Annotated in this window: 57 protein-coding genes and 2 pseudogenes (1 of these 59 running past the window's edge); 25 read left to right on the top strand and 34 right to left on the bottom strand. The window is 62.2% G+C overall.

What is annotated here, in order from left to right; translation table 11 throughout:
• On the bottom strand, positions 1-711 hold the 5' portion of the coding sequence (locus BSF40_RS30810; protein ID WP_095968204.1) for an AraC family transcriptional regulator. 267 nt of this gene lie to the left of the window's left edge; only the first 711 of its 978 coding nucleotides appear in the window; its start codon is at positions 709-711; its stop codon lies beyond the left edge, outside the window.
• Positions 712-888: 177 nt separating this feature from the next.
• Here BSF40_RS30810 and BSF40_RS30805 point away from each other — a divergent pair, with 177 nt between their 5' ends.
• Positions 889-1158: a DUF4242 domain-containing protein gene (locus BSF40_RS30805; protein ID WP_095968203.1), complete on the top strand. Its 270-nt coding sequence runs from the start codon at positions 889-891 to the stop codon at positions 1156-1158.
• A gap of 44 nt (positions 1159-1202) precedes the next feature.
• A complete protein-coding gene (locus BSF40_RS30800) occupies positions 1203-2015 on the top strand; it encodes a class I SAM-dependent methyltransferase (protein WP_095968202.1) in 813 nt (270 codons plus the stop codon).
• A 222-nt stretch (positions 2016-2237) separates the two neighbouring features.
• Here BSF40_RS30800 and BSF40_RS30795 read toward each other — a convergent pair whose 3' ends face one another.
• Complete coding sequence (locus BSF40_RS30795; protein ID WP_095968201.1) at positions 2238-2600, bottom strand: DUF6124 family protein; 363 nt, start codon at positions 2598-2600, stop codon at positions 2238-2240.
• A 587-nt stretch (positions 2601-3187) separates the two neighbouring features.
• On the opposite strand from BSF40_RS30795, the gene BSF40_RS30790 reads away from it, so the two are divergent.
• Genes BSF40_RS30790 through BSF40_RS30770 form a run of 5 tightly spaced genes read left to right on the top strand, consistent with a single transcriptional unit; the run spans position 3188 to position 6347 of the window.
• Positions 3188-3685, top strand: a complete 498-nt coding sequence (locus BSF40_RS30790) for a hypothetical protein (RefSeq protein WP_095968200.1) — start codon at positions 3188-3190, stop codon at positions 3683-3685.
• Positions 3682-5091 carry a PAAR domain-containing protein gene (locus BSF40_RS30785; RefSeq protein ID WP_095968199.1) on the top strand — a complete coding sequence of 470 codons (1410 nt, stop codon included), beginning with the start codon at positions 3682-3684 and terminating at the stop codon, positions 5089-5091. Before BSF40_RS30790 ends, BSF40_RS30785 begins: the two co-directional genes overlap by 4 nt.
• Positions 5088-5477, top strand: coding sequence for a hypothetical protein (locus BSF40_RS30780; protein ID WP_095968198.1), 390 nt, complete (start codon positions 5088-5090; stop codon positions 5475-5477). Before BSF40_RS30785 ends, BSF40_RS30780 begins: the two co-directional genes overlap by 4 nt.
• A gap of 4 nt (positions 5478-5481) precedes the next feature.
• On the top strand, positions 5482-5961 hold the full coding sequence (locus BSF40_RS30775; RefSeq protein ID WP_256585788.1) for a hypothetical protein: 480 nt from the start codon (positions 5482-5484) through the stop codon (positions 5959-5961).
• Positions 5958-6347 carry a hypothetical protein gene (locus BSF40_RS30770; RefSeq protein WP_015094574.1) on the top strand — a complete coding sequence of 130 codons (390 nt, stop codon included), beginning with the start codon at positions 5958-5960 and terminating at the stop codon, positions 6345-6347. Before BSF40_RS30775 ends, BSF40_RS30770 begins: the two co-directional genes overlap by 4 nt.
• 179 nt (positions 6348-6526) lie before the next feature.
• Here BSF40_RS30770 and BSF40_RS30765 read toward each other — a convergent pair whose 3' ends face one another.
• Both BSF40_RS30765 and pcsA read right to left on the bottom strand, forming a co-directional pair.
• On the bottom strand, positions 6527-6913 hold the full coding sequence (locus BSF40_RS30765; protein ID WP_095968197.1) for a DUF488 domain-containing protein: 387 nt from the start codon (positions 6911-6913) through the stop codon (positions 6527-6529).
• Positions 6914-6915: 2 nt separating this feature from the next.
• Complete coding sequence (gene pcsA / locus BSF40_RS30760; protein WP_095968196.1) at positions 6916-7638, bottom strand: phosphatidylcholine synthase; 723 nt, start codon at positions 7636-7638, stop codon at positions 6916-6918.
• Positions 7639-7895: 257 nt separating this feature from the next.
• Here pcsA and BSF40_RS30755 point away from each other — a divergent pair, with 257 nt between their 5' ends.
• On the top strand, positions 7896-8618 hold the full coding sequence (locus BSF40_RS30755) for a tellurite resistance TerB family protein (protein ID WP_095968195.1): 723 nt from the start codon (positions 7896-7898) through the stop codon (positions 8616-8618).
• Between the two features lie 393 nt (positions 8619-9011).
• Positions 9012-11024, top strand: a complete 2013-nt coding sequence (gene ligD / locus BSF40_RS30750; RefSeq protein WP_095968194.1) for a DNA ligase D — start codon at positions 9012-9014, stop codon at positions 11022-11024.
• Positions 11025-11130: 106 nt separating this feature from the next.
• Here ligD and BSF40_RS30745 read toward each other — a convergent pair whose 3' ends face one another.
• From BSF40_RS30745 to potE, 8 genes are all read right to left on the bottom strand, one after another.
• Positions 11131-11805, bottom strand: coding sequence for a DUF3313 domain-containing protein (locus BSF40_RS30745; protein ID WP_007978067.1), 675 nt, complete (start codon positions 11803-11805; stop codon positions 11131-11133).
• Positions 11806-11855: 50 nt separating this feature from the next.
• Complete coding sequence (locus BSF40_RS30740) at positions 11856-13124, bottom strand: OmpP1/FadL family transporter (protein WP_095968193.1); 1269 nt, start codon at positions 13122-13124, stop codon at positions 11856-11858.
• Positions 13125-13193: 69 nt separating this feature from the next.
• Positions 13194-14807 (bottom strand): arylsulfatase, encoded by a 1614-nt coding sequence (locus BSF40_RS30735; RefSeq protein ID WP_095968192.1) that lies wholly within the window; start codon positions 14805-14807, stop codon positions 13194-13196.
• Between the two features lie 215 nt (positions 14808-15022).
• On the bottom strand, positions 15023-15304 hold the full coding sequence (locus BSF40_RS30730; RefSeq protein WP_015094582.1) for a DUF3303 domain-containing protein: 282 nt from the start codon (positions 15302-15304) through the stop codon (positions 15023-15025).
• A 201-nt stretch (positions 15305-15505) separates the two neighbouring features.
• Positions 15506-16045 carry an HD domain-containing protein gene (locus BSF40_RS30725; RefSeq protein ID WP_095968191.1) on the bottom strand — a complete coding sequence of 180 codons (540 nt, stop codon included), beginning with the start codon at positions 16043-16045 and terminating at the stop codon, positions 15506-15508.
• Positions 16045-16446, bottom strand: a complete 402-nt coding sequence (locus tag BSF40_RS30720; RefSeq protein ID WP_015094584.1) for a hypothetical protein — start codon at positions 16444-16446, stop codon at positions 16045-16047. The genes BSF40_RS30725 and BSF40_RS30720 overlap by 1 nt, the downstream gene beginning before the upstream one ends.
• Before the next feature lie 186 nt (positions 16447-16632).
• Complete coding sequence (locus BSF40_RS30715; RefSeq protein WP_095968190.1) at positions 16633-18918, bottom strand: Orn/Lys/Arg decarboxylase N-terminal domain-containing protein; 2286 nt, start codon at positions 18916-18918, stop codon at positions 16633-16635.
• Positions 18915-20324, bottom strand: a complete 1410-nt coding sequence (gene potE / locus BSF40_RS30710) for a putrescine-ornithine antiporter (protein WP_095968189.1) — start codon at positions 20322-20324, stop codon at positions 18915-18917. The genes BSF40_RS30715 and potE overlap by 4 nt, the downstream gene beginning before the upstream one ends.
• 183 nt (positions 20325-20507) lie before the next feature.
• On the opposite strand from potE, the gene BSF40_RS30705 reads away from it, so the two are divergent.
• Both BSF40_RS30705 and BSF40_RS30700 read left to right on the top strand, forming a co-directional pair.
• Positions 20508-20837: a hypothetical protein gene (locus BSF40_RS30705; RefSeq protein ID WP_015094587.1), complete on the top strand. Its 330-nt coding sequence runs from the start codon at positions 20508-20510 to the stop codon at positions 20835-20837.
• Positions 20838-20961: 124 nt separating this feature from the next.
• Positions 20962-21378 carry an organic hydroperoxide resistance protein gene (locus BSF40_RS30700; protein WP_095968188.1) on the top strand — a complete coding sequence of 139 codons (417 nt, stop codon included), beginning with the start codon at positions 20962-20964 and terminating at the stop codon, positions 21376-21378.
• A gap of 262 nt (positions 21379-21640) precedes the next feature.
• Here BSF40_RS30700 and BSF40_RS30695 read toward each other — a convergent pair whose 3' ends face one another.
• From BSF40_RS30695 to BSF40_RS30660, 8 genes are all read right to left on the bottom strand, one after another.
• The gene (locus BSF40_RS30695) at positions 21641-22150 is read right to left on the bottom strand and encodes a copper chaperone PCu(A)C (protein WP_095968187.1); all 510 of its coding nucleotides are present in this window, start codon (positions 22148-22150) and stop codon (positions 21641-21643) included.
• Between the two features lies 1 nt (position 22151).
• On the bottom strand, positions 22152-22757 hold the full coding sequence (locus BSF40_RS30690; protein ID WP_095968186.1) for an SCO family protein: 606 nt from the start codon (positions 22755-22757) through the stop codon (positions 22152-22154).
• A gap of 296 nt (positions 22758-23053) precedes the next feature.
• Positions 23054-23938 (bottom strand): ChaN family lipoprotein, encoded by an 885-nt coding sequence (locus tag BSF40_RS30685; RefSeq protein WP_095968185.1) that lies wholly within the window; start codon positions 23936-23938, stop codon positions 23054-23056.
• 55 nt (positions 23939-23993) lie between these two features.
• A complete protein-coding gene (locus tag BSF40_RS30680) occupies positions 23994-24761 on the bottom strand; it encodes a heme ABC transporter ATP-binding protein (protein ID WP_095968184.1) in 768 nt (255 codons plus the stop codon).
• Positions 24761-25744 carry an iron ABC transporter permease gene (locus tag BSF40_RS30675; RefSeq protein ID WP_172435782.1) on the bottom strand — a complete coding sequence of 328 codons (984 nt, stop codon included), beginning with the start codon at positions 25742-25744 and terminating at the stop codon, positions 24761-24763. The genes BSF40_RS30680 and BSF40_RS30675 overlap by 1 nt, the downstream gene beginning before the upstream one ends.
• A 50-nt stretch (positions 25745-25794) precedes the next feature.
• Positions 25795-26679, bottom strand: a complete 885-nt coding sequence (locus BSF40_RS30670) for a hemin ABC transporter substrate-binding protein (RefSeq protein WP_095968182.1) — start codon at positions 26677-26679, stop codon at positions 25795-25797.
• A 12-nt stretch (positions 26680-26691) separates the two neighbouring features.
• On the bottom strand, positions 26692-27762 hold the full coding sequence (locus BSF40_RS30665) for a hemin-degrading factor (protein ID WP_095968181.1): 1071 nt from the start codon (positions 27760-27762) through the stop codon (positions 26692-26694).
• 17 nt (positions 27763-27779) lie between these two features.
• Positions 27780-28568 carry an energy transducer TonB gene (locus tag BSF40_RS30660; RefSeq protein WP_172435781.1) on the bottom strand — a complete coding sequence of 263 codons (789 nt, stop codon included), beginning with the start codon at positions 28566-28568 and terminating at the stop codon, positions 27780-27782.
• Between the two features lie 243 nt (positions 28569-28811).
• Between BSF40_RS30660 and BSF40_RS30655 the strand changes: the two genes are divergently transcribed.
• From BSF40_RS30655 to metE, 3 genes are all read left to right on the top strand, one after another.
• Positions 28812-31040: a TonB-dependent hemoglobin/transferrin/lactoferrin family receptor gene (locus BSF40_RS30655; RefSeq protein WP_095968179.1), complete on the top strand. Its 2229-nt coding sequence runs from the start codon at positions 28812-28814 to the stop codon at positions 31038-31040.
• A gap of 256 nt (positions 31041-31296) precedes the next feature.
• A complete protein-coding gene (locus tag BSF40_RS30645; RefSeq protein ID WP_095968177.1) occupies positions 31297-31668 on the top strand; it encodes a nuclear transport factor 2 family protein in 372 nt (123 codons plus the stop codon).
• A gap of 145 nt (positions 31669-31813) precedes the next feature.
• A complete protein-coding gene (gene metE, locus BSF40_RS30640; protein WP_095968176.1) occupies positions 31814-34102 on the top strand; it encodes a 5-methyltetrahydropteroyltriglutamate--homocysteine S-methyltransferase in 2289 nt (762 codons plus the stop codon).
• A gap of 137 nt (positions 34103-34239) precedes the next feature.
• Here the strand turns inward: metE and BSF40_RS30630 are convergent, their stop codons facing one another.
• The 9 genes and pseudogenes from BSF40_RS30630 to BSF40_RS33345 all read right to left on the bottom strand — a co-directional run.
• Positions 34240-34911 carry a bifunctional 2-polyprenyl-6-hydroxyphenol methylase/3-demethylubiquinol 3-O-methyltransferase UbiG gene (locus BSF40_RS30630; RefSeq protein ID WP_095968174.1) on the bottom strand — a complete coding sequence of 224 codons (672 nt, stop codon included), beginning with the start codon at positions 34909-34911 and terminating at the stop codon, positions 34240-34242.
• A gap of 14 nt (positions 34912-34925) precedes the next feature.
• Positions 34926-35138, bottom strand: a complete 213-nt coding sequence (locus tag BSF40_RS30625; RefSeq protein WP_007978105.1) for a DUF4287 domain-containing protein — start codon at positions 35136-35138, stop codon at positions 34926-34928.
• 51 nt (positions 35139-35189) lie between these two features.
• A complete protein-coding gene (locus tag BSF40_RS30620) occupies positions 35190-35741 on the bottom strand; it encodes a cytochrome C (RefSeq protein ID WP_095968173.1) in 552 nt (183 codons plus the stop codon).
• 232 nt (positions 35742-35973) lie between these two features.
• Positions 35974-36495, bottom strand: coding sequence for a methylamine dehydrogenase light chain (locus BSF40_RS30615; protein WP_007978110.1), 522 nt, complete (start codon positions 36493-36495; stop codon positions 35974-35976).
• A gap of 18 nt (positions 36496-36513) precedes the next feature.
• On the bottom strand, positions 36514-37134 hold the full coding sequence (gene mauD, locus BSF40_RS30610; RefSeq protein ID WP_095968172.1) for a methylamine dehydrogenase accessory protein MauD: 621 nt from the start codon (positions 37132-37134) through the stop codon (positions 36514-36516).
• Positions 37135-37139: 5 nt separating this feature from the next.
• Positions 37140-37679: a MauE/DoxX family redox-associated membrane protein gene (locus BSF40_RS30605; RefSeq protein WP_095968171.1), complete on the bottom strand. Its 540-nt coding sequence runs from the start codon at positions 37677-37679 to the stop codon at positions 37140-37142.
• Between the two features lie 11 nt (positions 37680-37690).
• Entirely contained in the window at positions 37691-38839 is a 1149-nt protein-coding gene (locus BSF40_RS30600; protein ID WP_095968170.1) for an amine dehydrogenase large subunit, read from the bottom strand.
• Between the two features lie 361 nt (positions 38840-39200).
• Entirely contained in the window at positions 39201-40673 is a 1473-nt protein-coding gene (locus BSF40_RS30595; RefSeq protein ID WP_095968169.1) for a sensor histidine kinase, read from the bottom strand.
• Between the two features lie 187 nt (positions 40674-40860).
• A pseudogene (locus tag BSF40_RS33345) lies at positions 40861-40938 on the bottom strand (outer membrane lipoprotein carrier protein LolA); the annotation flags it as partial.
• Positions 40939-41007: 69 nt separating this feature from the next.
• On the opposite strand from BSF40_RS33345, the gene BSF40_RS30590 reads away from it, so the two are divergent.
• The 9 genes from BSF40_RS30590 (at position 41008) to feaR (ending at position 48931) form a co-directional block, all read left to right on the top strand.
• Positions 41008-42177, top strand: coding sequence for an acyl-CoA dehydrogenase family protein (locus tag BSF40_RS30590; protein ID WP_095968168.1), 1170 nt, complete (start codon positions 41008-41010; stop codon positions 42175-42177).
• A gap of 31 nt (positions 42178-42208) precedes the next feature.
• Positions 42209-42580, top strand: a complete 372-nt coding sequence (locus BSF40_RS30585) for a hypothetical protein (RefSeq protein WP_007978123.1) — start codon at positions 42209-42211, stop codon at positions 42578-42580.
• A gap of 3 nt (positions 42581-42583) precedes the next feature.
• Entirely contained in the window at positions 42584-43069 is a 486-nt protein-coding gene (locus tag BSF40_RS30580) for a nuclear transport factor 2 family protein (RefSeq protein WP_095968167.1), read from the top strand.
• Positions 43066-44190 carry an amidase gene (locus BSF40_RS30575; protein WP_095968166.1) on the top strand — a complete coding sequence of 375 codons (1125 nt, stop codon included), beginning with the start codon at positions 43066-43068 and terminating at the stop codon, positions 44188-44190. Before BSF40_RS30580 ends, BSF40_RS30575 begins: the two co-directional genes overlap by 4 nt.
• A 23-nt stretch (positions 44191-44213) precedes the next feature.
• Positions 44214-45497: a Rieske 2Fe-2S domain-containing protein gene (locus BSF40_RS30570; RefSeq protein WP_095968165.1), complete on the top strand. Its 1284-nt coding sequence runs from the start codon at positions 44214-44216 to the stop codon at positions 45495-45497.
• The gene (locus BSF40_RS30565) at positions 45494-45994 is read left to right on the top strand and encodes an aromatic-ring-hydroxylating dioxygenase subunit beta (protein WP_095968164.1); all 501 of its coding nucleotides are present in this window, start codon (positions 45494-45496) and stop codon (positions 45992-45994) included. The genes BSF40_RS30570 and BSF40_RS30565 overlap by 4 nt, the downstream gene beginning before the upstream one ends.
• 10 nt (positions 45995-46004) lie before the next feature.
• Positions 46005-46745, top strand: coding sequence for an SDR family NAD(P)-dependent oxidoreductase (locus tag BSF40_RS30560; protein ID WP_095968163.1), 741 nt, complete (start codon positions 46005-46007; stop codon positions 46743-46745).
• Positions 46746-46905: 160 nt separating this feature from the next.
• Entirely contained in the window at positions 46906-47856 is a 951-nt protein-coding gene (locus tag BSF40_RS30555; protein WP_095968162.1) for a PDR/VanB family oxidoreductase, read from the top strand.
• A 154-nt stretch (positions 47857-48010) separates the two neighbouring features.
• Positions 48011-48931, top strand: coding sequence for a transcriptional regulator FeaR (feaR, locus tag BSF40_RS30550; protein ID WP_095968161.1), 921 nt, complete (start codon positions 48011-48013; stop codon positions 48929-48931).
• A gap of 195 nt (positions 48932-49126) precedes the next feature.
• Here feaR and BSF40_RS30545 read toward each other — a convergent pair whose 3' ends face one another.
• Complete coding sequence (locus BSF40_RS30545; RefSeq protein WP_007978139.1) at positions 49127-49756, bottom strand: response regulator transcription factor; 630 nt, start codon at positions 49754-49756, stop codon at positions 49127-49129.
• 260 nt (positions 49757-50016) lie between these two features.
• On the opposite strand from BSF40_RS30545, the gene hpaC reads away from it, so the two are divergent.
• The gene (hpaC, locus tag BSF40_RS30540; RefSeq protein WP_095968160.1) at positions 50017-50529 is read left to right on the top strand and encodes a 4-hydroxyphenylacetate 3-monooxygenase, reductase component; all 513 of its coding nucleotides are present in this window, start codon (positions 50017-50019) and stop codon (positions 50527-50529) included.
• A gap of 477 nt (positions 50530-51006) precedes the next feature.
• Entirely contained in the window at positions 51007-51309 is a 303-nt protein-coding gene (locus BSF40_RS30535) for a DUF6124 family protein (RefSeq protein WP_095968159.1), read from the top strand.
• A 194-nt stretch (positions 51310-51503) separates the two neighbouring features.
• Here the strand turns inward: BSF40_RS30535 and BSF40_RS30525 are convergent, their stop codons facing one another.
• From BSF40_RS30525 to BSF40_RS33340, 4 genes and pseudogenes are all read right to left on the bottom strand, one after another.
• A complete protein-coding gene (locus tag BSF40_RS30525; protein ID WP_095968158.1) occupies positions 51504-52520 on the bottom strand; it encodes a phosphotransferase enzyme family protein in 1017 nt (338 codons plus the stop codon).
• A gap of 9 nt (positions 52521-52529) precedes the next feature.
• Positions 52530-53810, bottom strand: a complete 1281-nt coding sequence (locus tag BSF40_RS30520; RefSeq protein ID WP_007978154.1) for an aspartate aminotransferase family protein — start codon at positions 53808-53810, stop codon at positions 52530-52532.
• On the bottom strand, positions 53803-55116 hold the full coding sequence (locus tag BSF40_RS30515; protein WP_095968157.1) for an amino acid permease: 1314 nt from the start codon (positions 55114-55116) through the stop codon (positions 53803-53805). The genes BSF40_RS30520 and BSF40_RS30515 overlap by 8 nt, the downstream gene beginning before the upstream one ends.
• 482 nt (positions 55117-55598) lie before the next feature.
• A pseudogene (locus BSF40_RS33340) lies at positions 55599-55694 on the bottom strand (IS110 family transposase); the annotation flags it as partial.

The following is a 55694-nucleotide window of genomic DNA, read 5'->3' as shown; positions in this document are numbered from 1 at the left end:
CGCCAGTTCGTCCAGCGTCCAGGCGTGGCAGGGCTTTTTGTGCAAGGCGTTGAGGGCCGCGCCGACGATGCGGTCGCGTACTCCGGCCAGCCAGCCGGTGCGACCTTCGTCCTGTTCGTTCATGTACAGGCGCAGCACTTCGATGAACAGCACTTCGGCGAGTTTGGCCAGGACCCCTTCGCCGCCGGGGCGGGGCGAGCGGGCTTCGGCGAGGGCGTAGCGCACGGAGGATTCCAGCCAGATACCGGCACTCGAACCGCGCACGTTGACCCGCACCACGGGTGGCAAGCCCTTGAGCAACATGCCCGCCAGGCGCGTGTCGCACGCCAGGTAGCCACACACCAGGCGGGTGACCGCGCCACCACCGCCATAGCTCAGTTGGCGGGGCCGGCGCGCCAGCACCGCATCCAGTCGCGCACCCGTGGCCGGGGGCAATCCCGGTCGGGAGCACATGCGATGGGCGTCGCCCTGAGGGAAAATCACCACGTCGCCGGCGCTCAGCAGCAGCGGCGGGTCATCGCCCAGTTCGACGTAGCACTCGCCATCGGTGATCAGGTGAAAGATCACCACCCGTTCCGCATCGGGCTCCAGGAACGGCGCGGCCGTGTCGGCGCTGGGCGACTGGTAGCACCAGGGCGCGGTGAACCGTGCGTTGATGAAAATCGCGCCGACCAGGTGCACCACCCGCAGGGTCTGTGACAGAGCGTCCATAGGGATTTCCCCGTGACAGGATTCCTGATTGTGAACGCGTCGGTGCGCCGTGTGGAATCTCCGGACGATCGGGCAGGCTTGGGCGACGATCGGGCAGGACGCCAGCGCCCGTCAGGACGATAGTTGGATCACAGGGTGAATGCGCCCTGCCATCCAGAACAATAAAGAGAGGTTGCCATGCCTAAGTTCGTCATTGAACGTGAGATCCAGGGCGCCGGAGCTCTGTCGGAAAGGGATTTGAAAGCCGCTTCGCTAAAGTCCTGCCAGGCTTTGCGTGAGTTGCCGGAGGTGCAGTGGCTGCAGAGCTATGTCACCGGTGACAAGCTCTACTGCGTGTACATCTCGCCGAACGAGGCGCAGATCCAGGAGCATGCCAGGATCAGTGGTTTTCCCGCCAACCGCATTTCCCAGGTCATGAACATCATCGACCCGACGACAGCGGAGTAACCGCGATCAGGCCCGATTCGTGTTTCAACCCAGAGACTGCCTCCATGAGTACACCCATTGATCTGACTGCCTTGAAAAACCGTCAAATGGCCTCCTGGGCCAGCGGCGACTACGCCGTGATCGGCACCACCCTGCAAATCGTCGGCGAGCAACTGGCCGAAGCCTGCGACCTGTTGTGCGATGAGCGCGTGCTCGACGTCGCCGCCGGCAACGGCAACGCGACCCTCGCGGCCGCGCGCCGAGGCTGCAAGGTGACGTCCACCGACTATGTCGCCGCCTTGCTCGAACGCGGCGAAGAGCGGGCCCGGGCAGAACGCCTGAACGTCTCTTTCCAGGTCGCCGATGCCGAAGCCTTGCCCTTTGCCGACGCCAGCTTCGACGCTGTGCTTTCCACTTTCGGTGTGATGTTCACGCCGGACCAGCCCAAGGCCGCCGCGGAGCTGGCGCGAGTTTGCCGCCCGGGCGGGCGGATCGGCCTGGCCAACTGGACACCGGAAGGTTTCGTCGGCCAGATGTTCAAGACCCTGGGCCAGCACCTGCCACCGCCGCCGGGAGCGAATCCACCCTCGCGCTGGGGTACCGAAGCCTGGCTGCACGAGCACTTCGACGAGCGGGACTTCCTGCTGCAGGTGACGCGCCGCACGTTCAATTTCCGCTATCGCTCGGCGGCGCATTTCATCGACACCTTCCGCCAGTGGTACGGACCGGTGCACAAAGCCTTCGCCGCACTACCGGCGGATGGCGCCAAGGCCCTGGAAGCGGACCTGACCGAGCTGATCAACCGGATGAACCGGGCGGGCGACAAGTCGCTGGTGGTGCCGAGTGAGTACCTGGAGGTGGTGATCACGCGGCGGTGAAGGGTCACGCATAACCCCCCCTGTAGGAGCGAGCTTGCTCGCGATGGTCGATAACGATTACGCGTGATTTCTGGATGCGCGCGGTGTTTTCGAGTCCATCGCGAGCAAGCTCGCTCCTACACGCAAAAAACGGCGCCCTAAGGTGCCGTTTTTGTTCGTGCCTGTTCCTGTAAACGGAGATCGGAAAATCAGATCAAGCGAGTCGGCCAAAGGCAGCGGCGGTTACTCAGGTGGGTCAAGTTGGTCCAGCGCGCGGTTCACCGCCAGCTCGCCCAGCATGATGACTTGCGCAATGCCGAGTAGGGCGTTGCGCCGGGGACCTTCCATATGATCCGCCAAATCCATGGTCATGACATTGGCCGACGCCAGCGATTTGCATGCATGGGCCAGCAGGGTTTCTGTATTGAGCTCTGGGTTGACGAAGAACATCGTGCCGACTGAGCGCGGAGTCTCCATGATGGGGACGTCTGGCTTCAGGTGATAGTCGATGGTTTGTTCGGCGTCTTCGTGAGGTTTTTTTGAATCGGCGTTTTCGTACGGGGATGGAGGATCGGTCTCCGGCGGATTGGGTGTGACCTTGAACATGGATGGAACTCCGACGCTATTTAAAAGGAGCCATCACCGCCTCGCTACCAAACGAAGGGTGGCGACCATACGAAGGTTGGTAGACCGGGCATCGGAACCGGCGCCCCCGAAGGAGCCCTGCGCATGGTCACCATAAAAACACCGCCCAGACACTGGGCAGTAAAGGTGACGCTATGCGTCGATGCTACGGGCCTACCAAGCCCGATCACTGATTTTTCAATGACCGGCAAACGATAGAACCCAAGCCCACGACGCACAAGCCGGCGGATTCTGTCGCACCGGTAGGCAACGGCGCAAGGTGGTGTAGCTTTCAAGAAGTAATTTTCCAAGCGATTAAACGTGTGCGTTTAAATTTCTTTGAGTGGGCTTCCACTTCGCAAAAAAATTAACTTTTGGAACTATCGCTGTAGGAAATGGGTTGTTGGTTATTGCGAAAATTCCTATTCGTTCAGTTGGCTACGCCATTGGATTGCTTACAGCATGTGTTCCACCGTCTTATTTGTCGTCGCCCAATATTCTCTCTGCTCAGCGTTTCTGCGGAAACGAGAGGGAACGCAACTCAAATCGATGACAATAAGGACGTTTAAATGAATGCATCCCTGAACCCCTCATATTCCAACGAAGTCACCGCTGAGTTTCTCTGCAGTCTTGATGCCCCCCACTTCACTGAAGAACGACTTGCGCAGTTTTGCGAAGAGTCTCTGGCGGTTGTTCGCCAGGGGCAGGCGTACGTGGACGCTCATCCCGCTCACTCCATTTACCGAATCGCAACGGAGGGCAGTCTGACCCGCGATGGCGGGGTGATCCAGCAGGGAACTGCTCCCTTGGTATTCACATTGGAGAGCGGCCAGGAAGTCCGCGCGGCACAGAAGGGCGATTACGTCGTGTACGCAGATGGATCTACGGCGCAGATCGTGACGGGCGCGGGACAAGAAAATAGCCATGTGGCGCTGGTCGGCAGCCGTCTTTGCAATGGCGACGAGATCATCAACACCTTGCAAGGCGGTTTTTTGATAGTGGGGCGTGAAGGGGTGCCGATGGTCGAGGACTTTCTGCCTTCCATCAAGGAGGAAGAACATCAATGAACGAAGGACATTTCATCGGCCTGCATGACAAGACCACCTGTGGCGGCAAGGTCCTGGATGGTCATACCGGAGTCATGATGTACGGCATCGCCCATGCCCGCGAAGGCGATCGGGTCACCTGTGGCAAGGACGGCAAAACTTACAAGATCGTGGGTGGCATTTCGTACATGATCAGTCATGGCAAAGCCGTGGCGGGCACGCTGGACAGCCATAGCGGTTGTCCCTGCAAAGCCCGATTGATCCCCTCGGTGTTTACGGCCACCTATCGCAGCGCTAACTCCGCACCGCGAACGGGCAGGAGTGTTGTGCAACCCGCTGCCAGTGCTGCAACCAGTCAACCGGCAGCCCCGCGTCAGTCCGGTATCGCCCCTTCTAACCCTCCAGCGTCTGCCATATTCGCCCGCGCAGAACCTCAAGAACCGGGTTTCTATGTGGTGCCCAAAAGCATGACCCGCGAAGCCTTGGAGGCCACGCTTTTCGCCACGCCCGATGCCGCCGTGATGCGCAAGTTTCGAGCGCTCAATCCTGAGCGAGGCGATATCAAGGCCGGTTCGCTGATCGTACTGAGCGACCCGAACAACACCTCCTGCACCTATCAGGAAGCGCAGCTGATGCAGGCCGCGCAACAGGTCAAGTCTGCACTCGACCCCCTGACGCCAGATGAGGCCGATTTCATGTACCGCCACGCGGCGGAAATCGCCAGTTTTACCGGCCAGACCTCGACCTGGCTGGGCGTGAGCGCGGTGGTGATGGAAAAACACCTGAGCCGACTGCGCGACACCCTTCAAGCCATGGAACGCCTGCATCAGGACAGCTATCGTCAGCACGGCCATCTCAAATCGCCGCAGTTTTTCACCGAACGCCAGCGCCTGCTCGCGCAACTGGATGCCCACCTGCTGAACTCCACTCGCCTGCGTGGCCAGACGACCTTGGGTGATCACCCCAAACTGAAGACGGCCCTCGGCATTTCCAGTCGAAGTCTGGTGCATCACTGGAACAAAGCCGGTGCGCCGGGGCAGATACCGGGTTATGCGACCCATGTGGATGCGACCAGTCGGGCCGCGAAGTACATGCAGGCGGGCGGGTACATCGGGATTGGGATTGGTGGGGTTTCTTCGTTGCTGGCTGTTCAGGAGGTTTGTGTTGGTGACGCTGGAGCGGCTTGCGAGAGGGTCCGATTTACAGAAGCAGGAAAGTTTGTCGGATCCACCGTTGGTGGCGCTCTGGGTGCAAGGATAGCCCAATCTGCCAGCGGTCCAATCTGCCTGGCGCTTGGGGTTACAGGAGTTGGTGCGGTTGCCTGCGTTGCGACCGTGATAGGGATTGGCGCATGGATGGGTACGACTGGCTTAGGTGAAGGCGGTGAGAAAGTTGGTGAGATCTTGTACGAAAAAACACAGCCATGATGGGTGAGGATTTTTGGTCGTCTTGGTTTGCTTTCTGGCTTCTGGCCGGCCCAATCTTGCTGGGCTGTGTAAGTATTGCATTTACTCTGTATCTGAGCCGTCATCATCTGGATTCCATGTTGGAGGCCTTGCAGAACAGTCGCTACATCTACATTTGGGGGCCGGGCCTGCGGAATCAGGGTTGGTTTGGGGGCTTCATATTGATTAGCAAGATTGCCGGCATGATGATGTGGCCGAGGGCGTATATCCGCATTGGAGATGTGGACCCTATCGATGTCGCAAACTTCCCTCCTCATCTCAAACGACTTCTGCAAATCGACGCGGTGATGCTTTTTGGTAGCGCAACTTGGGCATTAGCAGGATATGTGCTGATGAAATTTGAGTAGGTTTATGGGCGATCCCCCCAAGCTAAAAACGATACTCGGCATCTTCAGCCGCAGTATGGTGCACCACTGGGACAAAGCCGGTGCGCCAGGGCAGATACCGGGTTATGCGACCCATGTGGATGCGACCAGTCGGGCCGCGAAGTACATGCAGGCGGGGGGGTACATAGGGATTGGTATTGGTGGAGTTTCGTCGTTGCTGGCTATTCAAGAAGTTTATGTTGGTGACTCTGGAACCGCTTGTGAGAAGGTCAAATTTACTGAAGGAGGGAAATTTGTTGGGTCGACCATTGGTGGGATAGCGGGTGGAGCAGGAGCTCCTTTGATTAGTGGCACTATTTGCCTTGCACTTGGAGTTACGACGGTAATAGGTGGTGTTATCTGCGGTGGGGCCTTGGTAGGGATTAGCGCATGGGTGGGGACAGAAGCAGGTAGCATGGGGGGCGAGTTCATAGGTGAGAAAATATTTGAAGTAACACAGCCATGACCAGCATCGGTACTTGGAATCCGTGGATTGCAATTATTGTTGCTGGCGGTCCAATTATGCTGGGCGCTGTGAACATCGCTTACTGCTTATACCTGAGCCGCCGCCATCTGGACGCCATGATGGAGGCCTTGAAAAACAGTCGCTACATTTTCATTTGGGGCCCTGGATGGCGCGGGCAGGGCTGGTTTGGGGGATTTGTACTGATTACTAAAATTGCCGGGATGGTAGTGCGACCGAGGGCATATATACGCCTCGGTGATGTGGACCCAGGCGATATCGAAAACTTCCCACCTCGGCTGAAGCGTCTTCTGATGATCAACGTGGTGATGACGATCGCTACCCTGATTTGGATGGCCATTACCTACGTGCTACTCGAACTCAGATAACGCGATGGGCGAATCTCCAGGTTGTCATTGAAGCAAAAGACGCAAAAACGGCACCGAAAGGTGCTGTTTTTGTTTGGGGCTGATCGCGATGGCGGTGTATCAGTCAGAGCATCTGCGACTGGAAGACCGCCATCGCGAGCAAGCTCGCTCCCACAGGGATTGTGTGGTGGTCTTGGCATTTAAATCACTTCTGCCCCCCGCGCCTGCAGCAACTCGCGCAACACCGACCGATGACAATGCGCTTCATCCTCGCAATAACAGCCCACGGCCAGGGACGTGCTGTGAGACAGCGCGGCCAGCAGGTCCAGCATCTGGCTGGCGGCGGGCTGGTTCATCTCGGCCTTGAACTTGCGCCGGAACACCTCCCAGGCCTTGGCATCCTGTGCAGCCTTGGCCTCGGCCACCAGCTCCGCGCTGGGTGACAGCAAGGGCTGCCAGACATCATAGAAATCCCGGCTGGCGAATTCGGCTTTCGGTACGCCACGGGGAGGGCGGCGTACCGTGCCCAGGCGCAAGCCTTCGTCGGGGCGACGCGGCGAACCCAGTTGAACGATATGGACCGCCATGGCTACTTGAGCCGCGATTCGTCGAACCACTCCAGCGCCGTGCGCCAGAAGCAGATCCCGAGGAAATACGCTGACATCAGCAGCCACAGCCCCATCACCATCGGGTTGATCACTGGATGGTTGAGCACCAGCGACAAGCTGCACAGCAACCAGATGGCCGTCACCGCAATGTTGATCGGCATGAACCGGCGCACGCGGAACGGGTGCAGGAATTTCATCCGGGTCACGGTCAGCAGGGCCAGGCCAATGATGGTCACGAAGGTGATCCACGGCGACGGGGCAATGATGTACAGGCACAGGGCAACCACGTTCCAGGCGGCGGGGAAGCCCTGGAAATAGTTGTCCTTGCTCTTCATGTTGACGTTGCAGAAGCAGAACAGCGACGACACCAGAATCAGCGACACGCTCAGCAGCAGGGTGTAGTCCGGCAACGGGATGTAGCGATAGATGAACAGCGCCGGGATAAACACATACGTCAGGTAATCGATTACCAGGTCGAGGATCGAGCCATCGAAGCTCGGCAACACCGACTGCACGTTGACCTTGCGCGCCAGTGCGCCGTCCAGTCCGTCGACGATCAGGGCGACACCCAGCCACAGCAGGCAATGGGTCGGCTGGTTATCCAGCAGGGACAGCGTGGCGAGGAAAGCGGTAACCACGCCGGTGGCCGTAAAACCATGGGCGCCCCATGCTTTGAGTCTGGCGATGTACAGGGTTGAAATCACAGGGGCGTTCTCCAGTGAATGAAGCAAGCCAGTTGACGCCCCGCGCAAGGGGGGCGGTGGCAACCGGGTCGGGTTGCAGGTATCGACCGGGTATCCGCGGATAAGGTTCACCATCTATGAATCTTAGCCGTGCTAAAAAAAATACCCCGGACAATCCGCATTGATGCGGGCGCGTCGGCCCAACGGCGCTGGCACATTCGTCTGCGAGGTCTATCGTTGCCTGACTGGACAGAACCCTTCCCAAGAGGACAAGCGTCATGAACACCAGTGATCTGCTCGAACAGTTATTGCGCGCCGGCCAGGGCTCGATGGCGCAACAGAGGGGCAGTGGCGCGTCGCCCCAGGGCGGGCTCGGCGACCTGGGTGGATTGCTCGGAGGGTTGCTGGGCGGTGGCGCTGGTGCGGGTGGCGGTGGCGCAGGGTTGGGCGGTTTGCTCGGTGGTTTGCTGGGCGGCGGTTCGCCGGTGGGCGGTGCACCCCAAAGCCGCTCCGGTGGCGGCACTAATTATGCGGCGCTGGCGTCCCTCGGCATGATGGCGTTCCAGGCGTACCAGGCCTGGCAACGCAGCCAGGCGTCGGCACCGCAGGAGGCGCCGCGCACCGTGGACTTGCTGGCCGGCCCGGAAGCCGAGGAACACAGCCATGCGATCCTGCGGGCATTGATTGCCGCGGCCAAGGCCGATGGCCGGATCGATGAATCCGAAAAGCAGATGATCAGCACTGAAATCGGTCGTCACACCGACGATCCGCAATTGCAGCAATGGCTGGACGATGAAGTCGCCAAGCCGCTGAACCCCAATGAAGTGGCGCAGTCGGCCACCGACCCCGGCATGGCCTCGGAGATGTACCTGGCCAGCGTGATGCTGGTGGACGACCAGCAGGACGCCGAGCGCAACTATCTGGATGAACTGGCCGCGGCATTGCAGATCGAGCCAGAGTTGCAATTGCGTCTGGAGCAGCAGGCCAAGGGGACTGCCTAAAGCTTCGCGAGCAAGCTCGCTCCCACAGGTTGATCCGCGCCGAACGCAGAGGTTGTGTGCGCAGAAAGTCATTGTGGGAGCGAGCTTGCTCGCGAAGCGGTCGTCACAGTCAACATCCTTGGCGCCTGACCCACCGCCATCGCGAGCAAGCTCGCTCCCACAGGTTGATCCGCGCCGAACGCAGATTCTGCGTGCGCTGAAAATCCCTGTGGGAGCGGGCTTGCTCGCGAAGAACGATAACGCGGTCAACCTGCTGAAACACCGGCCGCACCCCGCGCCACAAGCCCGTCCGTCCGGGGCTTTTCAACGCCGATTGAATTATTGCGCCGCTCGCCGGCTCTGCTTTGTTAAGAGACGTTTGCATCCGACGTCCTGGCGCGAAGCAGGTGAGCCATGCCCCGCAACCTCGATGACAGGCGCGATCTTTCGACGACTGGCGAGCCAGCCGCCAAGCGCTCAGACAAGGAAAAACCATCGCCACTGACCGGTGCCCGCAAAGCCAGGTTGCCGGACCTGCTCAAGCCGGAATTGGCGACGCTGGTGGACAGGGTCCCGGACGGCTCCTGGAGCTACGAAATCAAGTTCGACGGCTACCGGATCATGGCTCGCATCGACCATGGCGACGTCAGGCTGATCACCCGCAATGGCCACGACTGGACCCACAAACTGCCAGAACAGGTCCAGGCCCTGGTCGCGCTTGGCCTGGAATCGGCGTGGCTCGATGGTGAAATGGTGGTGGCCGACGACCAGGGTGTGCCGGACTTTCAGGCGCTGCAAAACGCCTTCGAGGCGCAGCGCAGCGACGGCATTTTCTACTACCTGTTCGACCTGCCGTACCTCAATGGCGTGGACTTGCGCGAAGTGCCGGTCGAAGAGCGTCGGGCTGCGCTGGCAACTGTGCTCAAGACCAATGACCAGCCGCTGCTGCGCTTCTCCGAGTCGTTTGGCGAGGAGCCGCACGCCTTGCTCGACAGCGCCTGCCGGATGCGCATGGAGGGCTTGATCGGCAAGCGTCTTGGGTCGCCCTATGTCTCCCGGCGCAGCAGCGACTGGATCAAGCTCAAATGCCAGCATCGGCAGGAGTTCGTAGTCGTCGGATTCACCGAGCCGAAAGGCTCGCGCCATGCCTTCGGCGCGCTGCTGCTGGGGCTGCATGACCGCGACAGTGGCGAGTTGCGCTATGCCGGCAAAGTCGGCACCGGGTTCAACGAGGCGACGCTGCGCAGCCTCCATGAGCAGCTCAAGCCGTTGCAGGTGAAAAAACCGCCGGTGGTCAATCCACCCGACGGTGCCGAGGCCAGGGATGTGCACTGGCTCAAACCCAAGTTGCTGGCGCAAGTGGCCTTCGCTGAAATGACCCGGGACGGCTCAGTGCGCCATGCTGTTTTCCATGGCCTGCGCAATGACAAACCGGCACACGACATCACCGAGGAGCGCGCGAACACCGTGAAAACCTCCACTGCGAAAAAAACCGCGACCACACAAAAGAAGCCCGCCCCCGCACCCTCGCAAATCGGCCTGGAAGCGGGGCAGGTGCGCATCACTCACCCGGACCGGGTGATCGACCCCGGCAGCGGCACCACCAAACTGCAACTGGCGCAGTACTACGCGAGTGTCGCCGAGTGGATCCTGCCCGAACTCAAGGATCGCCCGGTGGCGCTGGTGCGCGCACCGGACGGTATCGCCGGCGAGCTGTTTTTCCAGAAGAATGCCGAGCACCTGGCGATCCCCGGCATCGTCACGCTGGACAAGCAGCTCACCGGCCAGCCGATGATGCTGATCAACAATGCCGAGGCGCTGATTGGCGCGGTGCAGATGAGTACCGTGGAGTTGCACACCTGGAACGCCACGTCGGTCAACTTCGACAAGCCGGACCGTTTTATCCTCGACCTTGACCCGGACCCGGCGCTGCCATGGAAACGCATGATCGAGGCCACTGAGTTGACGCTGTCGGTGCTGGATGAGCTGGGGCTCAATGCCTTTCTGAAAACCAGCGGCGGCAAGGGCATCCATGTGGTGGTGCCGCTGACCCGCAAGCTCGGCTGGGATGAGGTCAAGGACTTCAGCCATGCCATTGTCAGTCACATGGCCAGGCTGCTGCCCGAGCGTTTTTCGGCAGTATCGGGACCGAAGAACCGGGTCGGGCGGATCTTCATCGATTACCTGCGCAATGGCCTGGGCGCGACCACCATCTGTGCCTACGCCGTCCGTACCCGTGAGGGCCTGCCGGTGTCGATGCCGATCTTTCGCCAAGAGGTTGCCGAACTCAAGGGCGGCAATCAGTGGAACCTGCACAACGCGCTTGAACGCCTGGCTGAAGTTGGTGATGAGCCCTGGGCGGACATGCGCAAGACCCGGCAGGCGATCACTGCCGACATGCGGCGGCGGGTGGGGATGAAGAAGTGACCTGTGCCGAAAGGCGCTGCTGAAGGCTGCGATCTTCTTAGGGTTTCAATAACCTGAAGATCAACGGATCGCAGCCTGCGGCAGCTCCTACGCGAGCAACCTGTTCTTACTTGAGGAACGCCTGGAAGTCGGTACCCAGTTTGTCGATCGCCGCCTTGAAGTCCTTGGCGGTAATCTTCTGGCTTTCATTTTCCAGGGTAGTGCCAAACACCTTGCGCACCACTTTGGCCACGGTCTGATTGCTCTTGGCGTCGATGAACTCGGCTTCGATGAACAAGGTGGTGTCCTGGTCACGGTGACCGGTGGCTGCCTGGGTTGCCCCGACGACGGCCGCGATGGGGACCACTTCATACCACTTCATGCCTTCGTTCTCGGCGTTCACCCCGGTAATCGCCGCGCGCATGATCAGGGGACGGGAACCCGCCGGAGCCGCTGAGGAGTTCGACACTACACGGTACCGCTGACCCAGCGTGGCCTTGGCCTTGTTGGTCATGTAGTTCTGAATGTCGGTCAGCGTCTGCTGGTTGACCCGCTCATCGGGTTTGGGCGCCGGGTACAGCTCCAGCTTGTTGAACACCACAGTGTCATACGCATTCGGGTTCCACGAAGGGCTGACCCAGCGCATCGCGGTGCCGCCGCTCGGCGTTTCGACTTCCTGCAGGTTGTTGTAGTTGGACAGGAAGCCTGAGTACTGTTCCTTCTCAGTCACTTTCGAGGTGCAACCGCCTAGCAACAGACTTGCCAGCGCAGCGCCGACCAGCAGTTTTCGGGACAGATTCATAGTGGTGTCTACTCCTTGGATAAAATCGTCGTTCTTTTGTTTACAAGACATCAAAATCGCCAGGTCATGTTCCCGCTCAGGGCTTGAATCCAGGCATTGTCGAATTCACCGGAAATCTGATTGCCGGATACGGACTTGGTCTGCTCAACCGGCATGTCGCCGAGCCAGACCATGGCCCAACTGACGTTGATATCGGTGTCCTTGTTCAGAGCATAGGTGGCTCCTGTGGCAATGCGCCAGGATTCGTTCATCGGCACGATCACGCTGCGGTTGCTGTCCGACACGGCACTGCTGTCGTACGCCACGCCGACGTTCCACAGCCATTGCTCGGTGGCCTGGTATTGCGCACCCAGGGACAGGTGCCAGGTGTCCTTGAAACCGGCGTCGACCGTTGTCGATTGCGCACCGAACGCGGTGGTGTCGACCTGTACGCCGATGTCACCGAATTCCGACCAGTCCTGCCAGTTGACCGAGGCCAGCAAGGCCCATTGCCGGTCCAGTTGCTGGAACAGGCTCAGGGTGACGGTTTGCGGCACCTTCATGTCGAGTTCGGTCTTGGTGTTGTTGACGCGTTCGAGCAGTCGGCCATCGCCATTCACGTCCAGCCGGTCCTCGAAGTCCAGATCGACCTGGCTGGTGTAGGTCAGGCCAATCCGTGTGCCGGCTTGCGGGGCGTAGATCACGCCCACGTTGGCGCCATAGCCCCAGGTGCCGTCCTTGTATTTGTACTGGCCGTCGGTGCGGTCGGTGAAACCGAAGGGGGAGCGGTCGATGGCTGTTTGCGCCTGCAACATGCCGTACATGGCCTTGACGCCGAGGCCGACCGACCATTGCTCGTTGAAGCGATAAGCCACGCTCGGTACCAGCGACAGGCCGAGCAGGCTGGAGTTCTGCGCGAAGTAACGACCGGACCAGTCGTTGTCGTAGTTGACCGCCAACCCGAAGTCGCCGTACTGGCCGAAACCGACGCTCCAGTGCTCGTCCAGTTCATGGCTGATGAAGAAGCTGCCGCCGGGAATGGGGTCGAGGGCGTTGCCACTGCCGCTGCCCGGGGTGTTGGTGGCGGCGTCGCGGTCGAAGCTCAAATCGCCGTACAGCACCTGCAAGCCGGCGGTGATTTGTGTGCCTGGCAGGTAGCTCATGCCCGCCGGGTTGCTGGCGATGGTCGAGGGGCCCTGGGCGCGGGCGGCGGCACCGGCGTTGGCCAGGCCAGCGTTATCGGTGCCGATTTCGTAAAGTATGATGCCGCCGGCCCAGGCTGGCTGGCAGCACAGGGCGAGTAGCGTACAGGCGGGTAGGGCCAGTGTGCTTGTGCGCATGTAACTACCTCATCAAATGTCCATTTCGAATGTGGGTGGCCTGTGCCGGCCACCTATGGTTTCGGCTGTTTACTTGGCCATGGCTGCCCGGGCCGCTTCGATTTTGGCCTTGACCGCTTCAAGATTGAAGCTCGCGCCTTTCTGCATTGGCGGAAACTCCACGGCTGTTTCGGCCAGTTTGACCACTTGTTGCTGCACAAACACATAACGCCAGAACTGGAATTTGAACCACTCGAAATACTCCAGCGAACCATTGGCTGCCATATTCTCCGGCCATCCGGCACGTTCGAACGGATCGAGGCGCAGGTTAGTCAGGATCGGCATGTCCAGCGTGACCTTGGCCCCCAGCCAGCCCCCGGGCTGATCGATGAAGCGGTACTTGAAGTCATCGATGCGGATCGCACCCAGGGTGCTCTCTCCAAAGTAGAAGATTTCATGCCGGTTCGACGGCCCCTTTCCGGTGATCATTGGTGTTTGATCATAGCCGTCCAGGTGAACTTTGTAGGTGGTATCACCCAATTGTTTGCCCTTGAGCAGTTCCGCCGTGATGTTCGGGTTGCCCGCCGCTGCGACCAGGGTCGGGAACCAGTCCATGCCGGACATGATGCCGTTGGCGACCTGGTTGGCCGGTACCTTGCCCGGCCAGCGAATGATCGCCGGCACCCGGAAGCCACCTTCCATCACCGTACCTTTGCCCATGGCGAACGGGGTGGTGCCGCCGTCCGGCCAGGTGAAGTTTTCCGCGCCATTGTCGGTGGTGAAAATGACGATGGTGTTGTCGTCCATGCCGTCTTTTTTCAGCTTCGCCATGACTTCGCCGACGATGTCATCGAGCTGCGCCATGCCGGCCTCCTGTTCCGACCAGCCATTTTGCGCATTGCGCATGGCTTCGTACTTGTCGGACAGGTGCGTGACGATGTGCATGCGGGTCGGGTTGAGCCAGACGAAGAACGGTTTGTTGTCCTGCTTGGCCTTGTCGATGAACGAGAAGGCCTTGTCGCGAATTTCGTCGTCGACGGTTTTCATCCGCTCCGGATAGAGCGTGCCGGCATCTTCGATCTTCTGCTTGCCGACCTTGCCCCAGCGCGGCATCACAGTGGTGTCATCGGTGGTGGTGGCCCAGCTGTGGACCATGTTGCGCGGGCCCACGGTGGCGAGCAGTTCTTGCGGATAGTTGGGGTGCGCCGGGTCTTCCATGGCGTCGAGGTGATAGAGGTAGCCGAAGAATTCGTCGAAGCCGTGCACGGTGGGCAGGAACTCGTTCAAGTCGCCCAAGTGATTCTTGCCGAACTGGCCGGTGGCGTAGCCCATGGCCTTGAGCGCGGTCGCGATGGTGACGGCTTCGGCGGGAATACCCACGGGCGAGCCGGCCTGGCCGACGGTGGTCATGCCGGTGCGAATCGGCAGTTCGCCGGTGATGAAGTTGGCGCGCCCGGCCGTGCAACTGGCCTCGGCGTAATAGTCGGTGAAGCGCATGCCTTCAGCGGCGAGCTGGTCGAGGTTGGGTGTTCTGCCAGCCATCATGCCCTGGTTGTAGACGCCGATATTCGACCAGCCGATATCGTCGCCCATGATCACCAGGATGTTGGGGGCTTTGTCGGCAGCCAGGGTCAGGCCGGGAATCACCATTGCAGACAGCAACAGCGGTACTGCAAACATCGAGGATAAGGTTGTCCGGTTCATGTCGAGCTCCTGCGTACTTGCGTGAGTACAGAGAGACGCGCCCCCAGACGCCATTCAAATTCGTAACCCCCCCGCGAAGAGCGTAGGTTTGAATGGCGGAATATCCAGTTTTGGATAGTCAGAAAGTGAGTGTTTCAGGCGCTTTGCACTTCAATGGCGTACCGGTAAATGTGCGGGTCGAATCGGGCGGCGAGCGATACTCGCCGCCGCCATCGTCATGACCGGGCGGCAGTGGCGACCAGCAACGGTGCCATTTGCTCATCGGTCAATGCGGCGTGCACGTCCATGCTCATCAGGTCGTTCCACTCCAGCACCCACTTTTGAATCGGCACCAAATCACTTGCCTCGGCAATGCCGAAACCGGCCGAGCTCCCTACGGCGTGCCAGCGTCCGTGCATGGTGACGCCTGCGGGCGGCGCGCCACCGGTCTTGAGGAAACGTGCGATTGCGGCATCACGGTTGTCCGGGCTGATTGTCCAACTGACGATGAATAACATCGGCTACCTCCTGTTGCGCATCGGCACCTGTTGTTGCGCGTACCTGGCTGGTGCCGGGCCGTGGCCACGCTTGGGTGTGCAGTTCCGTCCTGGCTGGCTTGCAGCGAAATCTCCCAAGGAAGGCATAGCAGTGCCCCGCGACTCGCGTACGACCGCTGATCCTGTTCCGGTTCATTTTCGAGGGGGTAACAGACGCCTGTTTCACCAGCGAAACATGGGCAGCGGCCGCAGCGGCGAGCGGAGCAATTGGCGGGCTGAAAGCTTCATCAGCATCGAGTGAAAACCGTGATCTGGAAAAGTCGACTGCACGGTTTTGATGAAGCTTCGGGACAGGCCGAAGCGGACCAGGCCCAGGGACACATCCACCAGATCGGCCCGGCGGAAGGGTTCGACGCTGTCGGCACAAGCGCCGCGATACCGACGTAGCTTGTGGTGCTCGAGTATCAACGCACTGACTTCATCTTTGAGTTGCGGGCGTTGTCGGCTGTCGAGATATTCAGTGGCCAGTGCAATGGAGGGCGGCAGGTAGTCAAGGGTGTCATCGGTCCAGATACCCAGGTCATGAAACGCCGCTGCGATCTGTACGGCATCCGGGGGCAAGCCTTCGGTACCGCTGAGGGCCGCATGAAAATTCAGCACCCGGTAAATGTGGTTGCGGTAGCCCTGCAGGTCGGCACCGATGGCCAGGGCGAACGAGGTGAGAATCTCGTCGGTGAGGGGGAATTCGAGAATGGGCTTCATCAGGCGTCACGCAACAAGTCGTTGGCATTGAGCAGCTCGTAGGCAATCTCCGGGCGCTTTTCCATGGCTCGGCGAATGGCGGCCGGGATGTTGGCGCGGGTCTTGCGGCATAGCCCTGGCAGTTCGCCGATCTGGATGCCGATGCCGCGCATGGTGCGCACCTCATTGAAGCCGGGGGCGATGTCCACGCGGATGCCCAACTGTTCGAGCATACGCCGTTGCAGGTGCTCCAGATCGCTCAGGCTCTGCAGATTTTCCAGGCGTTCGATCAGGCGTTTTTCTTCGTTGCGGGTCAAAAACAGAATGCGCAGGTCCGCCCCCGGTGTTTCCAGCAGCGGGTCACGCCCGCAGTCGCAGGCGCCGGGCGGGCAGGGTGAGCGAATTGGAGCGGTGGTGGTCATGGGGATCAATCATAGAGCGCGGTGATTGAGTTTGCCCATAGGGATTTTGGCGTGAAGACGATCTAAAAAAATGTGGGAGCGGGCTTGCTCGCGAAAGCGTCCTGTCATTCGACAATTGCGTCGACTGACACTACGCCTTCGCGAGCAAGCCCGCTCCCACAGGGGGTTGCGGTGAGCCTGCTTGACTTACTTCAGTACCAGCATCCGGTAAACGCCATCCTCAACCTCGATCCCGTGGGTGTCATGGGTGAAGCCTGGGAAGGATTTGTCGAAGGCTTCCAGTGCCTTGAGATACGCCAGCAGCGGACCGTCCGCAGGGCCTGCGTTCTCACCTGGCATGAGCAGCGGGATACCTGGCGGGTACGGCACGATACCGGTGGCGGCGAGGCGTCCGGCGGCTTGCTCGAGGGTCACCAGTTCGATGTCGTTGCGCACCAGTTTCTCGTAGGCCTCCACCGGGCTGAACTCGGCTTTTGGCAAGGTGCCGAAGGCCTGGGACATGTTGGCGGTGGTCTTGTGTTTCTTCATGGCGGCAAAGATTTCGTCGGCCAGATCCTTGAGGCCCATGCCGGCATAGCGTCGCTGGTTGGCGTTGTACAGGTCGGGCAGGCACAGCTCCAGTTCGGCGTTGTCGTCGTAGTCGCGCTTGAAGTCGAGCAAGGCGTTGAGCAGCGTGCCCCACTTGCCTTTGGTGATACCGATGGAGAACAGGAACAGGATGGTGAAATCGGTGGTTTTCTCGACCACGATACCCTGGCGGCCCAGGTACGCCGTGATCACACAGGCCGGGATACCGGAGGCGAGCAAGTTGCCGTCGTCGCCCATGCCCGGGGCCAGTACCGACACCTTGATCGGGTCGAGCATGCAGTAGCCGTCTTCGATGTCACCAAAACCGTGCCATACCGCGTTCGGGTGCAGGACCCAGCAGTTCGGGTCGGTTTTGAGCGTAACCGGGTCGACCTCATGGAAGGGCACGGTCGCGGCGCCCACCTGTACGGTCGGCGGCTGCCAGCAGGTGAAGAACCAGTCGTCCTTGCTCAGCATCTCGTTGTGCATGCGCGAGAGAACCTGGCGGAAGCTGATGGCTTCTTCGATCGACTCGCTGGTGAGGATCTGCCCGCTCGGCGCTTCCATCATGGCCGAGCTGACGTCGCAGGACGCCATGATCGCGTAGTTCGGCGAGGTCGAGGCGTGCATCATGTACGACTCGTTGAAGCGCGCATGTTCAATCGGGTTACGGCCGTCGCGCACGTGGATCATCGAGGCCTGGGACAGGGCGGCCAGCAGCTTGTGGGTCGACTGGGTGGCGAACACGGTCGGCTTGGACTTGTCGTGGTCGGCCGGATTGCCGTGCATGGCATGGCGTCCGCTGTACAGCGGGTTGAAGCGCGCATAACCGTACCAGGCTTCGTCGAAGTGCAGGCGGTCGACGCTTTCGCCCAGCAACTCTTCGACGCGGGTGACGTTGTAGGTCAGGCCGTCGTAGGTCGAGTTGGTGACGATCGCGTGCACCGGCGTCGGGTCGATGCCTTTCTTGACCAGCGGGTTGTTGGCGATGGCGGCTTTCACGCCTTCGGCGCTCAGGGTCTGCGGCAGGATCGGGCCGATGATGCCGTAGCGGTTGCGGGTCGGCACCAGGTAGGTCGGAATCGCCCCGGACAGGGTCATCGCATGCTCGGCGGACTTGTGGCAATTGCGGTCGCACAGGGCGATCTGGTTGCGCGTGACGCTGGCCATGAGAATGACGCGGTTGGACATCGACGAACCGTTGGTCACGTAGTACGTGCGGTGCGCACCGAAGACCTTGGCGGCATAACGTTCGCCCTGGCCGATGGGGCCGCTGTGATCGAGCAGGGAGCCCAGTTCGCCGACCGAGATCGACAGGTCGGAACGCAGCAGGTTTTCACCGAAGAACTCGTAGAAGGCGCGCCCGGCAGTGCTCTTGAGAAACGCGGTGCCGCCGGCATGGCCCGGGGTGTGCCAGGAATATTCATAGGTGCGGGCAAACTTCACCAGCGCGCCGAACATCGGCGGCAGGGCCGCCTGACGATAGCGTTCGATGGCGGCCAGGATGCGCCCGCTGAGGAAACCGGTGGTGTCTTCAGGCAGCCAGATGAAGTCGTCGGCGTGTTGCATGACCAGCAACGGAATGCTCGACGCGGTGGTACGGTCACTGATCAGGAACACCGGCACCCGGGTGTTGCGCTCGCGCAGTTTGACCAGCAGCTTGATGCAGTCGGCGTGGCCTTCGCTGCTGTCCATTTCCCAGCGGATGAGCACGCACTGAACGGCAGGGTCCGACCGCAGGATCGATGCGGCGTCCGAGAGGCTTTCCGAAGCCAGGACACTGACGCCACGTCCCTCTACATCGTGGACCAGATGATCCAGGGCGCGGCCAAACACCGTTCGTTTGTCCGGTGGGCTGCTGACCAGTAGCGCCAGCATGCCCAGCGAGTGTTTATAGTCCGTCATGCTTGAATCTCCAGAGTGGCTTTATTCAGATTGTTCACCGGCACGGGTTCGGCAGTGAGGTGCTGCGCGCTGACGGTTTGCGTCGGTACGCTGTTGTTGAGTGCTTCGAGGCGAATCAGGCGGTTGTTGACGAAGCCGAACAGGGTGTAGCCGAAGATCGTGGCGACGCCACCGAGCATCAGGGCCTGCTCACCGGAACTGTACAGCGCCAGGTAGCTGTAGGCCGCCGCGATCAGCGCAATGACGTTGGTGGCCAGCGCCTTGCCTTCCGGCACGTTGGAGACTTTCTGCATGGTCATCAGTGCGGCCATGGACAGGATGTACGGCACCAGGTTGGTCACTACCGCGAGGTTGACGAGGGTGTCGAACTGCTTGCTCAGGTCGGGACTGATGGTGAGCAGGGCCAGTGCGGTCTGTGCGGCGAGCAGCACCAGCATGCCGACAATCGGGGTACCTGCCTTGTTGGCCTTGGCGAAGATCGACAGGAAGTAACCGGTGTCGGCCGAGCTTTTGTACACCTGAGCGATGGTGAACTGCCAACCCAGCAAAGAGCCGATGCAGGCAAGCACCATGGCCGCCATCACGATGTCACCGATCATCGGGGTGAACATCTTGGCGAACACCAGGCCGAACGGCGCGGTGGACGCGACCAGTTCTTCGTTGCCGACGATACCGAAGATGACGTTGGTGGAGACGATGTAGATCACCGCCGCACCCAGGGTGCCGCCCAGCACGGCAATCGGTACGTTGCGCTCAGGGTTTTCCACCGCGTCGGTGTTGGCGCAAGCCGATTCCAGGCCCAGGAAGGCCCACAGGGTGATCGCCACCGAGGCGCCCGCCGCTTCGAACCAGCCCTTGTCATGAGGGTTCCAGCCAGCGGCGTAGACGCTGCTGTCGAAATAGAACCAGCCCACCGTGGACACCAGCACCACTGGTGCAATCACCCCCCAGACGGTGATCGAGCCGATCCGGCCGGTAATGCGCGCGCCGCCAAAGTTGGCGAAGGTCGTGATCCACAGCAAGGCAATGGTCGCGAGACCGACTTGCAGTGAATCCAGTTTTATTCCGAATAGCGTCTGTATATAGCCAACCGCGGTAATACTGATCGCCACGTTGGCAATCAACAGTGAGAGGCCGTAGGTGTAGTTGGTGATGTAGTTACCGGCTTTACCGAACGTGTATTCGGCATAGCCGCCCATGCCGCCGGTCTTGCGGCTGAGCATCCCGCATCGCGCAAAGGCGTAGGCCAGAGCCAGGGAGCCGGTGGCCGTCACCAGCCAGGAAAGAATCGAAATTGCACCGACTTCCGCTAGTTTCGTCGGTAATAACACAATGCCTGAGCCCAACATGTTGACGGCGGTCAACATTGTCAGTTGCCCCACACTCATTTTTTTTGCGACTGACATTCCGTTGCCTCACTTAGTTGGCGATTGAGAGTCTTAGCTATAGCAAAGGATTGAAAACTCGCAAGAAATGGCCTTGGCCATCTCGTTTTTTGCACTCATTTGCAAAAAAGGCACGATGCTGGCCCCCAAGTTTAGAAATCCCCCGCAAAATTAGTTCATTTTCAACTAGTTAGATAGGTCAAGATGCGCAAGATATGGATCGCGTTAATTCCGCTAGTTGTTGCGGGTATCAGCAATTCGACGCAAGCCAAAGAACTGGCCACCCAGGATCAATACATGTGCAGTTGGGGCGCGGGCACTGCTGCAAGGGCACAGGAACTCAAGCTTTCAGGTGTTTCTCTGTACGCCGCGCGGCAGAAAATCCAGGCCTACAAGTTCTCCAAAACATGGATGCGCATGATGGCACTCGGTATTACAGAGCAAACTTATGACAGTTCGTCGCGATTGAAACCGACGGCCGTACGGCAAAGCTTTTATGAGGACTGCGTCAGGTACAAGTTGGCGCGTAAATAAGGAAGAAGCGGGCGCCGGTCGGATCGACTGCAGCGCGGGCCGGTGACGTCTATATTGATTGACCATCCCGGCGACCGGATGGGGCGTTAAAACCGGTTTTCTACAACTCAATCAGGAGGTCAGCATGAACCAGATCGATAAAGTGTTGTACACCGCCCAGACCCACACCACCGGTGGGCGTGACGGCGCCTCCCGCAGTTCCGACGGGATCCTCGATGTGAAGCTTTCGTCGCCAGGTGCGGGCGGTGGCGGTACCAACCCCGAGCAATTGTTCGCTGCCGGGTGGTCAGCCTGCTTTATCGGCGCCATGCAAGTGGCAGCCAGGGAAATGAAAGTGGCGTTGCCCAAGGATGTGGCTGTCGATGCGGAAGTCGACCTGGGCACGAATGAAGGCGGCTACCTGCTTCAGGCTCGGCTCAATGTCAGCCTGCCGGGGCTGGACCGTGAGACCGCACAAAAAATCGTCGACACCGGGCACCAGTACTGCCCGTACTCGAAAGCCACGCGCAACAACATCAACGTCGTGCTCAAGCTCGTTTGAGTTGACGTGAAAAGCTCGCCGCCAACAATGACCTGACCCAGGGTGAGCCGAGGGCATCGAAATTGTCGGTGACGGTGGATTTCCACGGGATGTTTTTTGGGCAACTCCTGTGGGAGCGAGCTTGCTCGCGATGGCGGCGTACCATTCAACATCAATGTTGACTGACCCGCCGTAAATCGCGAGCAAGCTCGCTCCCACAGGTACTGTGTTTTACCTGACCCGCAATGTGCGATCTTTTTGACGTTGCGGCGCTACGGGAAAATCAATTCATCTTGCTGTGATCATGCGCCATGTTGCCGTGATCCATGGTGCCAATCGCCTTGGCAACGGCTTCAACCTGGATCGACTCTTTCTCGCCCTTGGCGTCTTCGACGGTGAGGGTCAGCGGCACCTTGTCGCCTTCCTTGATCTGGCCCGTCAGGTTCATGAGCATGATGTGGTAGCCATTGGGATCCAGGCTCACCGCTTTACCGGCCGGCAGTGCCACGGCGTCCACCTGCTGCATTTTCATCACGTCGTCTTTCATGCTCATTGCATGAATCTGGACCAGACCTGCCACCGGCGTTTGCACGCTCAACAGTTTGCTGTCGCTGCTCGCGGTAACGGTCATGAAGGCGCCGCTCGATGGCTGGCCGGCTACGGTGGCGCGGACCCAGGCGTCGTCGACCCGGGTTTGTGCCGACGCCTGAAAGGCCAGGCCGACCAGGGACAAGCCCAGTGCCAGTTGCTTGCAACGTTGCGCGAAACGGTTCTTAGCCTGCGGGGCATTCATATCAGCAAACCTCCATCACGGTGAGCAGGTCCTCTGCGCACTCTTTGGCCGTCAGGGACGCGGACAGCCCCAGGCGCAGATTGCCCCGGGAGTCGAAGACATAACTGGTCGCGGTATGGGAGAGGGTATAGGTATCGCCGCTCGGGACTTTTTCAAAGAACACGCCGAATTCCTTGGCGGTGGCGGCGGTTTGTTCCAGGGTGCCGTACAGCGCTTCGAAACTCGGGTCGAAGGCCTTGACGTATTTGTCGAGCAGCTCTGGCGTGTCGCGCTCCGGGTCCAGGGTGATGAAGATCACCTGCAGCCTTTCGCCATCGCGGCCCATCAGCTTTTTGGCCTGGGCGGCACGGGCCAGCGTGGTGGGGCACACGGCCGGGCACTGGGTGAAACCGAAGAACACCATCGGCATCAGGCCGCGATAGCTGCCCAGCATCCTGGTTTCGCCCTCGGCGTTCGTGAGCTTGAAGTTACGCCCCATGATCTTGTCGCTGAGGTCTTTGCCGTACTTGAACGACAGCTTGCTGCTGTCGTCGCAACCGGCGAGCAGGCCCAGGCTCAACAGGCCCATGCCTTGCAGGACAGTTCGGCGGGTATACACAGTACTCATGGAAAAAAGCATCCTGTTGAACAGGCTGAAACTGACAGCGTAGTGACTGTACAGACGAAAAAATCGGGGGGATCTTAACAAACTGTGCCGGTGGCGGCGGGGTGGATACGACCATTGGACCGGCGCAGAGGCGTGACATAGTGTCGCGCCGCAACATGTTCGGCTGAGGGCAATAGTGCTCTTGTGGCGAGGGAGCTTGCTCCCGCTGGGTTGCGTAGCGACCCCAAAAAAGAGGGCCTGCTGCGCAACCCAGCGGGAGCAAGCTCCCTCGCCACAGGCAAGCTCCCTCACCACAATTAACGACGCAGCTTCGCGCAATGATCCTGTTCCGGCTGTGCGGCCGTGTACCACACGTAATCCGCGCTCTCGGCGGTCACGGTCTTGCCCGCTTCTGCGAGGATCAGCACGGCGTTGCCTTCACCGGCACCGAGGTCTTTCAAGTGCAGCGGCACCCCCAGATCCTTGCGCACGTGAAAGGCCCCGGCCAGCAGCAACGCCGGCGTCGGCGCGGCCATCAGGCGCTCGGCCATGCGCCGGTCGCGTTGTTGCTGCACGGCGAGCATGGCCGGCATTTGTGATTCGGGCAGCAGACCGCAATGGGATTGGCGGATGTCGTCGAGCAAGGTCGCCTGCACCTGTCGGGTGGTGGACGCTTCGCCATTCAACTCAGGGCGCTGTCGGTAGATCTGCATGATCTGCGCGCGGTCCAGATTCGCCGCCAGCAGCGGATAGGGTTGGCGCAGCGCGTAGGTGACGAGGGCACCGTAGACACTCCAGTCCCAATTGGCCTGCCAGGCCAGCGCCTTGAACGCATCGGCCGGTGGCTGGCCGGCGCGGGTCGCGGCTTGCGCGGCATCGACTTTGGCCTGTTGATCGGGGTTGAGCATCTCCATCAGCAGACTGCCCTGGGCACGCTGTGCCGCCAGCTCGCGCAGCAACCACAATTGCAGGGCGTGGTGGTCCGGGTTGTCGTGCTGTTCGCCGACCAGAACCCGCGGCGCAACGGCCAGGCGTTCGACCAGTTCCTGCGGGGTCAGCGTGCGACCGCTGGCCAGTTCGCGGATGACGCCGAGATCGGCATGATCGCGCCCTTGCGGGGCAATCGGCGCCGGGGGCGGCGTTACAGAGTGGGTTTGGCAGGCAGCCAACAGGCTGAATGCACACAGCAACAGAAAGCGCATCGGTTTTCCTTGAATAGACAGAAGCCCCCTCGATCAATGAAGGAGGGGGGCGGTATCAGCGCGCGATGATCAACGGGTGGCCGCGTTCCGGGTGTTGGTGAATCAGCACCTCCAGGCCATACACCGCCGCCAGCGCCTCGGCGGTCAGCACCTGTGCCGGTGGACCGTAGGCGTGGGGCAGGCCCTGTTGCAACAACAGCAGTTGATCGCAGTAGCGTGCAGCCAGATTGAGGTCGTGCAGAATCACCAGCACCGCTGCACCGCGCTCGGCGAAGTCGCGCACGGCTTGCAAGATGGTGTGCTGGTGCAGCGGATCGAGCATCGACGTCGGTTCATCGAGCAGCAGGGTTTGCCCTTCGGCCCCCGGCCAGAGTTGAGCGAGCACCCGCGCCAGATGCACGCGCTGGCGCTCACCGCCGGACAGCGCCAGATAACTGCGCCCGGCAAGATGAAGCGCATCGGCCGCTGAAAGCGCCTGGGCGACGATTTCGGCATCGCGCACGCGGCCGCTGGCGTGAGGCAAGCGGCCCATGCCCACGACTTCATTGACCGAAAACGCAAAGTTCAGGCTCGAACTCTGCGGCAGTACGGCCAGGCGCCTGGCCCGTTCCTGGCCCGGCCAGTCGGCGAGTGGACGCTCGTCGAGGCTGACCCTGCCTTCGCGGGTTGGCAGTTCGCCGCACAAGGCGGCGAGCAGGGTGCTTTTGCCGGCGCCGTTCGGTCCCAGCACGCCGAGCACTTCGCCGGGGCGCAATTGGATATCGATGTTCGCCAGTACCGTGCGGTTGCCACGACGTACCAGCAAGTTGTTTGCCCGCAGCATCAGGAACGCCCTCGTACCAGCAGATAGAGAAAGAACGGCGCGCCGATCAGTGCGGTCACGATGCCGATCGGCAATTCGGCCGGCGCCAACAGCAGGCGCGCGGCCAGGTCGGCCAGCAACAGCAGGCTCGCACCGGCCAGTAACGACGCGGGCAGCAACACCCGGTGATCCGGGCCGACCAGCAGGCGCATCAGGTGCGGCACCACCAGGCCGATGAAACCGATCAGGCCGGCCGCCGCGACGGCCGCGCCGACGCCGAGCGCCGTGCACAACACCAGCTCAAGCTTGATGCGCTCGATGTCGAAGCCCAGGTGACGGGCCTCCGACTCGCCCAGCAGCATGGCATTGAGTGCCGCCGCGCGACGTGGCAACCACAGCGCCACGCCCAGGGTGACGATCAGCAACGGCCACAGGCGCGGATAGCTGGCGCCGTTGAGGCTGCCCAGGTTCCAGAACGTCAGGGTGCGCAGGGTCGCGTCATCGGCCAGGTAGGTGAACAGACCCACGCCGGCACCGGCCATGGCCGTCATCGCCACACCCGCCAACAGCATGGTGGCAACGTCGGTTTGCCCGTTGCGGCGGCCGAAGCGATACACCACCGCCGTGACGATCAAGCCACCGGCGAAGGCGCTGACCGACAGCAGGTAAGGCTCTACCGCTGGCGGCACGCCACCCAGCAGGCTGCCGCCGACGATGGCGAGGGCGGCACCCAGCGCGGCACCGCCGGAGACGCCGACCAGGCCCGGGTCCGCCAAGGGGTTGCGGAACAACCCCTGCATCGCCACGCCGGACAACGCCAGTACCGAGCCCACGGCGATGCCGAGCAGGCTGCGCGGCAGACGGATCTGACCAAGGATCAGCTCCGCCTGCTGCGTGTCACCCCCGTCAAGCGACAACCCCAGCAGGCGCATCCCGGCCAGCAAGGTATCGCCCAGCGGCAGGCTCACCGGCCCGAGGGCCAGGGACAGCCAGAACACCAGCACCAGTAACAGCAGCAAACAGATCAAGGTCGGACGCGGCCGGAAAATGGCCGTCATGGGTGGGGCCCGGCAGTCTGCGCCTTGACATCCGGATAGAACGCCGTGGACAGACGCGTCAAGGCGTCCGGCACTCGCGGGCCAAGGCCACCGACCAGCAGCGTCGGGTCGATCACCAGCACCCGGCCGTCACGTCCGGCCTGGGTTTGCGCCAGGATCGGGTTCTGTTCCAGCAGGGCTTTACGGGCCGCATCGCCTTGCAGTTTTCCACCGGCGAAGATGATTACCTGCGGGTCCAGGCTCAGCATGGCTTCGCTGGAGACCGGTTTGTAGCCGTTGTGCTCACCCAGGCTTTTGCCGCCGGCCTGCTGGATCATCCAGGCCGCCAGGGTGTCCTTGCCCGCCACTTGCAGGTTGCCGCCGGAGTGGCTGAGCAGCATCAGCACCCGGGGCGCCGGTTGCTGTTGCTGCGCCAGCCTGACCCGATCGGCCTGGGTGTGCAGACGCTCGAGGTAGCCCGCCATCAGCGCCTGGGCCTCGGTTTCCTTGCCCAGCAGCTGGCCGAGTTCGGTGAGGTTGTGTTGCAGGGCCGGCACGTCGGCCTTGACCGACAGCAATTCAATGCGCACGCCGGCGGCCTTGAGTTGCTCCAGCACCGGTGGCGGGCCCATTTCGTTGCTGCCCACCAGAATGTCCGGCTTCAGGGCCAGGATGCCTTCGGCCGCCAGCGCACGCTGGTAGCCGACGCCCGGCAGGCGATGCAGCGATTGTGGGTACTGGCTGGTGCTGTCGACACCCACCAGCTTGCTTTCGCCACCCAGGGCGACCACCCATTCGCTGAATGCGCCGCCGGCGCTGACCCAGCGCTGGGGCAGGGCGTCGGCGACGGCCATTTGGCTGACGAGCACGCCGGCACAGGCCAGCAGTGTTTTGATACGCATCGGGACTCTTCCTTAGCCGATCAGAGGGGTGGCGGTTTCAGCCAGGGCACGCCAGTCGTCACGCTCAGGAATGCCCGGCTTGCGCACACCGAACAACTGGATCACCAGTTCGCCTTCGGCATCGAAACCTTCGTAGCTGGTGATGATGCCATCGACGCTCGGCTTGCGCACACGCCACAACTCGGTCACGCCGGTCGTCTTCAGGTGCAGGTTGAACATCGGGTCGAGCACGTTGAACCAGGTGTCCATCCAGCGCAGGTTGCTGACCGGCCCTGAGTGAATCTGGATGCAGTGCTTGTTGCCGACGAACACCATGATTGGCACTTCGCGCTTGCCGGCTTCTTCGATGACCCGGGTCAGCTCGACGGTGGCCAAGGGTTCGGCCCACTCGTGACCGGCCAGGCGCAGGGCCTGGGTGCGTGCCACGTCGTTGCGCTTGAGCAGCATGAAGAAGTCGTGGGTGTCCTTGAGCTGCGACCATTCGCTGCGCAGGGTATCTACATCGACTTCGCTGTCGACGCGTGGTGCCTTGGCTTGCGGCAGCGGTTGCAGGTCCAGTTCGGCCGTCTGTTGTTCGGCACGGAAACGCTCGACCAGCGGTGCCCAGGCAGCATCGAAGCTGGTGGCGGTCAGGTAGACCTTGTGCACGGCCAGGCCCTGGCGGTCGAACACCTGGACGCTGCGCTGCGGGCCGCGCGGGGTGCTTTCATCGACGGCGAAGACGCTGGCCCAGCCGCTGAGGAACAGGCGCAGGTCGATGTCCGGCGACAGCACCATGCCCATCTGGCCGCTGCCCATCACGGTCACTTCGCTGTACACGCCTTTGCGTTCGTGCACGCAATGCTCGTTGCGGGTCAGGGCCATGATGGTGCCCAGTTCACCCAGTGCCGGCAGCAGTTCCTTCCATTCCGGGCGCAGGCGCACGGTATCGGTGCCCAGGCGGCTGGCGGTCAGCTCAGCTTCGCTGACACCCAGTTTGGCCGCGGCATCGCGGGCGCGCAGGCCGGGTTGTTCGGCGCGCAGTTGTTGCCAGGTCTGGTACAGGGCCGGGGCGACTGGCAGGGCGCAAGTATTGGCGGTCATGTGATGCTCCTTCAGGATCAACGGTTCGCCGTGAGGGCGAATTCTATTGGTATCTCTACACGGCTGGGCACAGCCCGGCCGTCGACAATTTCGGGGCGGAAACGCCAGGTGGTCACTGCTTCGAGAGCGGCCTGGTCAAGGCTCTCCACCCCCGAGGAACGCACCAGCGTCAGCTTGAGTTGCTGGCCGCGCTCATCGAGGCGCACCTCGATCCGCACCACACCCTGCTGGTTGCGACGGCGGGCAGTGTTGGGGTAGCGAGGCGCCGGGGGAGGGGTGACGAAGGACGGGCGCAGGCTGACCACCGGGGTGAGCATGGGCGCCGGAGCGGCAGCGACGGGGAGGGTCGGGTTGGCGTTCTGTGCGGGCGCGGCGGCGGGCGTCGCTGCCGGTGTCGGTCGAGTCGGGGTCTGCGCCATGGTGGCCGCAAGCTCCACGGGTTCGGCACGACGGGGTTCCGGTTTGGTTTCGCCACGAGGTTTGGCAACCGGTTGCGGCTTGCCTGGCGCCTTGACCATGGACGGCTGGGTGCTGACCGGCAGCGGCTTGACCGGTGTCGGTGCGGTCTCGGCTTTCGTCGTTTCAGGTTGCTTAGCAGGTGCAGGTGCAGGCATCGGGGCAGGCGCGCGCTTGGTCTGCGGCGGGGCAGGGGCGGGCACGGCAATCGGTGCCAGCGTCACCAATTGAATCGCCATCGGCGGCTGAAAGGCCAGCGGTTCAGGCGCAGCCTGAATCTCGCGGACGAGCCATCCGGCGCTCAGATGCAGCGCAATCGATAACCCCAGACAACCCCAGAAGTGCTTCATGCACGCTTGTTCCAGTTTTAAGCTGAATGCATATGGTAATAATTTGCATTTACAAGTCAAGCTGGTTATCTTCGCCGCCGCTGCCGACAAGCGTTTTTGTATACATCCCTTCGACAGAAAGGGGCCAAACGCTTGGTTCATACAAAACAAAACACACGCCGGACAGTGTCCGTCGCCCATGCAGACCCCCTTCAACACCCTGCATGCAAGTGACCACTGTCAGATCCCAGGAGTAAAAGTTAGATGTCGATCCGTCCGCCATTCGCCATGCGTCCCTGGCTCTGCTTGCTGTTGCTCTCGCCTTCGCTGGCCTTTGCCACCGAACCCGTTACCCAGTTCGATACCGTCAGCGTGACCGCCACTCGCACCGAGCAGACCCTGCTGCAAGTGCCGAGTACCGTGTCGGTGCACAGCGAGCGTGAAATCGATCAGCAGAACGACAAGGACCTCAAGGATGTGGTGCGTTACGAGCCGGGTGTTTCGGTCAGCGGCACCGGCAGCCGTTTCGGCCTGTCCGGGGCGAACATCCGCGGTATCGACGGCAATCGGGTACTGACCCAGGTCGACGGCGTGCGCGTCCCGCAAAGCAACGCTTTCAGCCCGTTCCAGGACGTGCGCAGCAACTACGTCGACCTCGACACCATCAAGCAGGTGGAAATCATCCGCGGCCCGGCGTCCTCGTTGTACGGCAGCGACGCCATCGGCGGTGCGGTCAGCTACCTGACCAAGGATGCCGGCGAGTACCTCGAAGACGGCGACGACACCTACGCGCGCTTCAAGACCGGCTACGACGGCAGCGATGACAGCTGGCAGCGCAGCGCCACGTTCGCCGGGCGTACCGGTACCGTCGACGGGCTGCTGCACCTGGGTCGCCGCGACGGTCAGTCCACCGACACCGCAGGCAACGTCGGTGGCGTAGGCGCATCGCGCACCGAAGCCAACCCGCTGAACTACACCACCGAAAACGTGCTGGCCAAACTGGGCTGGGACTATGGCGAGGGCGACCGCCTGCAGTTCACTTACGAGCGCTACCAGGATGACGCCAACAGCAACCTGCTGAGCGACATCGTCACCCGCGCCACCCTGACCAGCCCGGCGATTCTCGGCTCCACGGCCGATGACAGCATCGACCGCACCCGCTACAGCCTGGCCCATACCCTGAGCCTGGACAGCGCAATGGCCGACAAGCTGCAATGGCAGTTGAACTATCAGGAAAGCAGCAACGACCAGGACACTTATCAGCAGCGCCAGACCACCTCGCGGGTCAACCGCGTGCGCACCCGCCAGTCGACTTACGACGAGCGCCTGTGGAGCCTGAACACCCAGCTCGACAAGGCATTCGCGATTGCCGACACCCGGCATCACCTGATCTACGGTGCCGAAGTCAAACGCATCGAGTCGAGCAACAAGCGTACGGGTCAAGAAGTGCGCCTGGACACCGGCGCCATTGTGCCGGCCACGGAGAACTTCCCGGTCAGCGACTTCCCGGATCCGACCAGCGAATCCCTGGGCCTGTTCGTCCAGGACAGTATCGAGGTCGGCCGCTGGACCCTGTTGCCAGGCCTGCGCTACGACTACTACCGTCAGACACCGCACGTCACCCGGGAATACCTCAACGGTTTGCCCTTGGACACCGATCCCTCGCGCCTCTCCGACGATCATATTTCGCCGAAGTTCGGTGTGACCTATCAGCTGACCGAACACGAAAGCGTCTACGGCCAGTACGCTGCCGGCTTCCGCGCGCCGAGCCCGGTCAACATGTACGGTGAGTTCAGCAACCCGCAATTTGGCTACAGGCAAATCGGCAACCCGAACCTCAAGCCCGAAACCAGCAACAGCTTCGAGACCGGCCTGCGCGGTCGCTACGACCTGGGCAGCTTCGGCATCGCGCTGTTCTACAACAAGTACAAGGACTTCATCGAAACGGTCAGCTTCACCGATCCGACCAGCGACATCCCGCTGACCTTCCAGTCGCAAAACGTGAGCAAGGTCACTATCCGTGGTGCCGAAGCCAAGGGTGACATCAAGCTGGACGCCTTCATGCCGGCAGGTACCCGTGCCCTGGGTTCGATTGCCTATGCACGCGGCAAGAATGAGGAAACCGGCGAGGCGCTCAACAGCGTCGACCCGCTCAAGGCGGTCATGGGCCTGGCCTACGATGCACCGAGCGGTGTGTATGGGGGCCAGGTCATGTGGACCCTGGTTCAGTCCAAGGACCGCGTCGACCACAGCGGCGATGCCGACTTGCTGATCAACCGCCAGTTCGAAACCCCGGGCTACGGCACCCTCGACCTGACGGCCTGGTGGCAGGTGACGCAGGAAGTGTCGATCAACGGCGGCCTGTTCAACGTCACCGACAAGAAGTACTGGAACTGGGGCGACGTGCAGGGCCGCGACGAAAACGCAGCGGGTCTTGATCGTATGACTCAGCCTGGGCGTTATGCGGCGGTCAACCTGATCTGGGAGATCTGATCGGTGTGACCTGGTGTTAATCCTGCAGAAATACATGACTTGTGGCGAGGGAGCTTGCTCCCGCTGGACTGCGCAGCAGTCCCTTTAATGGGGCCGCTGCGCGACCCAGCGGGAGCAAGCTCCCTCGCCACTGTTTTTTGCGCTGTGGGCTCAGCGCCTCCGGTCGTAAAACCGCGCAACTGCACGAGGGCTGCCTAGACTTTCTGCTTGATCAGCCTTGGGGGGACTGTCGGACAAGACAACCAGAGGTTCAACCATGAGCACTCAATCGCTAGATACCGAACAGATCCACCTGGTGGTGCGTCATTATGTGGAGGGCATGGTCTTCGCCAATGAAGCGCTGTTGCGCAAGGCTTTTCATCCAGACTGTCGCATCATCGGTCACTTCCAGAAGGTGCTTGAATGGGCTTCCCTGGATGAGTTTGTCATCGCCATCAAGGCCGAAATCCCGGCGCCTGCCGGTACGCAGCCGTTTTGGCAGGTGATCAATCTCGATGTCACCGGCGATGCCGCGGCGGTCAAGGTCATCGATGATTTCGCCGGGATACGGTTTACCGATTACCTGTCGTTGCTGAAGGTGGACGGGCGCTGGGTGATCATCAACAAGCTTTATTACTATCAGGAGTAGTGCATCGCTGCGGCGCATTCGACGCTAAGGCGCCTGCGTCTATCTTCATGAAATAAACTCGTGATCATCACGATTTAAATGAGTTTGTCTCACTAGGGCTCAACTACCGACAATGACGCCATCTACCACATGGAGTTTTATTGTCATGGCATTGGCCCATTCCCTTGGATTTCCGCGCATCGGCCGCGACCGTGAACTGAAAAAGGCCCAAGAAGCGTTCTGGAAGGGCGAGCTCGACGAAGCCGGTCTGCGCGCCGTTGGCCGTGACCTGCGCAAGACTCACTGGGACTTGCAGAAAAAGGCCGGCATCGAACTGCTGCCGGTCGGCGACTTCGCCTGGTACGACCAGGTCCTGACGCACTCATTGATGTTCGGTGTGATCCCGGAGCGTTTCCGCCCGCACGATGGCAAGGCCAGTCTGCAGACCCTGTTCGGCATGGCGCGCGGTGTGAGCGACAGCTGCTGCGGCGGCGCCCACGCCCAGGAAATGACCAAGTGGTTCGACACCAATTATCACTACCTGGTCCCGGAATTCAGCGCCGACCAACAGTTCCAGCTTGGCTGGGATCAACTGTTCGAAGAAGTCGAAGAAGCCCGGGCACTGGGGCATAACGTCAAGCCCGTCATTATCGGCCCGCTGACCTACTTGTGGCTGGGCAAGGCCAAGGGCGCCGGGTTCGACAAGCTCGAACTGCTCGAACGCCTGCTGCCGCTGTACGGCCAGATTTTCCAGCGCCTGGCGGCACAGGGCGTCGAGTGGGTGCAAATCGACGAGCCGATCCTGGTGCTCGATCTGCCTCAGGACTGGAAAAACGCCTTCGAACGCGCCTACAACCTGATCCAGCGCGACCCGCTGAAGAAGCTGGTCGCCACTTACTTCGGTGGCCTGGAAGAGAACCTGGGCCTGGCCGCCAACCTGCCGGTCGACGGTCTGCACATCGATCTGGTGCGTGCGCCTGAACAGTACCCGACCATTCTCGACCGCCTGCCGGCCTATAAAGTGCTGTCGCTGGGTGTGGTCAACGGCCGTAACGTCTGGCGCTGCGACCTGGAAAACGCCCTGGCCACCCTGCAGCACGCTCACGAACGCCTGGGCGATCGCCTGTGGGTCGCGCCGTCCTGCTCGCTGCTGCACAGCCCGGTTGATCTGGGCCGCGAAGACCAGCTCGATGCCGAGCTGAAAAGCTGGCTGGCGTTTGCCGTGCAGAAGTGTGAAGAAGTCGCGCTGCTGGCTCAGGCGGTCAACGAGGCCGAAGCGCCGAACGTGCTCCAAGCGCTGAGCCAAAGTCGCGCCGTTCAGGCTGCCCGTGCTGCATCGCCACGCATCCACAAGCCGGCTGTCCAGGCCCGTGTCGCCGCGATCACCGCCAGGGACAGCCAGCGTCATTCGCTGTTTGCCCAACGTATCGCCAAGCAGCGCGCAGGCCTGAACCTGCCACTGTTCCCGACCACCACCATTGGTTCGTTCCCGCAAACCGCGTCGATCCGTCTGGCGCGCCAGTCGTTCAAGCAAGGCAAGCTGACCGAGGCCGAATACACCGAAGCGATGCACAGCGAGATTCGCCACGCCGTGCAAGTGCAGGAATGCCTGGGCCTGGACGTGCTGGTGCACGGTGAAGCCGAGCGCAACGACATGGTCGAATACTTCGCCGAGCAACTCGACGGCTATGCGTTCACGCGTTTTGGCTGGGTGCAGAGCTACGGTTCGCGCTGCGTGAAACCGGCGGTGATCTTCGGCGACCTGAGCCGCCCGAAAGCCATGACCGTGGAGTGGATCCGCTACGCCCAAGGCCTCACCGACAAAGTGATGAAGGGCATGCTGACCGGTCCTGTGACCATGCTGATGTGGTCGTTCCCCCGTGAAGACGTCAGCCGCGAAGTGCAGGCCCGTCAACTGGCCCTGGCCATTCGCGATGAGGTCGTGGACCTGGAAGCCGCCGGGATCAGGATCGTGCAGATCGACGAAGCGGCGTTCCGCGAAGGCTTGCCGTTGCGCCAGGCGCAGTGGCAGCACTACCTGGACTGGGCGACCGAAGCGTTCCGCCTGTGCGCCTCGGGTGTGCGGGACGAAACCCAGATCCACACCCACATGTGCTACAGCGAGTTCAACGATGTGATCGAGTCCATCGCCGCCATGGATGCCGACGTGATCACCATCGAAACCTCGCGCTCGGACATGGAGTTGCTGGACGCGTTCGAAGCCTTCGCCTACCCGAACGACATCGGCCCCGGCGTGTACGACATCCACTCGCCACGGGTGCCGGACGCCTCGGAAATGGCCAACCTGCTGCGCAAGGCCGCCAGGCGCATTCCCGCCGAACGCCTGTGGGTCAACCCGGACTGCGGCCTGAAAACCCGCGGCTGGCCGGAAACCGAAGCGGCGCTGGTGCACATGGTCAACGCTGCGCGTCAGTTGCGTAAAGAATGGGCCTGACGCTTTGCTGGATGCACCACTGAACCCTGTGGGAGCGGGCTTGCTCGCGAAGGCGGAGTGTCAGGCGACATCGATGTCGAATGTGCCGGCCTCTTCGCGAGCAAGCCCGCTCCCACAGGGGGCGCGGTGCCGCGCTCCTACAGCCGCCGCTCGGCCACCAACAGCAACGACTGCGGCACCGGGCTTTGCGGGTGCTGCGGTTCCTGCAAGCCGGCCAGTACGAAACCGGCCATGTCCAGCGCGTTGAGCCAACTGGACAGGGTGCGGAAGTACCACGGCATGGGCTGCCACTGGCCCTTGAATCCGGCAAAGGTCTCTTCCCGCCAGCCATCCTGATAGTCGCCCGCCGCAGCGGACCACGGGTGCAGCGTCTGGATCACCAGCGCGCCGCCAGGGGCGAGCAGGCTGTTCATGGCGCCGAGCAGGGGGATGATGTCCTGATGCAGCAGGGCGAAGTTGGCGCAGATCAGGTTGTAGTCGCGGCCGATGTCGACGGCTGCCTCTGCCAGCTGTTCATAGCTCGCCAGATGCACCGGTGCAGCGCCCGCCGCCCGCGCCGCTTCCACCAGCGTCGCATCGCCATCCACACCGACCGCCTCGATGGCCCGGTCCGTCAGTGCACGCAACAGCCAGCCTTCGCCGCAACCCAGGTCGAGCACACGCTCGGGCTGGCGTCCCAGCACGGCCAGCAGGATGGCCTGGTCGGTGACCTTCAGACGGCTTTCGATGGTGCCCGTGCGGATGGCGTCGATCCAGGCCCGGGCATTGTGGTGCCAGCTGTCGAGGAGGGTGGATTCGGGGGCGGGCATGGCGTTGTCCGGCGCTAGGTGGCCGTTGCCAAATGATAGGCAACCAGCGCGTTGGCGTGGCCATGCCCCATGCCGTGTTCGGTCTTGAGCCAGGCCACCAGTTCCATGTGTTTCTTGTCGCTGAGGGTTTTAAGCAGGTCCAGCCAATGGCTGATCGGCTGCCCATACTTCTTCTCGATTGACGGGAAGTACGAAGCCGGTCCTTTGGGTTTTGTCTCTTCGGTCACGATGCAAACTCCCTTTTCGCTTTGGTGGGGTCGAAAGCAGCACCGGTTACGTTACTGATTTGCCGTCGGCGAGTCCATCGTTCCTGCGGTCATCCCGTCATCGATCGCGATGCCCCGGGCGCGCAAGGCTTTGATCAACTCGCTACGGGTGCCGGGCAGGTTGAGCATGGTCCGGGTACGCAGCGCCGCGACTTCTTCGGCGGTGTAAGGCTGATAGTCGGCCGGCAGGCTTTCGCCCGCCATGCCGTCTTTACGCATCAGCCAGTTGAGCAAGTCCGCCAGTTGCGCGTTGTTCAGCGCCGACTGCGACATGCCCGGCACCCGCACGAGGAATTCGCGGCCGCCCGGTACCTTCAGGAAGTTACCGACAAAGCCTTTCATCCGGGGCGTGTCGTTCGCGGCGGAGCCCGTGCCGTCGCCCAGGTGGCAACCGGCACATTGCAGTTGATAGTTGACGCCGACGCCGTACCCGGCCTGGGCAATCGGTTTTTGAACCTCTTCGTTGCCCGGCGCATGGCTCTGCGCCGGGTCGGGAATAGCCCGGGCGAATGCGAGCGGGGCGCTCAGGGCGCAGACGACTCCGAGCAATATCAACCTACGCATGAAACAGACCTCCGCTGATGACCGGTTTGGCACCTGCATGTAGGAGCGAGCTTGCTCGCGAAGATCTCAAGGGCGACGCGTTAAACCAGGTAGCCCGCGTTATCGTTGACGTCCTTCGCGAGCAAGCTCGCTCCTACAGGTACACACACACACACAAAGCAGTAAAAAAAATGAAAAGCAGCCACAGAAAAAAAACCGCCGATTGCCCGAGCAACCGGCGGAAAGTGCGCGTTTAGACGGCGACGCCGCGGATTACCGAAACGGTGCAGTGGTAGATGTGCGATTTGGCGGCCAGGCACCAGTTCACATCGTTGTTGTTGAACGGGCGGTAAGCCGGTTCTTCACTGTCGTTACGGGTACAGGCGCACTGGGCGCAGCTTTGCTTACCGCAGCAGTCGTTGTAGGAAATGATGTAGTCCTTGCCATCGGCCGGGTTGCGGCAGGTGCCGATCCAGGTCACTTGCGAGGCTTCGGTGCCTGGTGGGCAGGAGGTCACCGAACCGCCGCAGCAGCTGCACAGAAAACCGTCGATGGAGCAGTAGCGCCAGTAGTCGCAGCTGTTTGGATCGCCCGGATCGCCAGCCTGCGCCGGCTCGGCGGCCAGGGCCTTGCTGGTACGGTCCAGCGGCAGCAGCAAGGGCAGGGCGGCACCGGCCACCATCAGCGAGCCCATGCGCGACAGCAATTTGCGGCGCGAAGTGGTGTCGGCCACGCGGCGGGTCGAGCGCTCGAACAACAGATCCAGCAGTTTCATAAAGGTCTCCCTGCCTTATCAGTGGCTATGGCCGTGGCTGTGGTCGTGGGTGTGGGGTTGGGCATTGAGGTACTGCTGCAGCGTGGCGTGCTTGAGGTGCTCGACTTCGAACAGGCTGTCCAGGTGCTCGCGGGAGTTGACCAGGCCCTTGGCGCGCAGGGTGCCGGCCTTGTCGATCAGCGCGGCGTACGGCAGCTTGCCGATCTGGTAGGTCATGCCCACTTGCGGGCCGACCACGTAGGTGGCGTCTTCGAGTTTGTGTTCGCGGATCAGCGCTTGCTGGGCGTCCATGTCGCCATCGCTGACGAACACCACGTCCAGACTGCCCGCTTGTTCCCTGGCGATGGATTTGATCGCCGGCAGCAACGACTTGCAGATCGGGCAGGTCGGCGAGAGGAAGAACAGCAATTGCGATTTTTCACCGGCATAACCGAAGTTCACCGGGCGACCGTGACGATCGCTGGCAGTGATCTGCGGCGCGGGTTCATTGACCGCCACGCCTTTGTCGACCATCAGCGCACCGGCCGGGGCCAGACGCCCGTGCAGCACGCCAATCTGCCGCACCAGGCCCATGACGACAAACGCCACGGCCACCAGCAGCACCCAGAGCAGAACGTTGGAAACAATCAAGCCTTCCATTTCGATTACCTACCAATCAATTTGAGCAGAAGAGGGGAGTTCGCCAGCAAGCCATCGGCCGCGGCGTAGATGAGCAACGCGACCGCGGCGGCGGCCAGGGTCACGAAACCATCGAACAGGTTGAGGTCGCGAACCGCCGGCGCCACGCTGGCCACCAGCGCAAGCAGCACCAGTGCGCTGTTGCGCGCCAGCAGGACCGGGCGCAGCGGTTGTGCCTGGTCGGGGCCGGCGCAACCGCAGTCGATGTCCGCGCGACCGCGCCACAGGTTGATTCCGATGGCGGCGGCGTACAGCGCCAACAAGCTGGCCGCGCCTATTGCGGCGTAACCACGGCTGACCGGCACCAGCAGGGCAAAGGCGATGGCCAGTTCCAGCAGCGGCACCAGCCGTGCCGTCGGGCGCACCAGCGCCTGGGGCAGCAGTTGGTAGTCCGCCAGTTGCCGGGCGAAGCGGGCCGGCGCGCGCAACTTGTGGGTCGCGGCGCTGGCCAGCAACACCGCGATGGCAATGGCGCTGGCAATGATGAAGATCGGATCTGTGTGCATGGCCGAACCTCTCAGTAGCTCAGGACCTGAGTCGCGGTCTTCGCGACTTTCGGCATGCTGCCGGTGAGCTTGTTGGTCTTGAGATCGAAAATCTGCAAACCGCCTTCCACATCGGTGCCGAGCAACAGCGGCTTGTCGTCGCCGGTGGCCTGCATGCTCCACACCGGAACCGGGGCTTCCAGGGTCGCTACCTTTTTGTGGGTCTTGAGGTCGAACGCCCAGATCAGCGGGCTCGGGTCTTCCCACTTCATGGCTTCGTGGGCGTCGTGCATCAGCACGTACAGGCGGTCCAGCTTCGGTGCCACGGCCATCAACTGCCAGCCACCCGGTGCCCAACCGGCCTTCTTTTCTTCGTCGGTAACCAGCGACCAGGACGGCAGGATCTTCGGCGCGCTACCTGCGAAATCCACCGGGCGCACGGTGCCGGTCGTGGTGGTGAAGTAGTAGGTGTCGCCGACGTTGACCGCGCGCTCTACCAGTTTTTCCGCGTTCGGATCAAAGAACGGCGTGCGGCTGCGCGCGGTTTCCTGGCCCTGATCGTTGAGGGTCACCACTTGCAGGCTGCCGTCGCCGCACAGCGAGGCGAAGCGGCGGTTGCCGATCGGGTAGTTGAGCACGCAACCGGGAATGGCGATTTCCGTGGCAACGGCCTTGGCCTGGGTGTCGACCACAGTGACCGAGGTCGACGGCGTGAAGTTGTAGACATAGACGAACTTGTCGTCGCCACTCGGCTTGAGCGCATAACGCTGGGTCAGCGATTCGGCGCGCTTGTTCGGAATCAGCACTTCCCAGGCCGGCGACAGGGTCGAACTGTCCCATGCGGTCAGCACATCGGTACGGGTACCGCGGGTGCCGCGCGAATACCAGATGTCGGCGCTGTAGAGGGTCTTCTTGTCATGGCTGAGGGTCGACGGCGCGGCAAAACCGGTCGGCACCATGCCGAGGATGCGCTTCTGGTCCGGGTCGACCACGGTCACGCGGCCAGCGACGAAACTGTCGAACTCGACGTCGATGACAAACGCGCGGTGAGCTTCGGGTGGAAACGCCAGAACGGTCTGGCCAATCGTACCGGCGGGCAAATCCGCGCGGGCACTGTTCAAACCGAGTACAAGCAGGCTCAGGCCAAGCGCTGACTGTACGGAGATCCTGTTTGTTCGCATAAGGGGAACTTCCTGAATTGTTGGTAACGCGGATCGCGGGTGCTTTGGCAGATTTTTACCCTTTGATTCTGCCGTGCCCGGCGATCAGGAGAATTGCCCTGCCTGCCAAGTGTTTGTGTGTCTGTGCCAGTGTCATGAAACTGGCTGCACAAGGTGATAAAGCAGGGGGTTGAATGGTCTGAGAGGGGGAGGGCGACGCTGCACTTGTGGCGAGGGGGCTTGCCCCCGTTGGGTCGCGAAGCGGCCCCAGTATTTTCCAGTCACACCATGCCAGCAGGTTTTGCGGCGGCTTCGCCACCGAACGGGGGCAAGCCCCCTCGCCACAGGGTTTGTGTATGTCAGACCAGAGGAGTTGTGCTGGTCAGGCGAGGGGAAGGGAAAAGCTGAAAACAGCGCCGCACGGCGCCAGGTTTTGCGCCCAGATATCGCCACGGTGGCGGCCGATGATGTTCTTGCACAGCGCCAGGCCAATGCCATTGCCACTGACCTTGGAGGAGAAAAAGCCGTCGAACAGCTTCTCCTGCGCCTGGGTCTGGATGCCGCGACCGCAGTCTTCGATGCGCACCAGGGCCACCTCGTTGTCGCGGCTGGCATGGATACGCAACACGCGCCGTTCGGCCGGCAGGTCGGCCATTTCTTCGATGGCGTTGAAGGCCAGGTTGAGGATCACCTGGCCGATCAGCACCTTCTCGCAACTCACCATCAGCGGTTCGGGCGAGGCGATGATTTCCACGCGCACCCGGCTCGGATCGGCGCGCAGGCTGATGAAGTAGCGGGTTTCGCGCAGCAGCTCATTAAGGTCGACCCGCTGTTCGGATTGCTCCAGCTTGACCACGTAATCGCGCACGCTCTTGATGATCACCGAGGCATGCTCGATTTGCCGCACTGCGTTTTGCAAACCCCAGGCGACGCCTTGATCGGTTTCGCCGGCGTTGCCCAGGCGAATCATCGTGCCTTCAATGAAGTTGCGGGTGGCGGCCAAGGGTTGGCTCAGTTCGTGGGCGATGGCCACGGCCATTTCGCCCATGGCGTTGTAGCGCGCCAGGTACTCGAGCTTCTGCTCGCTGACCCGCCGCGCTTCCTCGGCCTGGACCTGCTCGGTGACATCGCGGAACAGCAGCAGATGGCCGACCAGATCATCCTCGATCTCGATGTAGCGGCAGGTTGCGTCATGCCAACGCCACTCGGCATCCCGGCGCTGCACCTTGTAATGCACGTTGAACGGCGCGTGCTCCGGCGTTTCATGGGCAAGTTGTTGCAGCAGGCGCTGGCCGGATGCGTCGTCGCACCAGGCCAGGAAGTTCTTGCCCATCAGCTGGTGCACTTCGCTGTTGAGCAGGTGCGCGCCGGAGTCGCTGATAAAACGGATGTCGCCCTCGGGGCCGAGCACCGCCACGCCTTCGGCCAGGTCCTGCATAAAGGCCTTGAGCCGGCTTTCGAAACGCTTGAGGTCGCGCTTGACCTTGTCCTCTTTGGAGATGTCGCGGAACTGCACCATCAACACGTCGCGACCGTCCAGGTGCACCAGGGTCGCCACCGCCTCGGACAGAATCTCCACCCCTTGCTTGGAGCGATAGCACCACTCGATGGCGCGTTGCCCGGTGCGCGCCGCGCCTTCGAGCCAGCGCAAGCCTACCGAACGTCGGTACTTCGGCGCATCGCGGGTCATGTCCGGGGCCTTGAGCGGCGTCAGTTCCTCCAGGGTAAAGCCCAGCGCCGCCAGGGCAGCGGCGTTGGCCCAGAGAATCTCCTTGGTGTGCGCGTCATGAAGAATGATGCACAGCGGCATGGCTTCGATCAGGGCAAAAAAGTCGTTCGGTTTTGGCAGGTACATCGCACGGCCCCTGGCGGCAGAGATTTGCAGTATGGCGTTTTATACCGGCTCGCACAGCGCGATGCGCTCAGAGGTAACCGGCGTGGACCTAGGGGTTTTCTTTAGCGAGGGGGCTGCACGCACCAATAGTGGCGGGCGGATGCGGTTTTTACACTGGCCTCCAATGCAAGGGCAACGACCCGACCCTTGTAGGAGCGAGCTTGCTCGCGATGAACCTGAGAGCGCCACGGGGTGCCAGGTTTCCAGCGTCATCGTTGACGACCATCGCGAGCAAGCTCGCTCCTACAAGGAGCGGTGGAGCCCTCTAACAATAATCAAAACGGAGAACTAGCCCATGCTGCGTTCAGCTGTCGCGCAACAAGACCCTGTGTCCGGCCCGGTCGTGCCAATGGTCGAGAGTCAGCTATTTGAGCAGGTGCTGGATGAGGTTCGCCAACGCCGCGAAGAATTCGACGCCGGCTCCCACGTGCCTCGGGACATGATCGAGCGCTTCAAGCAGTTGGGTATCTATCGCGCCGCCACGCCGAAATGCTACGGCGGCGACGCCCTGGCGCCGGCGCTGTTCCTGCACATGATCGAACGCATCTCCGAAGCCGACGGCTCGGCGGGCTGGGTCGCCAGCTTCGGCAGCGCCGGTGTCTACCTGGCGGCCTTGCCGCCGCAAACCCTGGCTGAAATCTACGCCCAGAGCCCGGACCTGGTGTTCGCCGGCGGGTTGTTCCCGCTGCAGCCAGCCGAGGCGGTGGAAGGCGGCTGGCAGGTCAACGGCACCTGGAAGTTCGCCAGCGGCAGCAAAGGCGCGGACCTGCTGGGTGTCGGCATCGGCGCCAGTGCGGCGGGCGGCAAACCGCGCACGGCGGTGTTCCCGGCCAGCCAGGTCGAAATCGTCGAGAACTGGGACGTGGTCGGCCTCAAGGGCACCGGCAGCCATGACCTGCGTGTCACCGACAAGTTCGTCGAGGACCGCTGGACCTTCATCCGTGGCGGGGCTGCAACCATCGACGAACCGCTGTTCCGCTACCCGTCGATCGCCTACGCCGCGCAAGTGCTGGCCGTGGTCAACCTCGGCCTGGCCCGTGCAGCGCTGGATGAAATCAGTCGCATGGCCGGGGCCGGCGGCATTACCGGTGCGCCGAAAATGGCCGACCGCGCTTACGTGCGCATCGAGATCGCCAAGGCCGAAGCCAAGCTGATGGCCGCACGGGGGTTCTTCTACAACGCCACCGAGCAGGTGTGGAACTCGATCCTGGCCGGCAACCCGGTCACGCCGGAGCAGACCAGCCTGCTGCGTCTGTCGGCGATCCATGTCTCCCAGGCGGGTGCCGAGGTGGTGCAGAGCGCCTACAGCCTGGCCGGGACCACCGCCATTTACCTGCGTCATCCGCTGCAACGCTACCTGCGTGACTCGATGGTGGTGACCCAGCACGCCTTCCTCAGCGAAGGGCTGTACGACGGCGCCGGCTCGGTGTTCCTCGGCGTACCGCCGTTCCCGGGCTACATCTGATTTTTCATTACTTTTTTCAAGGATCAACAGCATGTCCCAAGCTACCCAGGAACCGTTGCGCGTCGTCTTCTGCATCGGCATCACCCAGAACTTTTTCGACTTGCCCACCGGCGAAGGCCTGAGCGTGTGGAAGGGCTTCAGCCAGATGATGGGCTCCCTCGGTGCCATGCCCGGCATCACCGTGCTTGGAGCCATGGACGACGACCGCCTGATGGTCGGCCCGTCGACTACCTCACCCTGGACCGTGTACATCATGGCCGACGTCGACTGCCACCAGTCGGTGATCGACGCCTGCAACCTGTTTCGTACCACGCCGGTGGGCGAGTACAGCCTGTGGCGCTACGCCAAGGTCGAAGCGCGCATCGGTCGCCCGCTGACCATCCCTGACGCGGCCAGGGTGTAAGCCATGAACGAGGCCTTGCTGCAGCGTCTTCAGACGCTCGAAGGGGAAAGCGCGGTGCGCCGCCTGATGGCGCGCTACATGGACCTGTGCGATGTGCCGAGGGCGCTTACCCATGTCAGCGAATTGGCTGAGCTGTTCTGCATCGATGCGATCTGGGAAGGCGTCGGCAGCCAGACCGCGCAGACCTTCGGCCAACACCGTGGGCGTGATGCCGTGGCAGCGTTTGTCGGCAGCTATTTGCCGCCGTCCGAGCACTTTCGGCTGAACCTGCATTACCTCACCAGCGAGTCGATCAGCGTCGACGGCAGCACGGCGCAAGGGCAGTGGATCATGCAGCAGATCTCCACCTACGCCGATGGTCGCAGCGAGCTGTTCGGCACGCGGCTGAACATCGATTTCCGCTGCGTCGACGGCACCTGGCTGATCGCCCATTTCCGCACGAAACGGCTGTTCAACACGGAGCTCTTCACCTTGGGAGCGGGCACATGAGTACGTTCATCAGCGAATTCCTCCTCGGTGGCAACGGCAAGCGCGTCGCCATCAAGGACTCCATCGACATCGCCGGCCACCCGACCCGCTCGGGCAGCCGTGCCTTCGCCGATGCACCTGCTGCCACGAAAAACGCCGCAGTGGTTGACGCGATCCTCGACGCCGGCTGGCAGATCGTCGGCAAGACCAACCTGCATGAACTGGCCTTTGGCGTCACCGGCATCAACGACTGGACCGGCACACCGGTGAACCCGCAGGCGCCGGACCGGGTGCCGGGCGGTTCCTCCAGCGGCTCGGCCTCGGCTGTCGCCGCCGGCCTGGCGGACATCGCCATCGGCACCGACACCGGAGGTTCGGTGCGGGTGCCGGCGGCGTGCTGCGGTATCGCCGGGCTCAAGCCGACCTATGGCCGTGTCAGCCGTATCGGTGCGCATCCGCTGGAGTCCAGCCTCGATTGCGTCGGGCCGTTCGCCAGGTCCATGGACGATCTGATCGCCGCCATGCAGGTGATTTGCCCAGGCTTTGGCGTGCAGGGACTGCCCGCAGACGGCGCGAAAGTCGGCTTCCTCGACGTGGCCTGTGACGCGCACCTGCAAGCCAGTCTCGGTGCCGCTGCCGACCGCGCCGGATGGCGTCGCAGCCACCTGCACCTGAGCGAATTCGAAGCCGCGTTCGCCGCCGGCCTGACCGTGATCAATTTTGAAAACTGGGCCGCGTTCGGTCATCTCACCGGCAAAGGCCTGATCGGCGCCGATGTCGAGACACGCCTGTTGGCGGCCAGCCGTACTACGCGTGAAGAGCTCGCAGAGGCAGAGGCCGTGCGCAGGCGTTTCACCCAACAGGTGGATGCGGCGCTGGAAGACTTTGCCGTGTTGCTGTTGCCGACGCTGCCGACCTTGCCGCCAACCCTCAGCGAAGCCCGCGCCGGCAGCAAGGCCGTGGCTGGCATGACCCCACTGGTGCGGCCTTTCAACCTCAGCGGCCACCCGGCGCTGACGGTGCCGGTGGAACTCGATTGCGGCGGATTGAAAGTCGGCCTGCAAATCGTCGGCCGCAAAGGTCAGGACGAGCTGGTCTGCGCCTTTGGTGCGCAACTTCAAGCCTCTACAACCCAAATCTGAAAAGAAGCCATGAGGAGAACCGCATGAGCACTCATGAATACCGGCTGATCGCAACGTCGAAAAGCCCCGAAGACCTGGTCAGTCACGACCGCGTCGACGTCTCGCTGTACAACGACCCGGCGCTGTTCGAAGCCGAGCTGGCAAAGATTTTCTACCGCACCTGGGTGTGGGTGGCCCACGAAAGCGAGGTGCGCAACTCAGGCGACTTCAAGACCGCCACCATCGGCCGTCGCCCGGTGATCGTCGTGCGCGACAAGAAGAACACCATCAACGTCCTGGAAAACCGTTGCCGGCACCGTGGCGCCACCGTGTGCGAGAAGCACAAGGGCAACGCCACCGGTTTCACCTGCCCGTACCACAGCTGGTCCTATGGCCTGGACGGCAAGCTGCGGGCGCTGCCGTATCCGGACGGTTACGAAGGCATCCTGGAGAAGTCCGAACTGCCGCTGACCAGCCTGCGCGTCGAAAGCTACGCCGGCATGGTCTTCGCCAGCTACAACGACGAGATCGAACCGCTGGAAGACTTCCTCGGCGGCGCCAGACACTGGATGGACCTGTTCATGAAGCAGGGCGCCGGCTACCCGATCAAGACCCAGGGTGAACACAAGTTCAGCTTCAAGGGCAACTGGAAGATCCAGCTGGAAAACACCACCGACGGTTATCACTTCCCGATCGTGCACAAGTCGTTCATGTCGTCGGTGGACGAAGAAACCTCGGAAATGCTCTCGTTCATGACCGACGAACAAGCCGTGACCCACTCCCTGGGCAACGGCCACAGCGTGATGGTGATGGTGCCGGAGCACGTCGACCTGGATCACGACGACGGCACCGAACAGTTGCAGGAACGCTTCGCCCACGTCACCGAAGAGCTGTCGAAAACCCTGCCGGCCGATCAGGTGCGTCGCATCGTGCGTTCGCTGCACGGCGCCGGTTTCAACCTGAACCTGTTCCCCAACGTGGCGATGTCGATGTCGTTCTTCCGCGTGCTGCGTCCGGTGTCGGTCACCGAAACCGAGATCCGTCACGTGGCTCTCGGCATGGACGGCGGCCCGGAAATCGCCAACCGCGAACGCATGCGCATCCACGAACACTTCCAGGGCCCGTTCGGTTTCGGCAGCCCTGACGATGCCGAAGCCTGGGACCGCGTGCAGCGCGGCTCGTATGCCGGCGTCGACGCGCCGATCCTGGTCAACCGCGGCCTGAACCGCGAAATCACCGCTGAAAACGGCGACAAGGTCAGCCACGCCACCGACGAAGGCGGCATGCGCGGTGCCTACGACATGTGGAAAAGGATGATGAGCCAATGAGCAATCACGACACCCTGAACGGTTTTGCAGGTCCCCTGGCCCAGGCCATCGAATTCATCTGGCGCGAAGCCGAGCTGCTCGACCACAAGCACTATGCCGAATGGGCGACCCTGTGGAGCGACAGCGGCAAGTACATCGTGCCGATCGACCCGGATACCGAAGATTTCGAAGCGACCCTCAATTACGCCTACGACGATGCACGCATGCGTGCCCTGCGCATCGAACGCCTGAGCGCCGGCTTCTCGCCGTCGGCGGTGGACGCGGCGAAAACCATTCGCACCGTCTCGCGTTTCCGTCTGGTGGAAGCGGCCGGTGACATCGTCGAAGTGAATTCCGCGCAGTTGCTGTACGCCTACAAGCGCGGCGTGCACACGCCATTCGTGGCCGAGCTGAACCACCGCATCCGCTTCACCGACGGCGTGCCGGCCCTGGAACGCAAGGTGGTGCGCCTGATCAACTCCACCGACAGCCTGAGCGCGCTCGGCTTCCTTTTATGAGGGCACCCACATGAGTCGAGTAGCCCTTGTAACGGGTGCTTCGCGCGGGCTGGGCGAGTGCATCGCCCGCCGTCTGCATGCGGCAGGTTATCGCGTCGCCCTGGCGGATGTGCGCCTCGACGGCGTGCAGCAACTGGCTTTGCAACTCGATGGCAGCGGCGCCAGCGCCATGGCCATCGAGCTGGATGTGCGCAGCAAGGCCGACTTCCAGCGTGCCCGCGACCTGCTCGCCGGGCAGTGGGGCGGCACCGACATTCTGGTGAACAACGCCGGCGTGTCGAAAGTCGCGGCGCTGATGGAGATCACGCCAGAAGAGTTCGACGAGTCGATGGCGATCAACCTGCGCGGCACCTTCGTGGCCTGCCAGGTGTTCGGTGCGCACTTTGCCGAGCGTGGCTTCGGGCGCATCGTCAACATCGCGTCGCTGGCCGGGCAAAACGGCGGCACCGCCACCGGCGCGCACTACGCGGCGGCCAAGGGCGGCGTGGCGACCCTGACCAAGGTCTTCGCCCGTGAACTGGCGCCGCAAGGGGTGACGGTCAACAGCATCTCGCCGGGTCCGCTGGACTTGCCGGTGGTCCGCGAAACCGTGGCGCCGGAGCGTCTGGAGCAGATCCTGAAAATGATCCCGGCCGGCACCCTCGGCGATCCAGCGTTCATCGCCGACAGCGTGTTGCTGCTGATCGCCGACAACGCCGCCTCCGTAACGGGCGCGTGCTGGGACATCAACGGCGGCTTGTTCATGCGCTGACTTCATGGCCGGAAAATGATCCTTGTAGGAGCGAGCTTGCTCGCGATGGTGTGTCAGTCGACACCGATGTAACTGAAAGTCCATCGCGAGCAAGCTCGCTCCTACAAGGTCTGGATCTGGCCGTAGTGTTAAACCCAACCAAGTGTATTCAGGTGATGCAATGATGAAGGTGAAGATCGAAAGGATCGTCGACGAAGCGCTGGATATCCGCTCCTTTCGCCTCGTGCGCAGTGACGGCCAGCCGCTCGACACCTATGAACCGGGTGCCCACGTCGACCTGACCGGGCCGACCGGGGTGACCCGCCAGTATTCGCTGTGCAGCCCGCCGCAGGATCGCCGTGCCTACCTGGTGGCGGTGAAGAAAGAAGCGCAGTCGCGCGGCGGTTCGCTGGCGTTGCACGAGCAGGTCGAAGAGGGCATGGAGCTGGAAATGGGCGCGCCGCGCAACCTGTTCCGTCTCGATGAAAGTGCCAGTGAACACCTGCTGTTCGCCGCCGGTATCGGTGTCACGCCGCTGCTGAGCATGGCCTACAAACTGGCGGAAAGCGGCCAGCCGTATCGCCTGCATTATTTCGCCCGTTCGGCGCAGTACGCCGCGTTTACCGAGCTGTTGGCGACCCGTTTTGCCGACCACGTGGAGTTTCACTACGGCGTGGAGCCCGCGGATCTCGACGCAGCGTTGAGTGAATGCCTGGAGCGTGCCGGCAGCGCCGCCCACGTCTACACCTGCGGCCCGGCACCCTTCATGAACACAGTGGTGGCAGTGGCTTCGCGCAGTCGTCCGGATGAGGCCATTCACCTCGAACACTTCGCGGCGGACCCGGCGGCCAACAGCGCCCCGGCCGGCGGTTTCGAAGTGGAGCTGGCCAGTTCCGGCGTGGTGCTGCACGTGCCGGCCGACGCCAGCCTGGTCGACGTGCTGCAGGCCCATGGTTGCGACATCGACACCGAATGCCGCGAAGGCATTTGCGGCACCTGCATCGTCGAGGTGCTGGACGGCGTACCGGAACACCGCGACAACTGCCTGTCGAACAAGGAAAAGGCGTCCAACAAGCAGATCTGCGCCTGTGTGTCACGGGCGCTTTCCGCTCGTCTGGTATTGGACATTTAAGCCTCGGGAAGGCTGGAAAGCATGCGCCGGAGACTGTTGAATGGGCGCCCGGCGGCCGTCGAGGGAGGCGATGGCTACAGAAACAACGGTTTGACGAACCGCTCGATGAAGCGGTCGAAAAAAAATAACAACAAAAACGTGAGGCTTTGCGGACATGATTACAGCATCGACGGTGCGCAACGAGGCGTTCGAAAGTTGGTTGAGCCAGGTGAACCAGGCCTGCGGGCGTTTCGACGCACGGGCGCTGGACACGGATTTCTACGGCGAACTGGCGGAATTCCGCAGCGGTGCGATCAACCTCAGTGTGGTCGACATGGCGCACGTGCATTTGTATCGCACCAGCAAGGACGTCAGCACCAGCAGCGACGGCCACTACTACGCCGTGTTCCAGATGCGTGGCAGTTCACAGCTGGAGCAGGGCGACAACCGCGCGCAACTGGGATGTGGCGACATCGCGCTGATCGACGCCAGCCGTCCGAGCGACATGACCTACCACGGCGATTGCCGACAGCTGTCGCTGATTCTTCCGCGCCAGGTGGTCGAGCGTGGTTCGCACTTCAATGCCGTCAACTGCGCCACGCGCATCGCGGCCAGCAGTCCGCTGGCGGCGATGGCCAACAAGCTGGTGCTGGAGACACGCCAGCAGGAAGGGCTGGACATGCAGGAAAGCGAGGCCGTGCTCGATGCCCTGGCCAGTTTGTTGCTGCCGGGTATCAGTGCCCGTGACAGCGCTGCCGATCCCCATGAGCGGCAGTTCCGCAAGATCATCGCGTTCATCGACACACACCTCAGCGACGAGGAACTGTGCCCCGAGTTGATCGCCCGTGAAGTCGGGATTTCCGTGCGCGGCCTGTACCGGATGTTCTCCAAGCGCGGGCTGGTGGTGGCGCAGTACATCAAGCATCGTCGCCTGGACTTCTGCGCCGAAAACCTGCGCCGCGCCGATGTCGAGCAGAAGCTGTCGGCGCTGTGTTATGCGTGGGGCTTCTCGGATTCGAGCTACTTCTCGTCGGCCTTCAAATCGCGCTTCGGCGTGTCACCAGGGGCTTATCGCAAGCGCTATAGCCAGATCTGACACCCGCGATTGATGTTGAATGTGCCGGCCTCTTCGCGAGCAAGCCCGCTCCCACATTGAGTCTTCGGTGAACACAAAGTCTGTGTCCGGCCGAGGTCAACCTGTGGGAGCGGGCTTGCTCGCGAAAGCGGTGTGTCAGTCACCATCGATGTTGAATGTACCCGCAATGGCGGCCTGACGTCGATTAGAGGAGGGTCAGTGCCGCACCGGCTCATCCACCGGCAAATGCAGCACCTCGCGCACCAGCATGGCGATGCTGGTCACGCCCATCTTTTCCTTGATCTTGGTGCGGTGCACGTCAACGGTCTTCACGCTGATGTTCAGCTCCCGCGCGATCACCTTGCTGGCCTTGCCATCGATCACCAGCATCAGCACTTCCCGTTCACGGCTGGTCAGCAACGCCAGTTTGCCCTGCAGGTTCTGACGCTGTTGCTGATCGGCCTGGGCGTGCACGGCGGTCTTCAGCGCGGCCTGGATGCGGTCGATCATCTGTTGCGGGTTGTAGGGCTTCTCGACGAAGTCCAGCGCGCCGTTCTTCATCGCCGTGACCGACATCGGAATGTCGCCATGGGCCGAGACGAAGATGGTCGGCAAGGTGCTGCCGCGCTGGTTGAGGATTTCCTGCAACTGGAAACCGCTGGTCTCCGGCATGCGCACGTCGAGCACCAGGCAGGCGGGCTGCCTGGGGTCGTACTGGCTGAGGAACTCTTCGGCGCCGGCAAAGCACTGCGCCTGCACGCTGACCGACTCCAGCAACCACGCCAGGGAAGTGCGCAGGTCCTTGTCGTCGTCAACGATATAAACAATCGGTTTGCGGGTTTCCATCGGAGGCTGCCACGAAAGTTTTCTAATTATTGTTTTCGCACGCGAACGCGCGGCACGCATCGGCTCGTCTTTCTGGAGCCAGTCATCAGAATACCCACTGTGGACGGCCCTTGCGATAAAGAAACCACCTAGTCGACTAGCGGAAACCCAACCTCGCCATGGGGATCGTCAGAATGGTTGTGCCGCGCCCGCAGCCTTAGTCTTGTTCCATCACCTACGGGCCGCAAGATGGCGGTCCTCCTGAAGGAAGGGGCATCGACATGGCCGACCTGAGCCAGCAGCAAATCGATTTTCGCAACGCCATGGCGCAGCTGCCTGCGGCGGTGAACATCATCACCACCAACGGCCCCGGCGGGCGCTGCGGCATCACCGCCAGCGCCGTGTGCTCGGTGACCGACTCGCCGCCCACCGTGCTGGTGTGCGTCAACCGCAACAGCGCCACCCACGACGTGTTCCGCACCAACGGCCACTTGTGCGTCAACGTGCTGTGCGGCGAGCAGGAAGAACTGGCCCGGCACTTCGCCGGCATGACGAAGGTGCCGATGGCCGAGCGTTTCGCCTGGGACCTGTGGGACGACGGCGCGGCCGACGTGCCGGTGCTGCGCGATGCCCTGGTGCAATTGGAAGGGCGGATCAGCGAGTGCAAGGAAGTGGGCTCGCACTCGGTGATGTTTGTGGAACTGACGAAGGTCGGGGTGCGGGAACCGCGTGACAGCCTGGTGTATTTCAACCGCTTGTTCCATCGCCTGGAGCATGTCGGCGCGCATTGCTGATAGACCGCGTTATCGTTCAATCGCGAGCAAGCTCGCTCCCACAGTGGATTTGAGTCGAACACAGATGTTGCGTTCGCTGAAAGTCCCTGTGGGAGCGAGCTTGCTCGCGATGGCGGTGCCAGTTTGGAATGCTTGTTTAACGGCTGTAGGAGTAACTTCCTGCAAGCTACAACACCTTGCGGCATTGCCTACAGGTACGCCAGAATCCGCCGGCTTGTGCGTCTTGGAGGCCATCGGTAACTTGGTCCGCATCACTGATTTCCAGTGATCGGGTTTAGCAGCCCGTGGTGACACGAGGCGCATTGGCAGTCCAAACAGTCAGGTATTCCCCATCCCTGCACTTGACGGCAGCTGTGCGCAGGGCGCCTTCGGGCGCGCCGGTTTAGTGTCTCCCCGGTCTGCTAACCTGCGTACAGCCGCCACCCTACATTCGTTTAGCAGCGAATCGGTGACGGCTCCAGTTCTGGAGACCGAACGATGTTGAAGGTTACCCCTGATCCACCGCAAGACGACGCTTGTCCCAACCCGGCCCTGCACATCATGGCCACCCCGCACAAACCCTCCACACTGTTCACCATCAAACCCGACATCGACACCGAAACCCTGCTGGCCCACGCCTGCGAATCGCTGGCCTCGGCGAGTGTCATGGCCAATGACCTGGCGGGCTTCCTGGAAGGCACGCACCGCAACACCCTGCTGGGCATCGCGCAAGTGATCATGCTGGGGGAGTTGGCGGTGAATCGGGCGCTGGACAGGCTGGATTCACCGGAATCTGCCTAACGCCGCTGACCCTGTGGGAGCGGCGGTGCGGCGATCCGACTTGCTCGCGAAAGCGGTGTGTCAGTCAACATTGATGTTGGAAGTGATGGCCTCTTCGCGGGCAAGCCCGCTCCCACAGTGGATTTTTGGCGTACTCACTTCTTGTGTTCACGGAAGATCCCTGTGGGAGCGAGCTTGCTCGCGATGGCGGTCTATCAGACCTGCAAATATTCTCGAGCCAACCAGCAAGCCCGCTCAATCAGCATCGGCGCCATTTCAATCGCTGTCGGCGTGCCCTGGCGGGTGTGAATCCAGCCCAGGTACGTGGTGCCGCGCAGCATCAGGAACAGCGCCAGGGTCTTGCGATCAGCCTCGGTCAGCGGCTTGACCGCGTGGTAGCCGTCGAGCAGCGCGGTCTTGATCTGATCAAAGCGCGGGTCATCCAGGCAGAAGTACAGCGCAGTGGCCAACTCGAACATGTGCCAGCCAAACCCGGCATCGTCGAAGTCGATCAGGCGCAGGCGCGGGCCTTCGATCAGCAGGTTCTCGGGCACCAGGTCGGCGTGGATCATGCCGAAGTTGCCCAGGTGCCGGCCGTACTGGCGCAAGTCCTTGCGCGCCGTGCGCCGGGCCTGTTGCAGCAGCTCCCGCTGCTCATCGCTGAGCTGTTCCAGCTCCCAGAAGCGCCCCCAGAACGGATTGGCGCCGATCAGGCCTTCTTCATCCCAGGCGTGCCGGACAAACTCGTCCGGCTGCTGCCAGTGCGCCGAATGCAGGTGAATGCGCGCGGCAATCGCGCCGGCCTCACGGAACAGAAAATCGATTTCGGTATCGGCCTGCACCCCGTTCTCCGAGGTGCCGGCGGTGGCGCCCGGCAGCCAGGCGAGCATGTCGATGTGGCGCGGCTCGCCGATGGCTTGATGGGTGACTTCGACCAGGTGGCTTTGATTCTGCGCACGGATGATTTGCGGCACGGTGATGCCGGCGCCGGCCAGTGCCTCCATCCATTGCAGCTCGGAACGCAGCGCGGCTTCGCCGTGATAGCCATTGCGGTGGATGCGCAAGGCGACCCGCTGGCCATCGTGGCGGTGGGCGGAGAACACCGCGTTCTCGCGAAACTTCACCAGTTCAATGTCGGCGAACTCGCCGTCCCACTGTTGCAGGGCATGGCGCGCCAGTTCGTGCAGGCGGGCCACTTGCTGGTCGTGTGGCAGGGTGTGGAATTCAGTCATGGCAGGGCCTCAAATCGCGCTCAGGGCGTGGTCCAGGGTGTCGACAAACAGGTCGGCGTGATCGCGGCCGAACACCAGCGGCGGGCGTAGCTTCAGAATGTTGTCGCCGGCGCCGATCTTGCTGATCAGCACGCCGTTCTCGCGCATGTCGTTGACCACCTTGCGCGCCTCCAGGCCGGCCGGCTCCTTGCTGGCGTGGTCGCGCACCAGTTCCATGGCGAAGAACAGGCCCTTGCCGCGCACGTCGCCGATGATCGAGTGCCTGGCGGCCAGCGCCTGCAGGCGTTGTTGCACGTAAGCGCCGACGTCTTGCGCGTTTTTCAGCAGTTGCTGTTGCTCGATCACGTCCAGCACCGCCATGCCGACCGCCGCCGCCACGGGCGAGCCACCGAAGGTGTTGAAGTACATCGCATGGCGACCGAAGGATTCGACCAGGGCCTTGTGGGTGATCAAGCCGGCCAGTGGATAGCCGTTACCCATGGGTTTGCCGAGGGTGACGATGTCCGGCACCACACCGTGGGCCTGATGACCCCACAGGTGATCACCGGTACGGCCGAAGCCGGACTGCACTTCGTCGGCGATGAACAGACCGCCGGCGGCGCGGATCAGCGCGGCGGCCTTGTTGACGAAACTGGCCGGCACCCGTGGCAGGCCTTCGTTGGCGAACAGGGTGTCGATCAGCAACGCGGCCGGGCGAATGCCCTGGGCTTGCATCGAGGCGATCGCGGCGGCGATGTTGGCCGCGTATTGCTCGGCCAGTTGCGCCTCGGTGGTGCCGGCCGGTGCCCGGTACAGGCACGGAATCGGCACGGCGCGGGCATGGGCGGCGAAGGGTTCCGGCGAGGGCAGGGCGGTGGTGACTTGCGCCAGCGACGCCGAGTTGCCGTGGTAGTTGTAGTCACTGACGATGATGCCGGTGCCGCCACTGGCAAAGCGTGCCAGACGTAAGGCCAGCTCATTGGCCTCGCTGCCGGTGCAGGTGAACATCGCGGTGTCCAGCGGCTCGCCGAAGGTCGCGGTCAGGCGTTCGGCGTAGCGCACCACTTGTTCATCCAGGTAACGGGTGTGGATGTTCAGCGTGGTGGCCTGGCGGTGCATGGCCTCGGTCACGTGAGGGTTGCAGTGACCGACGCAGGGCACGTTGTTGTAGACGTCGAGGTAGCGACGACCGTCGACGTCGAACAGCCAGACACCTTCGCCGCGCACCAGGTGCAAGGGCTTGTCGTAGAACAGCGGCGAGGCGCTGCCCAGTACGCGATGACGGCGTTGCAGCAGAGTGTCTTCAGGCATGGTCCGGAACCTCAATGACGGTGGCGCGACGGTTGCGCAGCAGGTAGTTGAAAATGCACAGGCTGAAGGTCGCGGCGAGGGCGATCAGCATCAGCAGGTCGAGCTGGAAGCAGGCGGCGATCACCACCAGCGTCAGGGCCAGGCCCAGCCAGGCAACCAGTTTGCCGCCGGGCAAGGTGAAGGGCCGTGGCAGGTCAGGCTGGCGGGTCTTGATGCGCAGGTACGCGGCGAAGATGAACAGGTAGCCAACGTTGAGCAACAGCACGACCGCGAGCATTACCGTGGCCGGGTCCACTTCGGACAGCGGCAGTCCGATGGCGCCGATCAGCAACAGCGCCGGCCAGGGCGTGCCGCGTTTGCCGGTCTTGCCCAGCCATTGCGGGAACAGGCCGTCGCGGGCCATGGCGAACAACTGCCGGGACGCGGTGAACACCAGTGAAAAGAGGGTAGCGATCAAGCCGAACACCGCGCCGCAGCCAATCACCTTGGCCAGCCAGGAGCCGTCACCGAAGGCGCTGTTGCCGGACATCGCGGCGTACAGCGGATCACCTGCCGAACCCACCAGCTCGACGCCACCGGCACCGGGTGCGCAGACCAGCACCACCAGCGCCGTCACCAGCAAGGTGCCGATCGCCGCCAGAATGCCCCGTGGCATGGTGCGGCCGGGGTTGTGCGCCTCCTCGGCTGCCGAACCGGTTTGCTCGACGGTGATGAACAACCAGATCGCGAAGGGTACGCAGGCGAAGATGCCGCCGAGGCTCACGGGGGTGGCGACGTTGGCGGGCAGTTTCAGCAAGTTGGCCAGTTCGACATGGGGCGCCATGGCCACGCCAAAGGTGAGCAGGGCGACTACAGCGATGATGCCGGCAATGAAGGTCAGGCCCATGGCCTCACCGACGCCGCGCATGTGGATGCCGATGATCACCGCGAACAGGGCGATCTTCACCGGCCAGCCACCGAGGCCGAAAATCGATTCGGTATAGGCGCAAATGAACGTCGCTGCCGCCCCGGTGCCGATGGTCAGCGCCAAGGCACAGGCGACGCCGACCAGATAACCCACGAACGGCCCGAACGCACTTTGCGCATACACGAACACGCCGCCAGCGCTGGGCAACGCCGTGGACAGTTCCGCCACGCACAAGGCCAGGCCGCCGCAGAGCAGGGCCATCAACAACGTGGCGATCAGCATGTTCAGCCAGCCACCGGCCGCCAGCCCGAAGTTCCAGCCGGAAAACTGCCCGGCCACCACCAACGCAATTCCGAGGCCGGCAATCTTTGGCCAGCCCAGCGCACTTTTCTTGAGCACAGAAATCTCCCGCGACCCGAAGGCCGATTTTTTGTTTTAGTGAGATGTGGAGGGGTTCAGCGTTGCATTGCAGGGCACTTTGGAGCGGGTTGTGCCCCAGAGGTCGGCCTCGATACTACGCCGGGGGGGTGGGGCGGCAGGTGTGCGTGTGTGCCATGTCGTTGGTTGTGGGTGCCAGATGTGGGAGCGGGCTTGCTCGCGAAGGCGGAGTATCAGTCGGCAAGGATGTTGGCTGTGCGGGCCTCATCGCGAGCAGGCTCGCTCCCACAGGGGATCTGTGGTGCACCAGGCAATTGTGTGTGGCAGAAAATCCAAATGTGGGAGCGGGCTTGCTCGCGAAGGCGGGGTGTCAGGCGACGGTGATGTTGGATGTGCTGGCCTCATCGCGAGCAAGCCCGCTCCCACAGGGACCTTTGGTGAACACAGGATTTGTGTATGGCAGAAATCCATATGTGGGAGATTCTATGGTTGAGGGGAAGCCCTCAACCGGCTTTGGGTTGATATTCGCTCTGTCCTTTCAGCAGGGCGAATACGACCCGAGCAAGCTTGCGAGCCAGTATCACCAGCGCCTGAGTGGT

Source organism: Pseudomonas sp. ACN5 (genome assembly GCF_002303975.1).
GTDB lineage: Bacteria > Pseudomonadota > Gammaproteobacteria > Pseudomonadales > Pseudomonadaceae > Aquipseudomonas > Aquipseudomonas laurylsulfatiphila.
This window is presented reverse-complemented; position numbering and strand designations above follow the sequence as displayed.

Bases quoted from the DNA above. Each gene is read 5' to 3' on its own strand.
- BSF40_RS30770 (WP_015094574.1), top strand. From the start codon at position 5,958: ATGACCAGCATCGGTACTTGGAATCCGTGGATTGCAATTATTGTTGCT.
- BSF40_RS30665 (WP_095968181.1), bottom strand. From the start codon at position 27,762: ATGACCGCCAATACTTGCGCCCTGCCAGTCGCCCCGGCCCTGTACCAG.
- BSF40_RS30590 (WP_095968168.1), top strand. From the start codon at position 41,008: ATGCTGCGTTCAGCTGTCGCGCAACAAGACCCTGTGTCCGGCCCGGTC.
- BSF40_RS30560 (WP_095968163.1), top strand. From the start codon at position 46,005: ATGAGTCGAGTAGCCCTTGTAACGGGTGCTTCGCGCGGGCTGGGCGAG.
- BSF40_RS30600 (WP_095968170.1), bottom strand. From the start codon at position 38,839: ATGCGAACAAACAGGATCTCCGTACAGTCAGCGCTTGGCCTGAGCCTG.
- BSF40_RS30605 (WP_095968171.1), bottom strand. From the start codon at position 37,679: ATGCACACAGATCCGATCTTCATCATTGCCAGCGCCATTGCCATCGCG.
- BSF40_RS30685 (WP_095968185.1), bottom strand. From the start codon at position 23,938: ATGCGCTTTCTGTTGCTGTGTGCATTCAGCCTGTTGGCTGCCTGCCAA.
- BSF40_RS30645 (WP_095968177.1), top strand. From the start codon at position 31,297: ATGAGCACTCAATCGCTAGATACCGAACAGATCCACCTGGTGGTGCGT.
- BSF40_RS30575 (WP_095968166.1), top strand. From the start codon at position 43,066: ATGAGTACGTTCATCAGCGAATTCCTCCTCGGTGGCAACGGCAAGCGC.
- feaR (WP_095968161.1), top strand. From the start codon at position 48,011: ATGATTACAGCATCGACGGTGCGCAACGAGGCGTTCGAAAGTTGGTTG.
- BSF40_RS30565 (WP_095968164.1), top strand. From the start codon at position 45,494: ATGAGCAATCACGACACCCTGAACGGTTTTGCAGGTCCCCTGGCCCAG.
- BSF40_RS30520 (WP_007978154.1), bottom strand. From the start codon at position 53,810: ATGCCTGAAGACACTCTGCTGCAACGCCGTCATCGCGTACTGGGCAGC.
- BSF40_RS30655 (WP_095968179.1), top strand. From the start codon at position 28,812: ATGTCGATCCGTCCGCCATTCGCCATGCGTCCCTGGCTCTGCTTGCTG.
- BSF40_RS30595 (WP_095968169.1), bottom strand. From the start codon at position 40,673: ATGTACCTGCCAAAACCGAACGACTTTTTTGCCCTGATCGAAGCCATG.
- BSF40_RS30690 (WP_095968186.1), bottom strand. From the start codon at position 22,757: ATGAGTACTGTGTATACCCGCCGAACTGTCCTGCAAGGCATGGGCCTG.
- hpaC (WP_095968160.1), top strand. From the start codon at position 50,017: ATGGCCGACCTGAGCCAGCAGCAAATCGATTTTCGCAACGCCATGGCG.
- BSF40_RS30630 (WP_095968174.1), bottom strand. From the start codon at position 34,911: ATGCCCGCCCCCGAATCCACCCTCCTCGACAGCTGGCACCACAATGCC.
- BSF40_RS30735 (WP_095968192.1), bottom strand. From the start codon at position 14,807: ATGAACCGGACAACCTTATCCTCGATGTTTGCAGTACCGCTGTTGCTG.
- BSF40_RS30680 (WP_095968184.1), bottom strand. From the start codon at position 24,761: ATGCTGCGGGCAAACAACTTGCTGGTACGTCGTGGCAACCGCACGGTA.
- BSF40_RS30800 (WP_095968202.1), top strand. From the start codon at position 1,203: ATGAGTACACCCATTGATCTGACTGCCTTGAAAAACCGTCAAATGGCC.
- BSF40_RS30620 (WP_095968173.1), bottom strand. From the start codon at position 35,741: ATGCGTAGGTTGATATTGCTCGGAGTCGTCTGCGCCCTGAGCGCCCCG.
- BSF40_RS30790 (WP_095968200.1), top strand. From the start codon at position 3,188: ATGAATGCATCCCTGAACCCCTCATATTCCAACGAAGTCACCGCTGAG.
- BSF40_RS30730 (WP_015094582.1), bottom strand. From the start codon at position 15,304: ATGTTATTCATCGTCAGTTGGACAATCAGCCCGGACAACCGTGATGCC.
- BSF40_RS30755 (WP_095968195.1), top strand. From the start codon at position 7,896: ATGAACACCAGTGATCTGCTCGAACAGTTATTGCGCGCCGGCCAGGGC.
- BSF40_RS30525 (WP_095968158.1), bottom strand. From the start codon at position 52,520: ATGACTGAATTCCACACCCTGCCACACGACCAGCAAGTGGCCCGCCTG.
- BSF40_RS30585 (WP_007978123.1), top strand. From the start codon at position 42,209: ATGTCCCAAGCTACCCAGGAACCGTTGCGCGTCGTCTTCTGCATCGGC.
- potE (WP_095968189.1), bottom strand. From the start codon at position 20,324: ATGTCAGTCGCAAAAAAAATGAGTGTGGGGCAACTGACAATGTTGACC.
- BSF40_RS30805 (WP_095968203.1), top strand. From the start codon at position 889: ATGCCTAAGTTCGTCATTGAACGTGAGATCCAGGGCGCCGGAGCTCTG.
- metE (WP_095968176.1), top strand. From the start codon at position 31,814: ATGGCATTGGCCCATTCCCTTGGATTTCCGCGCATCGGCCGCGACCGT.
- BSF40_RS30725 (WP_095968191.1), bottom strand. From the start codon at position 16,045: ATGAAGCCCATTCTCGAATTCCCCCTCACCGACGAGATTCTCACCTCG.
- BSF40_RS30535 (WP_095968159.1), top strand. From the start codon at position 51,007: ATGTTGAAGGTTACCCCTGATCCACCGCAAGACGACGCTTGTCCCAAC.
- BSF40_RS30545 (WP_007978139.1), bottom strand. From the start codon at position 49,756: ATGGAAACCCGCAAACCGATTGTTTATATCGTTGACGACGACAAGGAC.
- ligD (WP_095968194.1), top strand. From the start codon at position 9,012: ATGCCCCGCAACCTCGATGACAGGCGCGATCTTTCGACGACTGGCGAG.
- BSF40_RS30775 (WP_256585788.1), top strand. From the start codon at position 5,482: ATGGGCGATCCCCCCAAGCTAAAAACGATACTCGGCATCTTCAGCCGC.
- BSF40_RS30780 (WP_095968198.1), top strand. From the start codon at position 5,088: ATGATGGGTGAGGATTTTTGGTCGTCTTGGTTTGCTTTCTGGCTTCTG.
- BSF40_RS30745 (WP_007978067.1), bottom strand. From the start codon at position 11,805: ATGAATCTGTCCCGAAAACTGCTGGTCGGCGCTGCGCTGGCAAGTCTG.
- BSF40_RS30580 (WP_095968167.1), top strand. From the start codon at position 42,584: ATGAACGAGGCCTTGCTGCAGCGTCTTCAGACGCTCGAAGGGGAAAGC.
- BSF40_RS30555 (WP_095968162.1), top strand. From the start codon at position 46,906: ATGATGAAGGTGAAGATCGAAAGGATCGTCGACGAAGCGCTGGATATC.
- BSF40_RS30660 (WP_172435781.1), bottom strand. From the start codon at position 28,568: ATGAAGCACTTCTGGGGTTGTCTGGGGTTATCGATTGCGCTGCATCTG.
- BSF40_RS30765 (WP_095968197.1), bottom strand. From the start codon at position 6,913: ATGGCGGTCCATATCGTTCAACTGGGTTCGCCGCGTCGCCCCGACGAA.
- BSF40_RS30615 (WP_007978110.1), bottom strand. From the start codon at position 36,495: ATGAAACTGCTGGATCTGTTGTTCGAGCGCTCGACCCGCCGCGTGGCC.
- BSF40_RS30670 (WP_095968182.1), bottom strand. From the start codon at position 26,679: ATGCGTATCAAAACACTGCTGGCCTGTGCCGGCGTGCTCGTCAGCCAA.
- BSF40_RS30570 (WP_095968165.1), top strand. From the start codon at position 44,214: ATGAGCACTCATGAATACCGGCTGATCGCAACGTCGAAAAGCCCCGAA.
- BSF40_RS30795 (WP_095968201.1), bottom strand. From the start codon at position 2,600: ATGTTCAAGGTCACACCCAATCCGCCGGAGACCGATCCTCCATCCCCG.
- BSF40_RS30720 (WP_015094584.1), bottom strand. From the start codon at position 16,446: ATGACCACCACCGCTCCAATTCGCTCACCCTGCCCGCCCGGCGCCTGC.
- BSF40_RS30705 (WP_015094587.1), top strand. From the start codon at position 20,508: ATGCGCAAGATATGGATCGCGTTAATTCCGCTAGTTGTTGCGGGTATC.
- mauD (WP_095968172.1), bottom strand. From the start codon at position 37,134: ATGGAAGGCTTGATTGTTTCCAACGTTCTGCTCTGGGTGCTGCTGGTG.
- BSF40_RS30785 (WP_095968199.1), top strand. From the start codon at position 3,682: ATGAACGAAGGACATTTCATCGGCCTGCATGACAAGACCACCTGTGGC.
- BSF40_RS30715 (WP_095968190.1), bottom strand. From the start codon at position 18,918: ATGACGGACTATAAACACTCGCTGGGCATGCTGGCGCTACTGGTCAGC.
- BSF40_RS30740 (WP_095968193.1), bottom strand. From the start codon at position 13,124: ATGCGCACAAGCACACTGGCCCTACCCGCCTGTACGCTACTCGCCCTG.
- BSF40_RS30695 (WP_095968187.1), bottom strand. From the start codon at position 22,150: ATGAATGCCCCGCAGGCTAAGAACCGTTTCGCGCAACGTTGCAAGCAA.
- BSF40_RS30700 (WP_095968188.1), top strand. From the start codon at position 20,962: ATGAACCAGATCGATAAAGTGTTGTACACCGCCCAGACCCACACCACC.